This is a genomic window from Pseudomonas sp. s4 (assembly GCF_046764235.1).
GTDB lineage: Bacteria > Pseudomonadota > Gammaproteobacteria > Pseudomonadales > Pseudomonadaceae > Aquipseudomonas > Aquipseudomonas asiatica.
On record NZ_CP177209.1, the window covers coordinates 807,501 to 863,079 of the forward strand.

Consider the following 55,579-nt stretch of genomic DNA (forward strand, 5'->3'; position numbering starts at 1 on the left):
GCAAAAGCGCGCTTGACTGCGAGACAAACACGTCGAGCAGGTACGAAAGTAGGTCTTAGTGATCCGGTGGTTCTGTATGGAAGGGCCATCGCTCAACGGATAAAAGGTACTCCGGGGATAACAGGCTGATACCGCCCAAGAGTTCATATCGACGGCGGTGTTTGGCACCTCGATGTCGGCTCATCACATCCTGGGGCTGAAGCCGGTCCCAAGGGTATGGCTGTTCGCCATTTAAAGTGGTACGCGAGCTGGGTTTAGAACGTCGTGAGACAGTTCGGTCCCTATCTGCCGTGGACGTTTGAGATTTGAGAGGGGCTGCTCCTAGTACGAGAGGACCGGAGTGGACGAACCTCTGGTGTTCCGGTTGTCACGCCAGTGGCATTGCCGGGTAGCTATGTTCGGAAGAGATAACCGCTGAAAGCATCTAAGCGGGAAACTTGCCTCAAGATGAGATCTCACTGGGATCTTGAATCCCCTGAAGGGCCGTCGAAGACTACGACGTTGATAGGTTGGGTGTGTAAGCGCTGTGAGGCGTTGAGCTAACCAATACTAATTGCCCGTGAGGCTTGACCATATAACACCCAAGCAATTTGCTAGCGCAGATTGCGGTGGTGAAGACGAAACAACCGAAAGTTCGCAACATCACAAATATCGCATATCCGAATTCGCTGGGCTGTCCATCTGGACATTCTGGCAACAGAATTTCTTGACGACCATAGAGCATTGGAACCACCTGATCCCATCCCGAACTCAGCAGTGAAACGATGCATCGCCGATGGTAGTGTGGGGTTTCCCCATGTGAGAGTAGGTCATCGTCAAGATTCATTTCGCAAAACCCCTATCTGCACATGCAGGTAGGGGTTTTGTCTTTGTGGCGCAAAAATTCCCGGGCATACGCAGTCCCTGTGGGAGCGGGTTCACCCGCGAAGCAGACGACCCGGTGTATGGCACCGGCTTCGCCGGTGTTCGCGGCGGTTCGACGCCTCGACTCGCCCGCACTGGTCTCCGTTCGATCGTCGCCTCCCACAATTCGAGCCAGAACACTAGAATAGGCCCACGCACCTATTCAGAAGCGCTATATGCCTAATCCTGTCGAACCTGAAACCCTGGCCCAGTTGCCGTTGGACGAGCTTGTCGCCTGTCATGAATGTGACCTGCTGCTGCGCAAGCCCGTGCTCCAGCATGATGAGAAAGCCCAATGCCCGCGCTGCGGCTATGAGCTGTACGCCCATCGGCACAATGTGGTCAACCGCAGCCTGGCCCTGGTGCTCACCGCCTTGCTGCTGTTTGTGCCTGCCAATTTCCTGCCGATCATGCAGCTGCACCTGCTTGGCCAGACATCGGACGATACCGTCTGGAGCGGCGTGCTGGGCCTGTACAACTCGGAAATGCGCGGTGTGGCCGTCGTGGTTTTCCTGTGCAGTATGGCCATCCCTTTGGCAAAACTGCTCTGTCAGCTGGTCGTGCTCTTGAGTATCCGTCTGAACGTGGGGCGTAGTTTCGGCCTGCTGTTCTACCGCATCTATCACCACTTGCGTGACTGGGGCATGCTCGAGGTCTATTTCATGGGCGTGCTGGTAGCCATCGTCAAGCTGGTGGACCTGGCCGAGCTGACGGTAGGCCTGGGGCTGTTCTGCTTCATCAGCCTGTTATTGATCCAGGTGTGGCTCGAGGTGGTGATGTCACCGCACCAGATCTGGAGTGCGCTATCAGGGGAGGACCTGCATGCGGGCGATTGATGCAGGCATTCTTGTCTGCAATGAATGTCACGAGCTGAACCGGCAACAGCCAGACAGCACTTCACAAACCTGTACACGCTGCGGTGCCATCGTGCATGCCCGTCGGCCGAACAGCATCGCGCGTACCTGGGCGCTGCTGATTGCCGCGTCGATCCTGTACATCCCGGCCAACATGCTGCCGATCATGACCGTGAGCACCCTGGGCCAAGGCAGCCCCGACACGATCATGTCCGGTGTCATCACCTTGCTCAAGCATGGCATGGTGCCCATTGCTGCCGTGGTGTTCATTGCCAGTATCCTGGTGCCCACGTTCAAACTGGTGGGCATCGGCTTGCTGTTGTACTCCGTTCAGCGTCGTCAGCCGCTTTCGGCACGGCAACGGATATTGATGTACCGCTTCATCGAATTCATTGGGCGCTGGTCCATGCTCGATATCTTTGTCATCGCCATCCTGGTGGCGGTGGTGAATTTCGGCCGAATAGCCAGTGTCGAAGCCAACCTGGGCGCTGTCGCCTTTGCAACTGTGGTGATCCTGACAATGCTTGCCGCTTTAACTTTCGATCCCCGACTGATTTGGGATAACACGGAGTCGGATGACGACCATGAGTGACCTGCCAACGGCTAAAACCCGCCCAGCCTCGAACTGGTCGGCCATATGGATCCTGCCTTTGATCGCCTTGATGATCGGTGGCTGGCTTGCGTGGCAGGCTTACCGTGATGCCGGTGTGGAAATTGAAGTCCGCTTCGAGTCGGGTGAGGGTATCGTCGCCAACAAGACCGAGGTGATCTACAAGGGCATGCCGGTTGGCAAGGTCAAGAGCCTGGTGCTCGACGCCAAGGGTGAGAACCAGGGGGTGATCGCCACCATCGAGATGAACAAGGCTGCCGAGCCGCATCTGACCAAAGGCACGCGTTTCTGGCTGGTGAAGCCGAGCGTCAGCCTGGCGGGTATTTCCGGCCTGGAAACTCTGGTGTCAGGCAACTACATCGCCGTCAGCCCAGGGGAGGGGGAGCGCACCAAACGTTTTACTGCCTTGAAGGTTGCGCCGCCGCTGTCGGACACCGAGCCGGGCCTGCACCTTACCCTCAAGGCTGAGCGGCTTGGGTCGCTCAACCGTGACAGCCCGGTGTTCTACAAGCAGATCCAGGTTGGCCGGGTAAAAAGCTACCGCCTGTCCGAGGACCAGAGCACTGTCGAGATAAAGGTCTTCATCGAGCCGGCCTATGCCAGCCTGGTGCGCAAGCACACGCGTTTCTGGAATGCCAGCGGCGTCAGCATCGATGCCTCGCTGTCGGGCGTGAAAGTGCGTAGTGAATCGCTGTCGAGCATTGTCGCCGGTGGTATCGCCTTTGCCACGCCGGAACACCGCAAGGACAGTCCACCCACCGACTCGAACCTGCCGTTCCGTCTGTATGAGGACTTTGATGCGGCCCAGGCCGGTATCCGGGTGAAGGTGAAATTGAGCGATTACGAGGGCCTGCAGGCGGGCCGTACACCGGTCATGTACAAGGGCATCCAGGTAGGCTCGCTGAAAGCCCTGACAATGGCAGACAACCTGGCCAGTGCCTCGGCCGAGCTTACGCTGGACCCGTTGGCCGAGGATTACCTGGTCGAGGGCACGCAGTTCTGGGTGGTAAAGCCGTCGATTTCTCTGGCGGGTATCACCGGCCTGGAGGCGCTGGTAAAGGGTAACTACATTGCCATTCGCCCTGGTGAAAAGGGCGCGCGGCCCGAGCGCGAGTTCGAAGCCCGCGCCAAGGCGCCTCCGCTCGACCTCAAGGCACCAGGCCTGCACATGGTGCTGTTCGCCGACACCCTGGGTTCGCTGGAAGTCGGTAGCCCGGTCATGTACCGCCAGGTGAAGGTGGGTAGCGTGCAGAGCTACCAGTTCGCCCGCAACAGCAACCGCATCCTGATCGGTGTGCATATCGAGAAGGAATACGAAAAGCTGGTCAACGGTTCGTCGCGCTTCTGGAATGTCAGTGGCATCACCCTGACGGGCGGCCTGTCGGGCATCAAGATCAAGAGTGAATCACTGCAAACCCTGATGGCCGGTGGTATCGCGTTCGACACGCCACGGCCCGATGTGCCGCTCAAACGCCACATCCCACGCTTCCGCCTGCATGACAGCCAGGAGGCGGTCAACCGCGCAGGAACGTTGATCACCATTCGTGTGGACCGTGCTGACGGCCTCAAGCCAGGCACGGCGATCCGCTTCCGTGGCCTGGATGTGGGCAGCATCGAGAGCGTCGACCTGACCGATGACCTGCAGGCGGTGCTGCTGCGGGCGCGCATTACCGAAGCGGCGGACCGTATCGCCCGCGTCGGTACGCAGTTCTGGGTGGTCAAGCCAGCCTTTGGCCTGGTGCGCACGCAGAACCTCGACACTCTGGTGGGTGGGCAGTACCTGGAAGTGCAGCCGGCTGCCAAGGACCGTGGCCCGCAGCGCGATTTCATCGCCTTGGCCGACGCCCCGCAGGTGGCAGGGCCTGAAGTCGGGCTGCCGTTGACGCTGAGCGCTCCGCGCCGTGGCTCGATCAAGCCGGGCGTGCCGGTGACCTACCGTGAGGTTGCGGTGGGCAAGGTGACGGGCTTCGAGCTGGGCCAGAGCGCTGACCGCGTGTTGATCCATATCCTGATCGAACCGCGCTATGCGGCCCTGGTGCGCAGCGGCAGCCGCTTCTGGAACAGCAGCGGCTTCGGTTTCGACTGGGGGCTGGTCAAGGGGGTTACGGTGCGTACCGAGTCGGTGGAGACCATGATCGACGGCGGTATCGCCTTCGCCACGCCGGATGGCGAGCAGATGGGCAACCCGGCACGGCCGCAGCAGACGTTCGCCTTGTTCGACAAGGCCGAGGATGAATGGCTGCAGTGGGCGCCGAAGATTCAGATTGCCAAGTGATGTGGAGGCAGGGCTGCCAAGTGCAGCCTTGCGCTTTTCCGTAGGAGCAGCCTTGTGCTGCGAATGGGCTGCGTAGCAGCCCCGACAATGTCCGCTGCCAGCTGAAGCCTGGGGCTGCTATGCAGCCCATTCGCAGCACAAGGCTGCTCCTACAAAAAGCCGATCGTAATCAACTGGGCGGGATGCTTGCACAAATCGCAGGCAACAAAAAACCGACCCTAGGGTCGGTTTTTCGACTAGCGCGTCGCTTAGGCAGCTGCAGCTTCTTTCAGCGCCTTGATGTGGCCATTCAGACGGCCTTTGTGACGAGCAGCCTTGTTCTTGTGGATGATGCCCTTGTCGGCCATACGGTCGATTACAGGCACAGCCAGAACGTAAGCGGCTTGCGCTTTTTCGGCGTCTTTTGCGTCGATGGCTTTAACTACATTCTTGATGTAGGTACGGACCATGGAACGCAGGCTGGCGTTGTGGCTGCGACGCTTCTCAGCCTGTTTTGCACGTTTCTTGGCGGAAGGTGTGTTGGCCACCGTCGAGCTCCTCGAAAGACTTTAGGTAAATAGCAAACAAAATAGGCCGCGAATCATGCCGATCAGTCGAACGGATGTCAAGGCCACCTGCAAGGTTCCGCCGAGCGGTGCGCCAACAAGAGGGAAATATTCCTTTCTGCTGCGCGACCTGTAAACTCGGGAATTTTTGGCTCCCCTGCGAAGGCGCGGGAGTATCGCACATTCGGACGCTGTCTGGCAGCGTCCTCTGCCCTTGGCGTGAATCTTTTCGATGAACCTGCTCAAATCCCTGGCTGCGGTAAGCTCGATCACCATGATTTCCCGGGTGCTAGGCTTTGTCCGCGACACCATCCTGGCGCGTGTTTTCGGCGCCGGCATCGCCACCGATGCTTTCTTCATCGCCTTCAAGCTGCCCAACCTGCTGCGGCGCATCTTCGCCGAGGGCGCGTTTTCTCAGGCCTTCGTGCCGATCCTGGCCGAATACAAGACCCAGCAAGGCGAGGAGGCGACCCGCACCTTCGTCGCCTATGTCAGTGGCCTGCTGACCTTGGTTCTGGCGCTGGTGACCGCCATCGGCATCCTGGCGGCGCCATGGGTGGTGTGGGCGACCGCCCCAGGCTTTGTCGACAGTGCCGAAAAGTACGAACTGACCACCGCCCTGTTGCGGGTGACTTTTCCTTATATATTGCTGATCTCGCTGTCCTCCCTGGCCGGGGCAATCCTCAATACCTGGAACCGTTTCTCGGTGCCGGCCTTTACCCCGACCTTGCTGAATGTGGCGATGATTGCCTTCGCCGTGCTGCTCACGCCGTATTTCGACCCGCCCATCATGGCCCTGGCATGGGGCGTGCTGGCCGGTGGCCTGGCACAGTTGCTGTACCAGCTGCCAGCGCTGAAGAAGATCGGCATGCTCGTGCTGCCACGCCTGAACCTGCGTGATGCCGGCGTGTGGCGGGTGCTCAAGCAGATGCTGCCAGCGATCCTCGGGGTGTCGGTGAGTCAGATCTCGCTGATCATCAACACCATCTTCGCCTCCTTCCTGGTAGCCGGCTCGGTGTCGTGGATGTACTACGCCGACCGCCTCATGGAGCTGCCTTCCGGTGTACTGGGCGTGGCCCTGGGCACCATACTGCTGCCGACCCTGGCCAAGACCTACGCCAACAAGGACCGCGAGGAGTACTCACGGATCCTCGACTGGGGCCTGCGCCTGTGTTTCCTGCTGGTGCTGCCCTGCACCCTGGCCCTGGCCATCCTCGCCGAGCCTTTGACCGTGGCGCTGTTCCAGTACGGCAAGTTCACTGCCGTCGACGCAGCCATGACCCAGAAGGCGCTGATCGCCTATTCGGTGGGCTTGCTGGCGATCATTCTGGTCAAGGTACTGGCACCGGGCTTCTATGCGCAGCAGAATATCCGTACACCGGTGAAGATCGCGGTATTCACCCTGGTCTGCACCCAACTGTTCAACCTGGCCCTGGTCGGGCCGCTCGCGCATGCCGGCCTGGCCCTGGCGATCAGCCTGGGGGCCTGCCTGAACGCCGGCCTGCTGTTCTGGAAACTGCGCAGTCAGCAGCTGTTTCAGCCGCAACCAGGCTGGGCGATATTCCTGCTCAAGCTGTTGCTGGCGGTGGGGCTGATGTCGGCGGTGTTGCTGGCCGGCATGCATTATCTGCCAGCCTGGGAACAGGGCAACATGCTCGAGCGCCTGGTGCGCCTGGGGGCTCTGGTACTGGCGGGCGTCGTGACCTATTTCGGCTGCCTGTACCTGTGCGGCTTCCGGCCTCGGCATTTCGCCCGCAAGGCCTTGCACTGAGGCATCGGGCGGGTCAGGCGTCGGTTTTTCGCATTCCACGCCGCCCTTGGGCGCTGCTGCCTGTCACCGGCGCCCGGGTGTGGTTATAATCGGCCACTTTATGAGCAAGAAGCGCGTTATGCAGCTGGTTCGAGGTCTTCACAACCTGCGCCCCGAGCACCGGGGCTGTGTCGCCACCATTGGCAACTTCGACGGGGTTCACCGCGGCCACCAGGCTATCCTGGCGCGCCTGCGCGAGCGCGGCCAGGCCTTGGGCCTGCCGACCTGCGTGGTCATCTTCGAACCGCAACCACGCGAGTACTTCGCCCCCGACACCGCGCCGGCCCGCCTGGCCCGGCTGCGCGACAAGATCGAGCTGCTGGCGGCCGAGGGGATCGACCGGGTGCTGTGCCTGGCATTCAACCAGCGCCTGAGCAATCTCGGCGCCGACGCCTTCGTCAAGGCCATCCTGGTCGACGGCCTGGGTGTACGCCACCTCGAAGTGGGCGATGACTTCCGCTTCGGCTGCGACCGCGCCGGCGACTTCGCCTTCCTGGTCGAGGCCGGCAAGCAGTACGGCTTCACCGTCGAGGCTGCCAACACGGTGATCCAGGACGGCCTGCGGGTCAGCAGCACCGAAGTGCGCAAGGCCCTGTCCGAAGGCAACTTCGAGCTGGCCGAGCACCTGCTGGGCCGCCCATACCGCATCAGCGGCCGCGTGCTGCATGGCCAGAAGCTGGCCCGCCAGCTCGGCACACCTACCGCCAACATCCAGCTCAAGCGCCGCCGCGTGCCGCTGTCCGGGGTCTACCTGGCCAGCATCGAAATCGACGGCAAGGCCTGGCCGGGTGTCGGCAATATCGGCGTGCGCCCCACCGTTGCCGGTGACGGGCGCCCGCACCTGGAGATTCATCTGCTGGACTATGCCGGCGACCTTTACGGCCGGCGCCTGACGGTGGAGTTCCACCACAAGCTGCGTGAAGAGCAGCGATTCGCCTCCCTGGAGGCGCTGAAGTCGGCGATCGATGCGGATATCGCCGCCGCACGTGCACATTGGCACGCTCAACCGCTAACGAAGAGCCTGAAATGACCGACTACAAAGCCACGCTTAACCTTCCGGACACCGCCTTCCCCATGAAGGCCGGCCTGCCTCAGCGCGAACCGCAGATCCTGCAGCGCTGGGACAGCATTGGCCTGTACCAGAAGCTGCGCGAAATTGGCAAGGATCGTCCCAAGTTCGTCCTGCACGACGGCCCGCCCTATGCCAACGGCAAGATTCATATCGGTCATGCGCTGAACAAGATCCTCAAGGACATGATCGTCCGTTCCAAGACCCTGGCCGGCTTCGATGCGCCGTATGTGCCGGGCTGGGACTGCCATGGCCTGCCGATCGAGCACAAGGTCGAGGTCACCCACGGCAAGCACCTGTCCGCCGACCGCACTCGCGAGCTGTGCCGCGAGTACGCCGCCGAGCAGATCGAGGGGCAGAAGACCGAGTTCATCCGCCTGGGCGTGCTGGGTGACTGGGACAACCCGTACAAGACCATGAACTTTGCCAACGAGGCCGGCGAAATCCGCGCCCTGGCCGAGATGGTCAAGCAAGGCTTCGTGTTCAAGGGCCTGAAGCCTGTGAACTGGTGCTTCGATTGCGGTTCGGCCCTGGCCGAGGCCGAAGTCGAGTACGCCGACAAGAAATCGCAGACCATCGACGTTGCCTTCCCGGTAGCCGATGACGCCAAGCTGGCTACTGCCTTCGGTCTGGCTTCGCTGGCCAAGCCGGCTGCCATCGTGATCTGGACCACCACCCCGTGGACTATCCCGGCCAACCAGGCGCTGAACATCCACCCGGAGTTCAAGTACGCCCTGGTCGACACCGGCGAGCGTCTGCTGGTTCTGGCCGAAGAGCTGGTCGAGTCGTGCCTCAAGCGCTACAGCCTGGAAGGCTCGGTCATCGCCACCGCCCAGGGTTCGGCACTGGAACTGATCAACTTCCGCCACCCGTTCTATGACCGCCTGTCGCCAATCTACCTGGCTGACTACGTCGAGCTGGGCGCCGGTACCGGCGTGGTGCACTCCTCGCCAGCCTACGGTGAAGACGACTTCGTCACCTGCAAGCGCTACGGCATGGTCAACGACGACATCCTCACCCCGGTGCAGAGCAACGGCGTGTATGTGGACTCGCTGCCATTCTTCGGCGGCCAGTTCATCTGGAAGGCCAACCCGGCCATCGTCGAGAAGCTGAGCGAAGTCGGCGCGCTGATGCACACCGAAACCATCAGCCACAGCTACATGCACTGCTGGCGCCACAAGACCCCGCTGATCTACCGCGCCACCGCGCAGTGGTTCGTGGGTATGGACAAGCAGCCGACCACCGGCGAGCCGCTGCGTGAGCGCGCACTTAAAGCCATCGAAGACACCAAGTTCGTCCCGGCCTGGGGCCAGGCGCGCCTGCATTCGATGATTGCCAACCGCCCGGACTGGTGCATCTCCCGACAGCGCAACTGGGGTGTACCGATCCCGTTCTTCCTGCACAAGCAGACCGGCGAGCTGCACCCACGCACCGTCGAGCTGATGGAAGCAGTGGCCAAGCGCGTCGAACAGGAAGGCATCGAGGCCTGGTTCAAGCTGGACGGCGCCGAACTGCTGGGCGCTGAAGCCGAGCAGTACGACAAGATCACCGACACCCTCGACGTGTGGTTCGACTCGGGTACCACCCACTGGCACGTGCTGCGTGGCTCGCATGACATCGGCCACGCCACCGGCCCGCGTGCCGACCTGTACCTGGAAGGTTCCGACCAGCACCGCGGCTGGTTCCACTCGTCCTTGCTGACCGGTTGCGCCATCGACGGCCACGCGCCGTACCGCGAGCTGCTGACCCACGGCTTCACCGTGGACGAGAACGGCCGCAAGATGTCCAAGTCGCTGGGCAACACCATCGAGCCGGAGAAGGTCAACAACACCCTGGGTGCCGATATCCTGCGCCTGTGGGTTGCCGCTACCGACTATTCCGGTGAAATGGCCGTTTCCGAGCAGATCCTGCAGCGCAGCGCCGACGCCTACCGCCGTATCCGCAACACTGCACGCTTCCTGCTCTCCAACCTGTCCGGCTTCGACCCGGCCCGCGACCTGCTGGCCCCGGAAGACATGCTGGCGCTGGACCGCTGGGCGGTTGACCGCACCCTGCTGCTGCAACGCGAGCTGGAAGAGCACTACAGCGAGTACCGTTTCTGGAACGTCTACTCCAAGGTGCACAACTTCTGCGTGCAGGAACTGGGCGGCTTCTACCTCGACATCATCAAGGACCGCCAGTACACCACCGGCGCCAACAGTGTCGCTCGCCGCTCCTGCCAGACCGCGCTCTACCACATCAGCGAGGCGCTGGTGCGCTGGATCGCGCCGATCCTGGCGTTTACCGCCGACGAAATCTGGCAGTACCTGCCAGGCGAGCGCAACGAGTCGGTAATGCTCAACGGCTGGTACGAAGGCCTGAGCGAGCTGCCGGAAGGTACCGAACTGGACCGCGCCTACTGGGACCGCGTGATGGCCGTCAAGGCATCGGTCAACAAGGAGCTGGAAAACCAGCGTACCGCCAAGGTCATCGGCGGCAACCTGCAGGCCGAAGTCACCCTGTACGCCGACGAAGGCCTGAGCGCCGACCTGGGCAAGCTGGGCGACGAACTGCGCTTCGTGCTGATCACCTCGGCTGCCAGCGTGGTGCCATTCGCGCAAGCGCCGGCCGAAGCGGTGGCCACCGAAGTCGAAGGCCTCAAGCTGCAAGTGGTCAAGTCCGGCCACACCAAGTGCGGCCGTTGCTGGCACTTCCGCGCCGACGTCGGCAGCCACCCGGAGCACCCGGAAATCTGCGGCCGTTGCGTCGACAACCTGAGCGGTTCCGGCGAGGTGCGCCACTATGCCTAACCCTGTAGCGGGGCGCTTCGGGCGCCTTGCATGGCTTTGGCTGAGCCTGGTGGTACTGGTCCTCGACCAGGCCACCAAGCTGTATTTCAACAATGCCCTGACCATGTACCAGCAGGTTGTCGTCATCCCTGACTACTTCAGCTGGACCCTGGCCTACAACACCGGCGCGGCGTTCAGCTTCCTGGCTGAAAGCTCCGGCTGGCAGCGCTGGCTGTTTGCCCTGATCGCCGTGGTGGTCAGTGCCGTGCTGGTAGTGTGGCTCAAGCGCCTGGGGCGCAACGAGACCTGGCTGGCCGTGGCGCTGGCGCTGGTGCTGGGTGGCGCGATCGGCAACCTGTACGACCGCGTCGTGCTCGGCCATGTGGTCGACTTCATCCTGGTGCACTGGCAGAACCGCCATTACTTCCCGGCCTTCAACCTGGCCGACAGCGCCATCACCGTTGGTGCGGTGATGCTGGCGCTGGATATGTTCAAGAGCAAGAAGTCCGAGGATCCGGTCCATGACTGACACCCGTATCGGCCAGAACACCGAAGTCACCCTGCACTTCGCGCTGCACCTGGAAAACGGCGACACCGTCGACAGCACGTTCGACAAGGCCCCGGCCACCTTCAAGGTTGGCGATGGCAACCTGCTGCCAGGGTTCGAGAACGCCCTGTTCGGCTTCAAGGGCGGCGACAAGCGTACCGTCGTGGTGGCCCCGGAGAACGCATTCGGCCAGCCAAACCCGCAGAACGTGCAAGTCATGCCGCGGTCCCAGTTCGAGGGCATGGAGTTGTCCGAAGGGCTGTTGATCATCTTCAACGACGCCGCCAACACCGAGCTGCCGGGTGTGGTCAAAGCGTTCGATGACGACCAGGTGACCATCGACTTCAATCACCCATTGGCTGGCAAGACCCTGACCTTCGAGGTGGAGATCCTCGAGGTGAAGGCCCTGTAAGCCTGGAGCCGAGCATGCAAATCAAACTCGCCAACCCTCGCGGCTTCTGCGCGGGGGTCGACCGGGCGATCGAGATCGTCAACCGCGCGCTGGAAGTCTTCGGCCCGCCGATCTATGTGCGTCACGAAGTGGTGCACAACAAGTTCGTGGTGGAAGACCTGCGCAACCGTGGCGCCATCTTCGTCGAAGAGCTGGACCAGGTACCGGACGACGTCATCGTCATCTTCAGTGCCCACGGTGTTTCCCAGGCCGTGCGCCAGGAAGCTGCTGGCCGTGGCCTGAAAGTGTTCGATGCCACCTGCCCGCTGGTGACCAAGGTGCACATCGAAGTGGCCAAGTACAGCCGCGACGGCCGTGAGTGCATTCTCATCGGCCACGAAGGGCATCCGGAGGTCGAAGGCACCATGGGCCAGTACGACGCCAGCAACGGTGGCGCCATCTACCTCGTCGAAGACGAGGAGGATGTTGCCAACCTGCAGGTGAAGGACCCGGACCACCTGGCGTTCGTCACCCAGACCACGCTGTCGATGGACGACACCAGCCGCGTGATCGACGCCCTGCGTGCGCGCTTCCCGAACATTGGCGGCCCGCGCAAGGACGACATCTGCTACGCCACCCAGAACCGCCAGGACGCGGTCAAGCAACTGGCGGACGAGTGCGACGTGGTACTGGTGGTCGGCAGCCCGAACAGCTCCAACTCCAACCGCCTGCGCGAGCTGGCCGAGCGCATGGGCACCCCGGCCTACCTGATCGACGGTGCCGAGGACCTGCAGCGTGGCTGGTTCGACCAGACGGCGCGGGTCGGCATTACCGCTGGCGCTTCGGCTCCCGAAGTGCTGGTGCGTGGCGTGATCGAGCAGCTCAAGGCCTGGGGCGCCACCGGTGCTGAAGAGCTGGATGGGCGGGAAGAGAACATCACCTTCTCCATGCCCAAGGAGTTGCGGGTTCGGTCGCTGATCTGACCGCAGTTTGCGCAATCCCCCTGCAGGAGCGGCCTTGTGTCGCGAACGGGCTGCAAAGCAGCCCCAGGATTTCAGCGTTAGAGCTGATATTGCCGGGGCCGCTTTGCGGCCCTTTCGCGACACAAGGCCGCTCCTACATTGACCGCGCTGATCTGCTAGTGGTGTCTTTGCATCGGGATTTTTTTGGCTCTCCCATCTGTACGTTGACCCTGCCAGTCGATGCCATCACCACTTGATACTGGCTAGTTGCGGTCAAGCGCTCGCAAATCTCCATCGTTGAACCTAACCAATTACCGTTGGCCCCAAGCGGAACACCCTGCGCACTGAATTTCAGCTGCTCACCGCGATTGCTCGTGATCTTCAGCGGCCGTGAAAGACGCTGCTCGCGCAGCACCTGCCCGTTATGCTCCAGCATCACCTGCCAACCATTCCCCCAGTTACCGTCCAACGCCTGCACCAGCACCGGCTGGCTTTGCAACATGGCATGGCTGCGCGCACTGCGCAGCGCCTGCGCCAAGTCACGCGCAGCTGCCGCCCTGTGTAGGTCGTCGCTCAATCTGGCGTAGGCCGGCATGCCGAGCTGTGTCAGCAACACGGCCACCGCCAGGGCCGACAACATTTGAATCAGTGTTACACCTCGTTGCTTCACCGTGCATTCCTCCCTGGAAGTGCTTGGCTGTAGCTTCACGGTCGTTGGACCCGCGGTCCAGTCGCCCGGGTTCAATGCAATTGCAGGAAAAGTCGCAGGAGGTGCAGGGATGCACGCAAGACAGCGGGGCATGACGCTTCTGGAAGTGTTATTGGCGGTGGTAGTGGTGGCTGTGGGTATGTTCGCAGCGGCAGGCCTGCAACTGCAGGCATTGCGGGCTGCGGAGGACGCGCGCCGCGATGGGAAGGCGGCAATGGCGGCGCACAGTGAGCAGGAAAGGGGGCGGCCATGAGTCGGGGCCAGCGTGGTTTCGGCTTGCTTGAGGTGATGCTGGCGCTGACCATCGGGTTGCTGCTGTTGGCGGCGGCCAGCCAGCTATTCGCCTCGGCCCACCATACCTGGCGGCTGCAAAGCACGGCAGTACGCATGCAGGATGAGGCACGCCTGGCATTGCTGCGAATGGCCCAGGATATCCGCATGACCGGGATGTTTGGCTGCCTGCGACTGCGGCCAAAGCACTTCGGCAGTTCGAGCGCAGAGCACGCATTCGCCCGGCCGATGGAAGTCGAAGCATCCACCCTTAGCCTGGTCGTTGCGGAGTTACCTGGGCAAGCCGGGGGCCCGCAGTGGTTCCTGCACACGGACTGTACTAGCAAAGTGTCTGTGGACGATGAGTTGAAGGAGGGCTATCCACAGGTTTACCCCATCAGCAGATATGTCTACCAACTCCAGGGCAATACGCTGAAATTCAAACGCAACAAAAGCAACTTCCAGCCGCTGGTTGAAAATGTGCGGTCAATGCGTTTGCAGCGTGTGCAAATGGCACAGGGTGAGGGGGTGGATATTGCCCTGACGCTTTACGAACCCACGCTCGAACTTGAACAGCACCATGAACTGAGCGTCGCAATCCGCAACCCGGTGCCGAACCCATGAATCGTCAGCGTGGCATAGTCCTGTTGTTGGCTTTGGTCCTGAGCCTGCTGCTTGGGCTGCTTGCGGCGTCCGCCCTGCGTGATGCGCTGGCGCAAACGCGAATGACCGGCTATCTGAGCGAAGGCCTGCTGGCGCTGGAGCAGGCCGAGGCCACGCTGCTGGCAGGGGCAGGCGAGCTCGAGCGGGCTCCCCCCGACCCTTGCGAGGCGTGCCCGCCACCCGCTCGACCGCATGACCTGAGCGGGCAGTGGCAGCGCACGCGAACCGGCTATTTCCATTTGCAGAATCTGGGTACCAGCGAACACGCGGCGCATATGCCGGAAGGGCAGCAGGTCACCCTGTACCGCGTCACCGCCGTCAGCCTGCAAACCCAGTCACGGCATGTGCTGGAAGCGGTCTACGCCATGGCCGGCGACACAACCCGGCGCATTGCCTGGCGGCAGAGATTGCGAGGAGACTGACATGCAGCAAGGCTTGAGCCTGATCGAGTTGTTGATTGTGCTGGCCGTGACCGGCATTCTGGCAGCCATTGCCTACCCCAGTTACAGCGACCAGCTACGGCGAGCCGCGCGCAGCGAAGTGGTTGGCCTGCTGCATGACGCCGCCCTGCGCCTGGAGCGCCACCGCGTACGCACTGGCCAATACGCCGAGGGCGACCCTGCCTTGCCCGACGGTACCCGCTATTACAGCCTGCAGGCCCAGCGCGACAGCGACACCTTCACGCTGCGCGCCCGGCGGCTGCCGAGCGGGCTGATGGCGCAGGACCGCTGTGGCGATTTCCAGCTCGACCAGGCCGGCGTGCAGCGCAATCCGGGTGCCGTCGAAGACAGCGTGCACTGCTGGGGAAGCTGAAGATTGAATGATGCCCGGTGCATCGCGGATTTACTTCAGGTGTTGGATCGACAGATGAGCAAGCAAGTAGTGGTGGTCGGTGGCGGGGTGATCGGCCTGCTGACGGCATTCAACCTGGCGGCGAAGGTCGGGCAGGTGGTGGTGTGTGATCAGGGTGAAGTCGGCCGCGAATCGTCCTGGGCCGGCGGTGGCATCGTCTCGCCGCTGTACCCGTGGCGCTACAGCCCGGCCGTGACCGCCTTGGCACACTGGTCGCAAGACTTTTATCCACAGCTGGGCGAGCGTTTGTTCGCCAGCACCGGCGTCGACCCCGAAGTGCACACCACCGGCCTGTACTGGCTCGACCTGGACGACGAGGCCGAAGCGCTGGCCTGGGCCGAGCGTGAGCAGCGGCCGCTGAGTGCCGTGGATATTTCGGCGGCCTATGACGCGGTGCCGGTGCTGGGCCCGGGCTTCAAGCGTGCCATCTACATGGCCGGCGTGGCCAACGTGCGCAACCCGCGCCTGGTGAAGTCGCTCAAGGCGGCGTTGCTGGCGTTGCCCAACGTGACCTTGCGTGAGCACTGCCAGGTTACCGGTTTTGTCCAGCAAGGCGGTCGCGTGACCGGGGTGCAGACGGCAGACGACGTGCTGGCGGCGGATGAGGTGGTGCTCAGTGCTGGCGCGTGGAGTGGCGACCTGCTGCGTACGCTCGGCCTGGAACTGCCGGTGGAGCCGGTGAAGGGCCAGATGATTTTGTTCAAATGTGCCGAAGACTTTCTGCCGAGCATGGTGCTGGCCAAGGGGCGCTATGCGATCCCGCGGCGTGACGGGCATATTCTGGTGGGTAGCACGCTGGAGCATGCCGGGTACGACAAGACCCCGACCGAGGAGGCGTTGGAGAGCCTGAAGGCCTCGGCGGTGGAGTTGCTGCCTGAGCTCGAGGGGGCCACGGTGGTGGCGCACTGGGCCGGGCTGCGGCCGGGGTCGCCGGAAGGTATTCCGTATATCGGACCGGTGCCGGGGCATGCGGGGTTGTGGTTGAACTGCGGGCATTACCGCAACGGGCTGGTGCTGGCGCCGGCTTCGTGCCAGCTGTTTACCGACCTGTTGACCGGGGCAGAGCCGATCATTGACCCGGCGCCGTATGCGCCAGCCGGGCGGTTGAGCTGAGATTGCCGGGGCCGCTCCTACAGGGGCTGCGTATTCCCTGTGGGAGCGGCCTTGTGTCGCGAAAGGGCTGCAAGGCAGCCCCAGTTTCTAACGGGATTGCCCCGGCCCTTGCTGCAGGTGTGCCTGGCTGCAATACCACTCGTTGCCCTGCTGCAGCGCCCGGTCATTGGGCAGGTGCACGCCGCAATGGGCGCAGCGCACCATCTTCAGCGGCGCATCCAGCTTCGCCTCGGGGTGCGACTGTTGGCTGGCTTTGAACTTGCGCCACAGCCAGAACGCGGCGGCGATCAGGGCGATCCAGAAAAGTAGGCGAACCATGGTGTCCAGCTTGTCGGTTGAAGAAGCCGACAGTCTAGGACGCGGCCAATAAAAAAGGGAGGCCCAGGGCCTCCCTTTCATGTACCGCTACGTATCAGTCGAACAGACCAAAGGTCATGTAGCTGAACCAGGAACGGTCCTTTTCGGCTTCCTTCGGCCCTTCCGGCACGATCGGATCACCGTTCTCGTCGGTTGGCAGCAGCTCACGCGGCATCTCGTCACGTGCGTCCTGGAACTGCTTGACCACGTCCTGGTTCGCGCGGGTTTCACCCGGCGGCAGCGGGGTGTCGGTCTCGATCAGGCCCAGGGTCGCCTTGGACAGCCAGCCGCGGCCGTCAGACTCGGTCTGCTTTGGCTGGAACTCGCCATCTACCAGGCTCGGGTGGTCCGGGTAGTTGAGCTTGAGGGTTTCCAGGCTGGTGGCGGCCAGTTCGTCCAGGTGCATCTTCTGGTACGCCTCGACCATCACCGCCAGGCCGTCGCCGACCGATGGGGTTTCCTGGAAGTTCTCTACCACGTAGCGGCCACGGTTGGCAGCGGCTACATAGGCCTGGCGGCTCAGGTAGTAGTCGGCCACATGGATTTCGTACGACGCCAGCAGGTTGCGCAGGTAGATCATGCGCTGCTTGGCGTCGGGGGCGTAGCGGCTATTGGGGAAGCGGCTGGTCAGCTGGGCGAATTCGTTGTACGAGTCGCGGGCAGCACCCGGGTCACGCTTGGTCATGTCCAGCGGCAGGAAGCGCGCCACCAGGCCACGGTCCTGGTCGAACGAGGTCAGGCCCTTGAGGTAGTAGGCGTAGTCGACGTTCGGGTGCTGCGGGTGCAGGCGGATGAAGCGCTCGGCAGCCGACTTGGCAGCCTCGGGCTCGGAGTTCTTGTAGTTGGCGTAGATCAGCTCGAGCTGCGCCTGGTCGGCATAGCGGCCGAACGGGTAGCGCGACTCCAGGGCCTTGAGCTTGTTCACGGCGCTGGTGTAGCTGGAGTTGTCCAGGTCAGCTTGCGCCTGCTGATACAGCTCGGCCTCGCTGAGGTTCTCGTCGATCACTTCCTTATTGGAGGAACAGGCCGCGGTGAGCCCGAGGATGGCGATCAGCAGCAGGTGTTTCACTTGCATGGCGGCTTGCGTCCCTTTGACGGCCGCTGTCTTGGGCGGTGCCGTCCTGTTATGATGAGCGCCCCGGCCAACCCCGGGACAAAAGAAGCCGTATTTAACCACAAGCTCGCAGCCGAAACCAAAGGCTGTGCGCCCGCCGAATCGAGCATGTCCGAGATCATTCAACTTAGCGCAGAGGTCCCGTCCGAACTGGGCGGTCAACGCCTCGACCAGGTCGCCGCCCAATTGTTCGACGAGTATTCGCGCTCGCGGCTGACTACCTGGATCAAAGAAGGCCGCCTGACGGTCGATGGCGCGGTCCTGCGCCCGCGTGACACCGTCCATGGTGGCGCCGTGCTGGCCCTGGAGGCCGAGCAAGAGGCCCAGGGCGAGTGGGAGGCCGAGGACATCGCGCTGGACATCGTCTATGAAGACGACCAGATCCTGGTGATCAACAAGCCTGCCGGCCTGGTTGTGCACCCGGCTGCCGGGCATGCCAGCGGCACCTTGCTGAACGCGCTGCTGCACCATGTGCCCGACATCATCAACGTGCCGCGCGCCGGCATCGTGCACCGCCTGGACAAGGACACCACCGGCCTGATGGTGGTGGCCAAGACCCTGCAGGCGCAGACCAACCTGGTCGACCAGCTGCAAAAGCGCTCGGTCAGCCGCATTTATGAATGCATCGTGGTTGGTGTGGTGACTGCCGGTGGCAAGATCGACGCGCCCATCGGCCGCCACGGCGGCATGCGCCAGCGCATGGCAGTCACCGACGGCGGCAAGCCTGCGATCAGCCACTACCGTGTGCTCAAGCGCTTCCGCTCGCACACCCATGTGCGGGTGAAGCTGGAAACCGGCCGTACCCACCAGATCCGCGTGCACATGGCTCATGTCGGCTACCCGCTGGTCGGCGACCAGACCTACGGCGGCCGCTTCCGCATTCCGCCGGCAGCCAGCCCGACCATGGTCGAGGCGGTGAAGACCTTCCCGCGTCAGGCCCTGCACGCACGCTTCCTGGCGCTGGTACACCCGACCACCGGTGAGCGCATGGAATGGGAATCGCCGCTGCCGGATGACTTCGTCTGGTTGCTGTCGCTGCTGAACCAGGACCGCGAGAGCTTTATCGGATGAGTGGCCTGACTCAGTCGCTGCTGTTCCCCGACTGGCCGGCCCCGGCCTCGGTGCGCGCCTGTGTCACCACTCGCCAGGGCGGCATCAGCCTGCCGCCCTATGAAACCTTCAACCTTGGCGACCATGTTGGGGACGACCCTGCCGCGGTGGCCGAAAACCGTCGTCGCCTGAGCGACGAATTCGCCATCCAGCCGGCCTGGCTCAAGCAGGTGCATGGGCTAGTAGTGGCAAATGCCGACCCGGCCGTGGTGGCCGAGGCCGACGCCAGCTGGACCGACCAGCCTGGCATTGCCTGCACCGTGATGACTGCCGATTGCCTGCCAGCGCTGTTCTGCGACCGGGCCGGTACCCGTGTGGCGGCGGCGCATGCTGGCTGGCGCGGGCTGGCCGGTGGTGTGCTTGAGGCCACCTTGGATCGCCTGGCACTGCCACCCGAAGAGGTGCTGGTGTGGCTGGGGCCGGCGATTGGCCCACAGGCGTTCGAAGTGGGGCTGGAAGTGCGTGATGCCTTTACGGCGGTGCACCCGGAAGCGGCCCGGGCCTTTGTCGATGGTGCCCGGCCGGGCAAGTTGATGGCCGACATCTATGAGCTGGCGCGTATTCGTTTGGCGGCGCGTGGGGTGACTGCTGTTCATGGCGGTGGCTTGTGCACGGTCAGCGACGAGCGGTTCTTCTCCTATCGCCGTACCCCGCAGGGGGGGCGCTTTGCTTCCCTGGTGTGGCTGGAGCCGCGCTAGCCTGCACCGGCCTTTTCGCGGGCACGCCCGATCCAGAGGTTTCAAACATTGCGGATTCCCTGTAGGAGCGGGCATGCCCGCGAATGGCCCAGCACTAATCCAACAGGTTGATCCTGGTCAACCCCGCTACGCTTGAATCTTCCAGAATCAGCCTTATCTATAAGGTCATCTCAGGCAGGTTTCTTCACAAACAGGCGCTGTCCATCGCTCCGACCTGCCCTTTAAAAGGAAGGTACCCCCATGCGAATAGACCGTTTGACCAGCAAGCTGCAGCTTGCGATATCCGATGCCCAATCCCTGGCGGTTGGCATGGATCACCCTGCCATCGAGCCGGTGCACCTGTTGCAGGCACTGCTCGAGCAGCAGGGCGGTTCGATCAAGCCGCTGCTGATGCAGGTAGGCTTCGACATCAACAGCCTGCGCCAGGCACTGGTGAAAGAACTCGACCAGCTGCCGAAAATCCAGAACCCCACCGGCGACGTAAACATGTCGCAGGACCTGGCGCGCCTGCTCAACCAGGCTGACCGCCTGGCCCAGCAGAAGGGCGACCAGTTCATTTCCAGCGAACTTGTGCTGCTGGCTGCCATGGACGAGAACAGCAAGCTCGGCAAGCTGTTGTTGAGCCAGGGCGTGAGCAAGAAGGCCCTGGAAAACGCCATCAACAACCTGCGCGGCGGTGCGGCGGTCAATGACGCCAACGCCGAGGAATCGCGCCAGGCGCTGGACAAGTACACCGTCGACCTGACCAAGCGTGCCGAAGAGGGCAAGCTGGACCCGGTGATTGGCCGTGACGACGAAATTCGCCGTACCGTACAGGTGCTGCAACGCCGTACCAAGAACAACCCGGTGCTGATCGGTGAGCCTGGCGTAGGTAAAACCGCCATCGCCGAAGGCCTGGCCCAGCGCATCATCAATGGTGAAGTGCCGGACGGCCTCAAGGGCAAGCGCCTGCTGGCGCTGGACATGGGCGCGCTGATTGCCGGTGCCAAGTACCGCGGCGAGTTCGAAGAACGCCTCAAAGGCCTGCTGAACGAGCTGTCCAAGCAGGAAGGCCAGATCATCCTGTTCATCGACGAACTGCACACCATGGTCGGCGCCGGCAAGGGCGAGGGCGCCATGGACGCCGGCAACATGCTCAAGCCGGCCCTGGCTCGTGGCGAGCTGCACTGCGTTGGCGCCACCACGCTGAACGAGTACCGCCAGTTCATCGAAAAAGATGCTGCCCTGGAGCGCCGCTTCCAGAAGGTGCTGGTCGAGGAGCCGAGCGAGGAAGACACCATCGCCATCCTGCGGGGCCTGAAAGAGCGCTATGAAGTGCACCACAAGGTGGCCATCACCGACGGCGCCATCATTGCTGCGGCCAAGCTCAGCCACCGCTACATCACCGACCGTCAGCTGCCGGACAAGGCCATTGACCTGATCGACGAAGCGGCCAGCCGCATCCGCATGGAGATCGACTCCAAGCCGGAAGTGCTCGACCGCCTCGACCGTCGCCTGATCCAGCTGAAGGTGGAGTCGCAGGCGCTGAAGAAGGAAGAAGACGAAGCGGCGAAAAAGCGCCTGGAGAAGCTGACCGAGGAAATCGACCGGTTGGAGCGTGAATACGCCGACCTGGAAGAAATCTGGGCCTCCGAGAAGGCTGAGGTGCAGGGCTCGGCGCAGATCCAGCAAAAGATCGAGCAGGCCCGCCAGGAGTTGGAAACTGCCCGTCGTAAAGGCGACCTCAGCCGCATGGCCGAGCTGCAGTACGGGGTGATCCCGGACTTGGAGCGTAGCCTGCAGATGGTCGACCAGCACGGCAAGACCGAAAACCAGTTGCTGCGTAACAAGGTGACCGAGGAAGAAATTGCCGAAGTGGTCTCGAAGTGGACCGGTATCCCGGTGGCCAAGATGCTCGAAGGCGAGCGTGAAAAGCTGCTGAAGATGGAAGAGCTGCTGCACCAGCGTGTGATCGGCCAGAACGAGGCGGTAACCGCCGTGGCCAACGCGGTGCGCCGTTCGCGTGCCGGGCTGTCCGACCCGAACCGGCCGAGTGGTTCGTTCCTGTTCCTCGGCCCGACCGGGGTGGGCAAGACCGAGCTGTGCAAGGCGCTGGCCGAGTTCCTGTTCGACACCGAAGAGGCAATGGTGCGCATCGACATGTCCGAGTTCATGGAGAAGCATTCCGTGGCTCGCCTGATCGGTGCCCCACCAGGCTATGTGGGGTATGAAGAGGGCGGTTACCTGACCGAGGCAGTACGGCGCAAGCCATACTCGGTGGTGCTGCTGGACGAGGTGGAGAAGGCCCACCCGGATGTGTTCAACGTGCTGCTGCAGGTGCTGGAAGACGGCCGCCTGACCGACAGCCACGGGCGCACCGTGGACTTCCGCAACACCGTGATCGTGATGACCTCCAACCTGGGCTCGGCGCAGATCCAGGAACTGGTGGGTGACCGTGAGGCACAGCGTGCGGCGGTGATGGATGCGGTGGGTTCGCACTTCCGTCCGGAATTCATCAACCGTATCGACGAAGTGGTGGTGTTCGAGCCACTGGGCCGCGAGCAGATTGCCGGCATTACCGAAATCCAGCTGGGCCGCCTGCGCAGCCGTCTGCTGGAGCGCGAACTGTCGCTGAGCCTGAGCCCGGAGGCATTGGACAAGCTGATTGCCGTGGGTTACGACCCGGTATACGGCGCACGGCCACTGAAGCGGGCGATCCAGCGCTGGATCGAAAACCCGTTGGCGCAGTTGATCCTGGCAGGCAAGTTCATGCCGGGGACTGCGATTACCGCCAAGGTGGAAGGCGACGAAATCGTCTTCGGCTGATCTGTTTCACCATGAGCCCCGCATCTGCGGGGCTTTTTTTTGTCTGTATCTCCCAGGCCTCACACACATTCCGAGGACCGGTGCCGTACCTGTGGGAGCGGGCATGCCCGCGAAGGGGCCGTCACAGCCCCAGCAAATCCGGGCCTTTCCGGCTTCCTGGATAACTAGCTGAAATTTTTGAAATTTTTGCTTGCATCTAAAATCGGGTGCCCCTAATATACGCCGCGTTGTCAGGCACTAAGCGAATCACCAGCAACATCGGTGACCGCAAAACAACTTACAAATCAGTAAGTTGAATGAAAAAAAGTGGTTGACAAGCAAAACGAAGAATGTAGAATAGCCGGCCTCAGCAGCTGCAACGCGAAAGCGGATAGCCAAAGAGACCGAAGCTAACACAAGCTTCGAAGCTGTAAAGATGTACCGAAGTTCAGTTCCGCGATAGCTCAGTCGGTAGAGCAAATGACTGTTAATCATTGGGTCCCTGGTTCGAGTCCAGGTCGCGGAGCCAATCTCGGGGTGTAGCGCAGTCCGGTAGCGCGCCTGCTTTGGGAGCAGGATGTCAGGAGTTCGAATCCCCTCACCCCGACCATTTTCCGGGTCGTTAGCTCAGTTGGTAGAGCAGTTGGCTTTTAACCAATTGGTCGTAGGTTCGAATCCTACACGACCCACCATGTAAAAAGGGCATCTCAAGCGAGATGCCCTTTTTCTTTAAGTATCACGGGGTGTAGCGCAGTCCGGTAGCGCGCCTGCTTTGGGAGCAGGATGTCAGGAGTTCGAATCCCCTCACCCCGACCATTTCCGGGTCGTTAGCTCAGTTGGTAGAGCAGTTGGCTTTTAACCAATTGGTCGTAGGTTCGAATCCTACACGACCCACCATGAAAAAAGGGCATCTCGCATGAGATGCCCTTTTTTTTTGCCAGAATTTTGGGCCTGCGTTGCAGGCCATCGCGACACAAGGCCGCTCCTACAGCAAGCAGATATTGCGCGGTCGTTTGTAGGAGCGGCCTTGTGTCGCGAAAGGGGCGCAAAGCGCCCCCAGCAATCTTCAGTGTCAGTGCAACTTCAACCTAGGCTCGGTACCCCGGCCAATCTTGCTACCCAGCATCATCAACGCCGTACGGAAGAACCCGTACAACGCCATCTGGTGCATCCGGTACAGCGACACGTAGAACATCCGCGCCAGCCAGCCCTCCAGCTTCACGCTGCCCATCAGGTTACCCATCAGGTTGCCCACCGCCGAGAAGCGCGACAGCGACACCAGCGAACCGTAGTCCTTGTACTCATAGGTCGGCAGCGCCTTGTTCTCCAGCCGCGCCTTCAAACTCTGCGCCAGCATCGAAGCCTGCTGGTGCGCCGCCTGGGCACGTGGCGGCACGTTGCGGTCGCTACCCGGTTGCGGGCAGGCGGCGCAGTCACCGAAGGCAAAGATGTTGTCATCGCGCGTGGTTTGCAGGGTAGGGCGCACCACCAGCTGGTTGATGCGGTTGGTTTCCAGGCCATCGATGTCCTTGAGGAACGCCGGCGCACGGATACCAGCCGCCCACACTTTCAAACTGGCCTGGATCACTTCACCGTCCTTGGTTTTCAGGCCATCCTCGGTCACTTCACTGACGGCGGCATTGGTCATCACCTTCACCCCGAGCTTTTCCAGGGTCTTGTGCACCGGCACGCTGATGCGCTCTGGCAGCGCCGGTAGTACGCGCGGGCCGGCCTCGATAATGGTGATGTGCATGTCCTTGGGCTGGATGCGGTCCAGGCCATAGGCCGCCAGTTCGTGGGCCGCGTGATGCAGCTCGGCTGCCAGTTCCACACCGGTGGCACCGGCCCCGACAATGGCCACGCTGATCTTTTCGCTCGCCACGTCACCGGCGTGGGCGCGCAGATAGTGGTTGAGCAACTGCTGGTGGAAACGCTCGGCCTGCTTGCGGGTGTCGAGGAACAGGCAGTGCTGCGCCGCGCCCAAGGTGCCGAAGTCGTTGGTGTTGGAACCCACGGCAATGACCAGGGTGTCGTAGCCCAAGGTGCGCGCAGGCAGCAGCTCGCGGCCCTCTTCGTCGAGGGTGGCGGCCAGTTGAATCTGTTTGCCTTCACGGTCCAGGCCGCTCATGCGCCCCAACTGGAAGTTGAAGTGGTTCCACTTGGCCTGGGCCACGTAGTTCAGTTCGTCTTCCGAGGAGTTCAGCGAGCCGGCGGCCACTTCGTGCAGCAGAGGCTTCCAGATGTGCGTGAGGTTGGCGTCGACCAGGGTAATCTCGGCCTGCTTGCGCTTGCCCAGGCTTTTACCCAGGCGGGTCGCCAGTTCCAGGCCGCCGGCGCCGCCGCCGACAATCACGATGCGATGAGTCATGGGGATATCTCATAAGGTTTACGGAATTCGTGGCCCCGGGGGCCGGCCGCAAACTGCACGAGGGGAGGGCGAGCGCGAAGCAGCTCATAGCACCAGTCCACTTAGCAGGCGGCTGATGAGACCCAACCCGATGGTCACGGCCACCACCAGCACAAGGAGCAGCCACGGCCGGAAGGGCCTGCGCTCGACTTGGTGCTGGGGGGCTCGCAGATACTCATCGACACGACGCTGATCTTCCGGATTCAGGCGGCTGGTCATGGTGGGGCCTCGTCAGGTAGACGTTTGGGACTGCGTAAACGCTACAGCGTTCACGCAAGCGCTTGAAACAAATGATAAGGCTTTCTATCTCTGGCGCCGAGTGTACGCCATCGCAAACACTCGCTGCAGTGGATCAAAGACTGATGCCCACGTCGAACACAATGCTGCGGCCCAGGTTGCCGCGCAGGAAGTCCGGCGCATCGGGGTGGGCGAACAGCACCCGGGCAAATGTCGGCCCGACCAGTGACAGCGAGCGCCAGCCCTGGCGCAGATATTCGGTGGGCGGCGGGAAATGGGTATTGAGGTCGAGCACTTCGCGCTTGAGGCTGGCGAAGGCAATGATATCCAGCTCGTTCAGTTCCAGCCCGCGTTCCCGGTAGTTGTGCGCCTTCTTGCGCAAGGTCGGCGCCAGCCGCCCCAGCAGCTCGGTGGCACTGATGCGCCGCGGGCGCGCTTCGCGGCGCACCAGTTGCGCCAGGGAAAACGCACTGCGCCGGCGCTGCAGTTCTTCGCGCCATTCATCGTTGAGCCGGCGGCCCTCGTCGAGCACGAAAAACACCTCGAACGCCGCGTCGCGGAACAGCACGTCTGGCGGTTCTTGCCCGGCCGGGGTGAAGTCCTCGCTGCGATAGGGGATGTTCAGCCCCTGCAACAGGCGTTGGCACACCCAACGCTCCCGCTCCCACTTGCGGGCGTTGGAGAGAAAGGCATTGGCTTGTTCCGCCTGGATGGTAAGCAGGCGCAGGTAGTCTGAGTCATCCATGCAGACAAGCTTAGCTGCTAATCGATGACGATAAGATGCTGTTTGTGCGCAGAAATCAGCCCAGTATTGGCCATTGCTGCACCACCCCAAGCAGGTGCACCAGGCCAAACCCCAGGCAGATCAGCGAACTGACCACGATGAAACGCCGCGAGCGCCCGGTACCCGCCAGCAATATCGGCCCCAGCAGGCCGCGCGCCAGGTACACCAAGGTGATCAGGCAGATGGCCGGCAGCAGCAAGGGCAACCGCCCGATGGCCCCGGCAGCTGACAGCGCATACCCCGACCAGGCCAGCAACACGCAGGCGATGGCTGCGGTGATCAGCCCCGGGTACCAGCGGCCGTTTTCGGCGGCCACGGCCATGCGCTCGCCGGCCCCGAACAAACGGTACCAGCGCGGCCCGACGGCGATGATGACCAGGTGAAGTACGCCGATGATGGCGTTGAGCGCTGCTGCCAGCAGCAGGGCGAGGTTGATTCCTTCCGGCATGAGCAATGCTTCCTGCATCGAGTGAGGGTGCCAGCCTAGCGCAACCGAATGAAACGGAGAATGGGTGTAGACTCGGCGTTATCCACATGGCTGCAAGGGGCATTCGTCAGGTGATCAGCGCGCAGGTGTTGTCGGGCACCACCCTTACGCTTGGCTGGCTGGGATATGTGCCATTGCTGATCTGGGCGGTCAGCCAGGTGCGCTGGGTTGAGCTGTTCACCGACCGGCGCCGCCAGCATCTGCTGTTTGGCACGGTGTTCTGCCTGTTTGCCTTGTGGTTGGTGCGGCGCGATTTCGATACCGGTGTGTCGTACCACTTCATAGGCATGACGGCGGTCACGCTGTTGCTGGACTGGCCACTGGCGGTGCTTGGCGGGTTCATGGCCCAGCTCGGTTTGCTGGTGCTGGGGCGTCAGGACCTGGCGGCGCTGGGGGTGAATGGCTTGTTGCTGGTTGGCCTGCCGGTGCTGATCGCCGAGGCGTGCGCGATAGGGGTCGAGCGCGCCCAGCCGCGGAACCTGTTTGTGTATATCTTCTGTTCAGGGTTCTTCCCGGCGGCACTGACCGTGCTGGCCTGCCTGTCGACCGCGCTGGGGCTGTTGTGGCTGGACGGGCGCTTCGCCATGCCGGAGTGGCTCAGCGATTTTGTCGGCTACCTGTGGCTGATGATGTTCCCCGAAGCGTTCATCAACGGCACGGTGATCAGCGCGCTGGTGGTGTTTTGCCCGGAGTGGCTGGAAACCTTCAACCGCACGCGGTATCTGCAGGCGCCGTGGAAGGAGGATGATCGATAACTAACCAGGCCACCGCAGCGGTGCGGTCCTTGCTTGTAGGAGCGGCCTTGTGTCGCGAAAGGGCTGCGGAGCAGCCCCGGCGAACTTTGGGTTAACGCTGAAATCGAGGGCCGCTTTGCGGCCCATCGCGACACAAGGCCGCTCCTACAGGTACCGCGTCAGTCTTGAAGCTTGTGGGGTTGCCTGTGGGAGCGGGCATGCCCGCGAAACGGCCCGCGCAGCCACTTGGCTATCGGATCAATGCCGCGGCTCCAAATCCCCCGAGTACAGCTCATCCTCGGACTCTTCCGCCCCCGGAATCTTGTGCTCCTCCGCCGCCCAGGCCCCCAGGTCGATCAGCTTGCAACGGTCCGAACAGAATGGCCGGAACGGGCTTTTCTCGTTCCATTCCACAGGTGCGCCACAGGTCGGGCAATCGACGGTCAATGGCTGGCTCATGGCTGGCCTCCTCGTAAAGTCAGGTAAAAGTGGTGCAGGCGGTCAATCTGCTGATGCAGCGCGGCGAGGTCGCCGTCATTGACCACCACATCATCGGCATGGCGCAGGCGCTCCTCGCGGGCCAGCTGGGCCTTGAGAATGGCCTGTACCTGCTCGGCGCTGGTGTTGTCACGCGCCAGGGTACGCGCCACCTGCAGCTCCTGCGGCGCATCGATCACCAGCACCCGTTGGGTCTTCTGGTACTGGCCCGACTCGATCAGCAGCGGCGACACATACACCGCATACGGCGACTCCGCCTTGGCCAGGTAGCTGAAAATCTCCTGCCCGATCAGCGGGTGCAGCAATTGCTCCAGCCATTTGCGCTGCGCCGGGTCGGCGAATATCAGCTGGCGCAGTGCCGAACGATCGAGTTGGCCGTCCGCCTGCAGCACGCCGGCGCCAAAGCGCTCGACGATGCTGGCCAGGGCCGGGCGGCCAGGCTCGACCACCCAGCGCGCCGCCTGGTCGGCATCGACCAGATGCACGCCAAGCTCGACGAAACGCTCGGCAGCGGCGCTCTTGCCGCTACCAATGCCGCCGGTCAGGCCGAGAATCCAGGGGGTAAAGGCCGCAGTGGTCATCAGAATCCAAGCAGGTTTGTGTATGAGGCGTATATTTCATCACCCCAGAGCACGGCAATCCACCCCGCAATCGCCAGATAGGGGCCAAACGGGATCGCCGTGCCAATGGCATGGCGGCGCAAGCGCAACAGGCACAGCCCAGCCAGCGCCCCGACCACCGACGACAACAGCAGGGTCAACGGCAACACCTGCCAGCCACCCCAGGCCCCGATCAGCGCCATCAGCTTGAAGTCGCCATAGCCCATGCCCTCCTTGCCGGTAACCAGCTTGAACACCCAGTACACCGTCCACAGGCTGAGGTACCCGGCCACCGCGCCCCACAACGCACTGGTCAGCGGGACGTAGAGGCCGAAGGCGTTGACGATCAGCCCCAGCCACAGCATCGGCAACACCAGCGCATCCGGCAGCAACTGGTGCTCGGCATCGATCAGGCTCAGGGCCAGCAGGCACCAGGTCAGCGGCAGCGCCAGCAAGGCCTCGGGCGAAGCACCAAAGCGCCAGGCCACCACCAGCGACAGCAGCGCGCTGGCTAACTCCACCAATGGGTAGCGCGGGCTGATGCGGGTTTTGCAGGCTGAGCAACGCCCGCGCAAGGCCAGGTAGCTGATGACCGGAATGTTCTCCCATGCGCGAATCCGATGCGCGCAATGCGGGCAGCGCGAGGCGGGTAGCCACAGGTCGAAACGCTCGTGCGGCGTGGTCGGCAACTCCAGCATTTCCTGCGCCTCACGCTGCCATTGCCGCTCCAGCATGATCGGCAGGCGGTACACCAGCACATTGAGAAAACTGCCCACCAGCAGGCCGAGCACCGTGGCCAGGGTGAGAAAGTACGCCGGCTGCTCAGCCAGCAAAGTCCATAAAGTCATGTTCAGATCAAGCTACCCAACTGGAAGATCGGCAGGTACATCGCCACCACCAGGCCGCCCACCAGCAGGCCCAGGACCAGCACGATGGCCGGCTCCAGCAGGCTGGTCAACTGGTCCAGCGCCTGGCTGACCTGTTCCTCGTAATGGCTGGCGGCTTTTTCCAGCATCTGGTCCAGCGTGCCACTGGATTCCCCGATGGCGGTCAGTTGAACCAGCAGCGGCGGAAACAGCGGCTCAGCGGCCATCGCCTGGTGCAGCCCCTGCCCATTGGCCATGCCCTGGCGCAGCCGCAACACCGCCTGTTCATGCAGGTCGCCACCACTGACCCTGGCCACCGTGCCCAGCGCATCCAGTAACGGCACCCCGGCGGCGTAGGACGTTGCCAAGCTGCGCGCAAAGCGCGCCAGCGCCGCCTGCCCCAGCAGCGTGCCGAACACCGGCAAGCCCAGCACCCGGCGAGATATCCACAGGCGTGCTGGCGCGTGCTGCCGGTAGAGCTGGCGCATGGCAAAACCCAGCACCACGCCCATCACCAGCAACAGCGGCGCAAAGCGGCTCAGCCCTGTGGACAAGTCGATCACCCATTGGGTAAATGCCGGCAACGCCACGCCCATGCCAGAGAACATGCCCTCGAATTTCGGAATCACCTCCAGCAACAGGATCGCCGACACCCCCAGCCCCGTCAGCAACAGCAGCAACGGGTAGATCATCGCCTTGCGCACCTTCTTGTGCAGCACCCGACGCTGCTCCAGCATGCCTGCCAGCTGTTCCAGCTGCCGGTCGAGCGTGCCGGACTGCTCACCGACGCGCACCAGGTTGCAGTACAGCGCATCGAACCACCCCGGGTGGCGCTGCAACGCATCCGCCAGCCCCAGGCCCGAGGCCACATCCTGTTTCAATCTATCCAGCAATGCCGCCTGCGCCGCATCACAGCCACTGCGCCCCATCACCTCGAACGCCTGCAGCAGCGGCACCCCGGCCTTGAGCAAGGTCGCCAACTGCCGGCTGAACCCCGCCGGGTCGGCCTTTGCCTGCCGTTTCGGCAAACTGAACGTCAGCCCACCGGCAGGCCGCAAGCTGGCCACCTTGATGCCCTGGCGGATAAGCCCGGCACGCACATAGGCCGGGCTGCGCCCGGACGTTTGCCCGCTGACCGGCGCGCCGTTGGCGTCGGTGCCGTGCCAGGTGTAGAGGAGTGTGGATTGGGTCATGCAAGGTCCTTTTTCTGCCCGTGCGACAAGCCTGGAAACAGCTTGCCGCGCCCATGCAAGGGCGTGCGTCCGAGATGCTCACTAGAGTAGTTCAGCGAAGACGACGCCCGAGCGGGCAGGGGTGACAAAAGGTGTCTGTTCAGGCCTACTGCGCCGCTGCCAGCCGGGGTCGAGCCTGACCTCAACGAGTACGCGTATCAAAAAGGAAAACGTTCATGAAAGGGCAACGCGGTATCACCCTGATCGAACTGATGATCGTCGTCGCGATCATCGGCATTCTGGCGACCATCGCCTTACCGATGTACACCAACCACCAGTCACGCTCCAAGGCCGCGGCCGGGTTGCTGGAGATCAGCGCGCTGAAGACGGCGATGGACCTGCGATTGAATGATGGGAAGGATGTGGCGGATGTGGCCGCGCTGGGTGGCCAGCCGGCGACGGCACACTGTGCGATCACGGCTAGCGGCAAGGCGGCGGATGGCAGCGGGAGCATCGTTTGCACGCTGGTGGATGCGCCGGCCACTGTGCTGGGCAAGGCACTGACCCTGACACGTTCGGCTAGCGGGTGGGCGTGCACGACCGACATTGAAGAAGACCTGGCGCCGAAGGGGTGCAAGGCGCCTTGAGGGTAGGGCAATAAGTCAGGGGAAACAGGGGTTTGCGTAACGGGTGCGAGCAGTGGTACGTTGCGCTACACGCCGGTGTAGCTCAGTCGGTAGAGCAGCGCACTCGTAACGCGAAGGTCGCAGGTTCGATTCCTGTCTCCGGCACCAGATCTTTTTGGCACGATGCAGGTTTTCCTGGTTTCGGCCCCTCCAAAAATGCCCGCCTTGTGCGGGCATTTTTGTTTTCCCCAATCTGCTTTTGGTCGATCAGGTTACCTTCGGCCCTGCATTTTGGCCGAGTGAATGGTTAACTGCTTTTCACTTCCGGTTGCTCGGGTTTCAAGATAATGGGTGACTGGTATTTGGCTTTCGCCCAGTGTTTTCGGGGTGTTCGGCCAAATTTTTTTAGATAGTGTTTTCACTAGAGATATCTCAGATTGCCTGCCTGGTCACCGTAGCCAGCAGACACTCCGCAATAGCCTGTGGGAGCGGGTTCACCGCGAACACCGGCGAAGCCGGTGCCATTCACCGAGGTGCTTTCTTCCCGGATAACCCGGTCCTCCAGGGGTAGCCTCAGGCAAAGGGGCATGCCATACCTGCAGGAGTAACTGTCGTGCTCAATACGAAAATGGATGGCGTGATCCCTGTGGGAGCGGGCGTGCCCGCGAACACGGGCGAAGCCCGTGCCATGCACCGAGATGCTGACCCGCCGTAGGCGCGTAGAAAGAACAGTGCCAATGCAATTTTAACCAGCGACCCCGTGGTGTGAGTCCTGAAAACCACGGCAATGATTTTTGGCGGATCTCGCAAGCTGATAGCTCGCATGTTCCTGACCCATGTGATGGACACCAATTCCAGTACATCGCTTTGGTGTGCCGGACGCTCCTCTTTACTTTGCGATCCTCCAGCAACCTATCCGCTTGGTCGAATATTGCGCCAACCTGTGCTCGTCTCTTTCCTCTGTGTAGGGACTGAATACAACGGTGACAGCTGTGCCAGGACACGATAACTACACGGGTCGCGAGCTGACCTATGCCGCTTTGAGCTGCTGGAGTACTGGCCAGTAAGCCCGCAGGACCCAAGCCTGTGTGCCCGGAGAGCTTCTTAGGTGATGCTCTGGCACTGGGGATTCAATGGTGTCACTATGATTCCATAAGTAGCGATGGGTTTCATCGCTGTGTACAAGGATTGCTAGTAGTTTGTTGCAGGATCGCATATGACAACTCCATCCTATCTTCAGTGGTTAACCGATTCGGGCGCCGCCCTCACGTCAGCTTGCGGGAAACCCATCCCTGTGTGGGTGTTAGGCCATGACCTCGCTGATACTAAGATGATGAGTGACTGGGCACGGTACTTCCGAAGCCACTACTGCTCCGATGGAGAGCTGGCGTTTCTCAAGCCCCCAGGAATGTCCAACGCTGAGTACTTGAGGAATCTGAAATTTCCTCACCAGACAGAAAAACCTGGCCCAAGTATCAGGGCGGGTGATTTCGCGGAATTGCTGGTGGCGGATTACCTGGAATATGTTCGAGAGTATCTGGTATATCGCACTCGTTACGATAGAAAGACGATAACAAACGAATCTACTAAGGGGTCGGATGTTTTAGGTTTTAAGAAAAAACTAAACTTAATCAGCGACCAGGATGAGCTTCTGATTTTTGAGGTGAAAGCAAAAGCAAGTCCGACAAAAGGTAAAAGTAAGAAAGTTAACGTATTGCAGACAGCTATCGATCACTCTGTGAAAGATGAGGTCAGGCTAGCGGAGTCGTTAAATGCGATGAAGCAAAGGCTCTACGATAAAGGCGACCATGGTTCAATTGCAGTAGTTGGCCGCTTCCAGCAGGAATCTGACTATCCATATAAAAGACGCTATGGTGCAGCTGCGGTGTATACATCATCATCGGTAGATGCCCCGACTCTAGAACTATCAGATTCTAGCTCGCATCCCGGCAAAGATGTCCTTGAACTGATTGTTATCCACGGATCACTTCTGATGAAGCTGGTTCATGCCTTGTACGAGCGAGCAGCCGATGAAGCTTGAAGTAAACTCTAGGGTGATTTTAGATATCACTCGTGCTAAGGCGAAGCTGTATGAGTTTGGAATTGAGGAGCAATTTCATCTTGATATGGCCCAAGACCCTAGGCGTCTAGTTCTACTGACAATAGGGATTCTCGGTGAGCTATCAGCGGCGGAGGCAAGGAGCCCAGGTTCTGTGGATAGTTACAAGCAGGAATTGCAGGAGCAACTTGTGCTTGTGGGGCAGTATTTTGAATCGTTGACGACCAGTAAAATTACGTCTGGAATCGACGAGTACCTGACGATTCTTTCTTCCGCAGCATACTATCTGGCCGATATGCCTGGTAGTTCACTCGTAGTGGCGAGGCTTCTACCGCCTAACCCAGCGATACTTACGGATAGCTATCTCGAAGGGTATCTAGTATGGCTTCTTAAGCAGGGCCATGATGAGAGCTATTATGAGGTTGGCTCTGGGGTCTTTAATACCTTTGTATCGGTTCTCCATGCATGTTTTTCATCGTTCTTCCAGTTGGGCTCCGATATTGAGGCTGTCTTAGACGCAGCTGCGCAACTTCGCAAAGCCGTATACGAACGAGGTTCTGATCGAGAGATATTGTTGGTAGACACTATTTGCGCTGTAGTTTCTAGGCGTCTCCATACTTCCTCCATTATCTGCCTCCCGCAGTATACCGGAATCGATATCGATGAATGGGCACCGATCCTTAAGGAAGGTAAAACCGTCCGGGAGTTTTGGCCAGGCCAGCGACTTATAGCGGAAGCAGGTGTTCTGAATGGCAAGTCAGCCGTTATTCAAATGCCGACCAGCGCAGGGAAGACCAAATCAGCGGAAATCGTGATAAGAAGCGCATTCATGAACGGACGCGCAAATCTTGCCGTTGTGGTAGCCCCGTTTCGCGCCTTGTGCTCTGAGATCAAGAACGAATTTGAAAAATCATTCGCTAACGAGCGTGTCGGAGTTAACGAATTAAGAGATGTCAGCTATATTGATACTCATGAAGCGGAGTTTTTAAAGTTCTTGCTAGGCGATGAGTATAAAGGCAGTGTCGAAAACAATATTCTGATCTCCACTCCTGAGAAACTTGTCTATTTGCTGAGACAGAAGCCCGAGCTGGCGAAAAAAATTGGTCTGGTGATATTTGACGAGGGGCATCAATTCGATACTGGTACTCGGGGGGTAACGTATGAGTTGCTGATCTCATCTCTCAATGTTGCTCTGCCTGCTGATGCACAAAAACTGTTGATTTCTGCTGTGGTATCAAATGCAGAGAGTCTAAATGATTGGTTGAATGGCGAGTCGGGCATTTTCATACAGACTGGTAAAAAGCTCCCCGCAATAAAAAGTGTCGCATTCCTAAGTTGGGTTACAGATATGGGGCAGCTGAGCTATCTGGATAGCGATAACGTGAAAGATAGTGGGCTGTACGTTCCCAGGGTTATTCAAGAGACGAAGCTGAATAGGAAGAAAGGCGAGAGAAAAGATCGGTATTTTCCTGAAAGGAGCAAGTCGGCAAGTTGTGCATGCTATCTAGGTATTAGATTGGCCAGCCAAGGCCCAGTGGCTATGTTTTGCGGGACAAAAGCCACTGTTAAATCCACCTTAAAGCTAATAGTTGGAAATTACGAACGTGGTCTATCTCTGGCTCCCCCTTCGACCATAAGCGATTCTGGTGAGCTACTGCGGATAGCCAAGCTGATGAATATGCATTTTGGTGACGGGAATATCTATTCCAAAGCTATCGAATTAGGAGCCCTGCCTCACAGTACGGGAATTCCAAACGGCGTTCGGGTTTCTGTCGAATGGGCTATGAGTCACAACCAGGCACGATTAGTGGTATGCACGTCGACGTTGGCTCAGGGTGTGAATTTGCCTATCAAATATTTGATAATTTCGAGCTTGGCACAGGGAAAGAAGTGGATCAAGACTCGGGACTTTCAAAACTTAATAGGAAGGGCTGGCCGTGCGGGATATCATACTGAAGGCAGTATAATATTTTCAGATCAGAAGATCTATGATGGTCGCAGAACCTTGGCGGGTAGAAAAAGATGGGCAGATGTTTTGGGGTTGCTGGACTTTAGTAACTCTGAAGATTGCATAAGTAGTTTGCTGGAGTTGGTCAAACCCTTCGATCCGCTGTCGGAAGTAAATACCAGTCTGCAATTTTTAAAGGATCCATCCGAGGCCATCCAAAATCTAAAAAAATCATTTGGTCCTGAAGAAGCCAGGAAGTTGCCCTTGTACGCAGATATGGTATATAGGGCAAGCTTGGTGGAATCAATAGAAAGCTTTTTTTTGGCAATGATTAGGGAAAACCCTGCCACAGCAGAGTTGAGCAGCTTCGTTGAATTGTGTCACGGCACTCTTGCGTATCACCTATCAGGTCCGCAGCAAAAGGCGCATTTGGATGCAGCCTTTTTAATTTTTCACGATAGGATAAGTGCACTGCCAGCAGAGAAGTTTTCTTATTACGGGAAAACGTTGCTGGGTTTGGATGCTCTGAAACGAATCGATAACTGGTTAATTGACAACTCGTTTGAACTGGACCTTCAAGATGATGCAGTAGAAATGCTAACGCTTTTCTGGGACCTGCTTGAGGACGTTATTGGTGATAGGATGAGCCGTATTGAGCCAAGGGAGGCAAGATTTACGATAGCTGACATGTGGGTCAGGGGAGATAGTTACGACGATATTTACAAAAAAATGGTTAAGATGGGAGCTGTCATTCGGGCGGGCTCAATGCTTCGCAAAGTGACCCAAGAGGCGGTGGTAGATTTTACAGCGATGCTCGCATTCGACGGTATGTCTGTAATAGGAGCTTCTGCTGACATATTGGAGGAGACGACCGAAAATGAGACGGCTTACAATTTAGTTCGGCGTCTCCAAGAGAGTCTTCGTCTCGGATTGAAGTCTGACTTTGAAGTTTGGCTATACGGGAAGGGTTACACGGATCGAGAGGTCTGTAAGGTTTTGAATGACTCCCTTAAAGACGTGAGGAAGGAGAATATTGTGAATTTAAATATCTTATCTGAAAATATTGATTTAGTTAGAGAGGCCCTAAAAGACCTTCCCAGTGCGTACTCTCAGATAACTGAGCCTAGCCCGCTGTAATATTTCTAGGTGCGGTCCCGGAATGAGATGGCGCAGATAGATAGTGAATAGAATTCGCGGCATCGTTCCGGCGTACCCTGGCTCTTCATTGGCAGAGCATCAATCAAAAGAGCTAAAAATACCCGATTCGACTCCACCGAAATCCATAACTAGCTGATTTATAGATGCCCTATGAGGTACATCTAAAAATCCACCAAATTCCAGCCCCGCGAAGACCGGGCGCTCATGTCCAACAAACACCCGTCTGTCTCCCGCGCCAGAATTTTATGGTTTGATGCAGGTTATCCTGTATTCGGCCCTTCCAAAAAAGCCTGCCTTGTGCGGGCATTTTTGTTTCTTCCGTTTTCTGCTTTTGGCCGATCAGGCCACCTTCAGCCCAGCTTCTCGGCCGAGTGAATAGTCAGCGGTTTTTTCACTTCCGGTTGTACGGGTTTCAAGATAATGGGGGGCCGGCATTTGGCTTTCGTCCCATGGTTTCGGGGTGTTTGGCGAGATTCTTTAAGATAGTGCTTTAATCGGTCATAGATATTTTCAGATGGCCGAGCTTTCCATCAGTACCTCCAGCGGCTGATCCCGCCCGCTCGTCACACAACCCGCAGACCAACTGCTTTGTTTCCTCTGACACGACAAGAGAAACGCTATGACTGATGAAAAACACGATGATCGCCCTGTTTACCAGGCAGCCTGCCATTGTGGGACGGTGCGTTTTTCACTTCGCTTAACCGATGGTGTGCGTACAGCGCGCCGGTGCAACTGCTCGCTCTGCCGTATGCGGGGTGCAGTGGCGGTATCAGCCAACCTGGGCGATATCACTGTGACCCAAGGGCAGGATGCGCTCACCCTGTATCAGTTCAACACACGTGTTGCAAAGCACTACTTCTGCTCGAAATGCGGAATCTACACCTTCCACCAGCGCCGCTCCTCACCGGATCAATACGGGGTCAACGTTGCCTGTATCGAAGGCATGAGCCCATTTGACTTCCCGGAAGTCCCTGTCAGTGAAGGGCGGACTCATCCAAAAGACCGCGTAGGTGGAGGCTCATTGACTGCTGGATGGCTACGATATGAAAGCAGCCATGATTGATTCCGACTCTACGTGGGCATCGTGCCGAGAGCTGGATGGATACCATACAGCCCAAGACCCGTTTCCAGTGTCGCCGTTAGCCATGGCAACAACGCTAACCTAACTCGCAAATGCATGAACGGTGGGCCAGACATCATCATTGCGGCTGGCCCTCTGCTAAAGATCTCTGATGGCCATCTTCCTACGAAACGCATAGTCCTTTCCTACTCTCCGAAACTTGCGAAAACAGCCTCTCGGGAATAAAGTCCTCCCGTCGCCGAAGCATCGGTGATGCGACCTTGGCCGGTCGGAATCGAAAGGCGCATCAGCGCCCAGTCTTCATCGCAGGCGCTTTTTTTGTGCCCGTGATGTCGTGTTATGGCGGTGGTGCGCGGGACACCTTCGGGTGTGCCGGGCTCCTTTCGTCCCGGTCGGCCAACCCGCGTACTGCTGCCACCTTAACTTGCTTGGCCGCGAGCGGTGGCAGTTCCATCACGAAAGGAACTCATGCATGACCACCGAAAATCCGTTACAGATCCTCGCATTCGTTCTCCACCGTCGTTCCTCGACGGCCCTCAGCGATCTCACCTCCAGTCAATCTCGCTCTGTCTCTGCAACAAAGGAGGCACGTCATGACTGACCAAGAACGCCTATCCACCATCCAAAGCTACGCCTGGACCCTCGAACTGCTAGGCGAAGCCCTGGTGCAGCACGACGAAATGCTGGAATGCGAACACAATCCCCACCTGAGCTTTCGCAACACTGCCGGTATCCACCAGGCGATCCGGATCATCAGCCGTTTGGCCAGTGAGCAGTGTGGGAAGGTGATGGAGCGAAACGGGCAGAACCCTGTTAGTTAGGCAGGATCATTGATGAGCGGCGGGCCGGATATCACGCTTGCGGCTGGCCCTCTGCTAATGGCCTCCTGGTGGTTTATTCCTGTCGGGTAGGGTTATGGGGCTGCTGCGCAGCCCATCGCAGGCAAGCCAGCTCCTACAGGGACCGCGCTAGTCCCTCCAGCACGACGAAATGCTGGAGTGCGAACACAACCCACACCTGAGTTTTCGCAACACTGCCGGTATCCATCAGGCGATCCGGATCATCAGCCGTTTGGCCAGTGAGCAGTGTGGGAAGGTGATGGAGCGAAACGGGCAGGACCCTGTTAGTTAGGCAGGATCATTGATGAGCGGCGGGCCGGATATCACGCTTGCGGCTGGCCTTCTGCTAATGGCCTTCTGGTGGTGTATTCCTGTCGGGTAGGGTTATGGGGCTGCTGCGCAGCCCTTCGCAGGCAAGCCAGCTCCTACAGGGACCGCGCTAGTCCCTCCAGCACGGCGAAATGCCGGAGTGTGAACACAACCCGCACCTGAGCTTTCAAAACACGGCCGGTATCCATCAGGCGATCCGGATCATCAGCCGTTTGGCCAGTGAGCGGTGTGGGAAGGTCATGGAGCGAAGCGGCCAGGCCCCTGAGCGTTAGGCAAGATCCCGTTGTTGCGTGTAATCGCCATGCCGTCGTCAGCCCCGCACCGAATCGGAGGCTGGCAGGCTGCTGTGAGGCGCTTTGGCACGCCTTGCCTGCTCGTCTTGACCAAGCAAGAAGAACGCCGCTCCAGCCGACAACACGGTGAACCCGATCAGCACCAGAACCAAGGTGCCGAAGCCGTCCAGATACGCAGCCTGCAGCAGCATCGGGTCGACGCCCTGAACCTGGCCCAGGTCGCCCATCAACAGGCGCTGCGCCAGTTCGCTGTAATCGCCGGCAGGCAGTACGCGCCCAAGACTGTTACCTACCAACGCGGTGAGCAGGGCGATGGTGATCGCCAGGGCGACACCTTCGCCGGCTACCCGGGTGGTGTTGAAGATGCCGGCGGCCATGCCTGCTTGCTCTTTGGGGATCACGCTAACCGCCAGCCCGTCCATCAGGCCCCAAGGGAAACCGGTGCCGATACCAATCACCAGCATTGCCAGCACCAGTTGCTGGTAATCGCCAATAGCGGCATGGGCCAACAGGTACAACCCCGCAGCCGCCACCAGGAAGCCTGCAGCCGACAGCACGCCAGCACTTACCCAGCGGGTCAACCAGGCGGCCAGCAGCGGGACCACCAGCATCGGCGCCGACAGTGCCAGCATGGTCAGGCCGCTGTGCATCGGGGCGATGCCTTCTACGCCGATCAAGCGAAACGGAAGCAGTACGATCAGCACGATGTAGCAATAACAGGTGCCGATCGGCAGAATCTGCACCCCGACAAAGCGCGGGTATTTCAGCAGGCTCAGCTCGAGCATCGGCTGCCTGGCGCGCAGCTCGATGGTCACGAACGCCAGCAAGCTCAGTGCCGCGCCGCCGAACAGGCCCAGGATCAGCGGGGAGCGCCAGCCGGCCTGCGGCCCCAGGATGATCGCAGTGGTAAACAGTGCGAGCATGCTCGAGAAGGCAAGCACACCGGGCAGGTCCAGCTCGGGCGCTTCGGGGTTAAAACTTTCGCGCATCCGTGACAACGCCGCCAGCAGCGAGATCGCAGCAAGGACCGCGGTGCTGACGAAGATCGAGCGCCAGCCGAACTGTTCGATCAGCAGGCCGCTGACCATCGGCCCGAACGCCAGGCCCAGCCCGAACGTGGTGCCAAGCAGGCTGAACGCACGCGTGCGGGCCTGGTCCTCGAACTCTTGGGCCAGGGCGGCGGAACCGCTGGCCAGGGCAGCGGCGGCGGCAACGCCCTGCACCGCCCGCAGGGCATCAAGCCAGACAATGCTGTAGACGCTCGCCAGCAGGATGCTGACGATGACGAACAGGGCCAGGCCCAGCGTGAACAGGCGCTTTCGCCCGTAAATGTCCGACAGGGTTCCGGCTGCCATCAGCAGGCTGCCGAAACTGAGCATGAAGGCGTTGGTGATCCAGGTAAGCGAGGACGGCTCGGCATCGAAGGCCTTGCCGATGGCAGGCGTGGCCACGGCGCCACCGGTGAAACTCAGCGGCAGCACCAGGGCGGCCAGGCAGATGGCTGCCAGAACATGGTAACGGCCCGCGTGCGGGGTGTGATCAGTAGCCTGATCCATTGCGCTATCCCTCCTGTTGTAGCTCCGTGTGCGTTAAATCTATAGTGGCCGCAATGCTGGATAAACAGGCTGGAACTCCACTCATAATGGACAAAAGGGAAGTAATGCCATGGAAAGCCTGAACGGCATCCTCGCCTTCGTGAAAACCGCCGAGTCGTTGAGCTTTGTCAGCGCGGCGCGGGCGATGGGTATTTCCGCATCGGCGGTCGGCAAGAACGTTGCCCGCCTGGAGAGTTCGTTGAAAGTGCGGCTGTTCCAGCGCAGTACGCGCAAGGTCAGCCTGACGGCGGAAGGCCAACTGTTCTATGAGCGCTGCCGGCGCATCCTCGACGACCTCCAGGATGCGGAGGCCATGCTGTCCCATGCGATACAGGCCCCGCGTGGTCGCTTGCGGGTCAGCCTCCCGACCATCGGCTACCGTTTTCTGCTGCCGTTGATGCCGGCCTTTCGCAAGGCATACCCTGAAATCGAACTGGAAATGGACTTCAACGACCACCTGGTCGACCTGATCGACGATGGCTTCGATGTGGTGATCCGCAGTGGTGGGCTAGCCGATTCAAAATTGATGTCGCGCAAGCTCGGGCCGTTCCGCTTTGTCCTGTGCGCAGCGCCTACCTACCTGGCACGCAAGGGGCGGCCCCAGACGCTAGCCGACCTGGAGCGACACGACTGCCTGCGCTATCGCTTTGTCACGACCGGCAAGATCATGGACTGGAGCCTCGGCGCCGATCCCGAGATTACCCAGTTGCGCTTACCCACGGTGCTGACGCTGAACAACATGGAGGCAATGCTGATGGCTGCGGTGGACGGCCATGGTATCGCCTACATGCCGGACTTTCTGGTACGTGAATCGGTCAGGACTGGCGCACTGGAAAGCCTGCTTGATGCGCATACCTCCGACCAGGGCCAGTTCTGGGCGCTGTGGCAATCGAGCCGCCACCTGTCGCCGAAGATCCGAGTGTTCGTCGACTTCATCGCCGAGCGTTTGTTCAAGGCGTAAGTTGCCAGGCCATAAATCATTGAGTTGGCAGTGACCTTGTGGGAGCGGGTGTGTCGAGGCGTCGAACCGCCGCGAACACCGGCGCAGCCGGTGCCAGGCATCGCGTTGGATTCTTCGCGGGCACGCCCGCTCCCACACGGTACGCGGACCGCTTGCGAGCGCTTCACAAATGAAGCAACCCCAACGCCCCGATCAAGGCAGGCGGCATTACCAGTGCCCCCAGGCGCAGGAAGTCCAAGGCACCGACGTGTTCGCCTTCACGGCGAACGGCAACCAGCCAGAGCAAAGTGGCCAGGGAGCCGGTAATCGACAGGTTCGGACCGAGGTCGACGCCAATCAGCAGCGCCGCAGTAGTTTTCGCGGGTAAATCGACAATATGGCCAACGGAACCTGCGATCAGGCCGGTCGGCAGATTGTTCATCAGGTTGCCGGCGATAGCCGCGACCACGCCGGCGCCCCAGCTCGCCTGGTGCTCGGAGCTGCGCGCCAGCGCGGCCAAGCCATGGGCCAGGTGCTCGATCACACCCGTCTGTGCCACCGCTTCCACCAGTACGAACAGGCCCGCGACCAACGGCAGTACGCCCCATGCCACACCTTTGAGCACCGGCATCGGGTTGCGCCGTTGGCGCAGGTGGATCAGCCCGGCCGTGGCGATGCCGGCGCAGAAGGTGGGCAAGCCGAGCTGCCGGTCCAGGGCGGAGGTCAGCAGCAACAGGGCGCCTGTCAGCACGATACCCAGCGCGCACAAGCGTGCACCGCTGGACAGCGGTTGCATGTCGATAGTCGTTGCCAGGGGCTGGCGTATCTGTTTGCGCTGGGCCAGCCGCAGCACAAGGTAGGTCAGGCCGATGGCCGCAAGCGACGGCAAGGTGAACTGCCGCAGCCAATCCAGCAACGGCGGCATCTGGCTGCCGAACACTACCAGGTTGGCCGGGTTGGAAATGGGCAGCACAAAACTGGCGGCATTGGCGATGAAGGCACAGATGAACAGATAGGGCAGCGGCTCGGCCTTGGCCGCCCGGCATGCGGCATACACTGCTGGGGTAAGCACCACAGCCGTGGCATCGTTGGAGAGGAACACCGTTACCAGTACCCCCACCAGGAATACCAGGTCGAACAGGCGCTGGCCGGAGCCCCGGGCATGCTGCACCGCGTACATGGCCAGCCAGTCGAACAGCCCTTCCTGGCGTGCCAGTTCGGCCAGCACCATCATACCGATCAGAAACAGGTAAACATCGCCACCCTCGGCGACAGCGCCGAGGGCCGTGGGTAGTGGCACCAGGCCAAACGCGGTCAGCAATACAGCGGCGCCGACTGCCCAGACATATTCCGGCACCCGCCAGGGGCGCAGGATTACCCCACCGGTCGCAACGGCGGCGACGGCCCAGATGAGCGAGGATGGATCAAATACAGGCATGCAGTTTACTCAGGTGAATGAATGAGTTGGCGCGGCTTGGCCGGGTGCCAGCCTTTGGTGGATGGCGTGCAGCACGCTATATCGTGTCAACGTTATTTGGCTGAGCTGGCAATTGCCGGCTTGGGTGTCCCTTCCTAAGGCCTGCCTGATAGGTGAGTAGCCCGATTGCAGCCACGATACCCAGAACGACGAAGGCTGTGCCATAGCCGAAATGTTGCGCGATCCAGCCGGCAAGTGCGTGGCTCATGGCCGCGCCTATTCCCTGTATCGTCATCACTGCATCAAGCCCTGCATTGATGTGCCCAGTGCCGCGCAGGATGGAAGCGACAAGCCCAGGCAAGGCGACACCCAGCAGGCCTGCCCCGATTCCATCAAGGGCCTGTACCGGAATCAGGGCCCACGGGGACTCCCAGCAACCGGCGATCAGCCCGCGCAAGGGCAAGGCCAGGAGGGCGGCAAGGATCAGTGCCCGATACCCGTGCCGAGAGGCATGCCGCCCGGCCCAAAGCGCCACGGGAATCAATCGATGTCATGTGGATGGAAACAGCGCAGTTTTTTAGGTATGCGCTGTGCTAGTGAGGGGCTACCATTCTGCCTGCCAGCACAACGCGTCAGGCCGAAGTAGTAGTCACTGTGCTCGGAATGCATTCCCGGAAATTGTCGCAGTCCGCCTGTAGTTCAATGGCTGGCTCACCATATTCCAGGCTTAGCATGCTAGCGTCATCGTTGACGCTTTGCAGTTCGATACCCGAATGTAGATGTTCATGCCAGTACCCGTCACTGCATAGCAGCAGCCGTCCATCCCATGGGAGTTGTGTCATCTGCCAGTCCGGAATGCAAAAGCGCCTTGCGTTCAGTGAGCGGGTCAGCAGATGCCGTGATTCGTTAATCCCCGAGATCTCCCCCGGCCAAATCGCCTGTTCCTGCAGATTGTGCGGCCTGTTCACCCAGTTGATGGGCATGCCGGGTCGCTGGAGTCCCACCAGGCAATCGCCAACATGCCCAACATGGATCAATTGCTGCTGAAGGTCGATGAGTACGCAGCAATAGCTGGCGATGGCGTGTAGATAATCTTGTCGCAAGCGTTGCTGTTCGGCACGCATGATACTGACCAGCCCTTCGGGGCTCAGTTGCTGGGCCTCTCCAACTGCAACGTCGACCACGGTACGGGACCAGTGTCGGGCGAGGCCTTGTCCGTCGCCTCTTTCGGCAGCATCCACGAGAATGGCCAACACGTAGTCACCATTGCGCCCGAAAGCTGCTGCATCGTTGTTGCTGAGCCGTGCCTTGCCCTGGCGACTGAGCCAGCCAATCTGCATCAGCGGTTCACTCCTGCCAGGGCTTCTAACCGTTCGAACAGCAGACCTTCGCGATCCGCATCGCCTCTGGCCTGGGCGTTGACTGCATATTCAAAGTTCCTGTCAGTCAGTAGCTGACCAATCTCCTGGCTGATGTAGTCGCGTACTTCGATAGAGGCAGATTCGATTTCGTCTGCTAGCTCCGGGCGCCCGTCAATCAAGTTGAGGATATCTTCTATGTCACGGCTCGACAGGGCATCCCCCTGTCCGCGCCCTGTCCAGGCTTCCAGTTTGGTGGCCATGAAGTACACGGGGCTGACCAGGTTGATAGTAACTTCCTCCTCTAGGTCATAGGCTGTAGAAGAGGCCATTGCGTCTTTGTACCAGCGGTTGCTGAATCCAAGGGAATCGTCGTCCGGCATGAAATCGACGCGAAGATCGCCAAGTTTCATCGCGCAAATGGGGAAGTCATCAACATCTTCTTGTGGGCTGACCCGGAAACCGCGCGCGCTGAGCGTCTCCTGCAAACGGGCGAAGCCTATGGGGCCCATGACGTGCACGATCAGGTCAACATCGTCGGTACTGCGTACTTGCTCCCGGGTGAAAGCGTCCGTCAGTAGCAAGCCCGTGGTGCAGCCACCAACAAAGGTCATCTGCTGGCGAAGTTCGGGCCCCAATGCTTTGGCAACCTCGCATAGCATGCTTCGAAGGGTACTGAAAACGCTCATGGCAACTCCAGGCGATCCTGCAGCAGTTCTGCCGCAAGGTTTCGTTCGCGGGGTTGTCCCAGCCGTATGGCATCGACCAGTGCTAGCAGGGCGTACATTTCCGGATCTCTTCGAGCGGCATCTGCTGCGGTCTTGAACAGCGGCTCGATCTTCATTCCCATGGTATTGCCACGGGCATATGACCAGACCGGCACATGCTCACCAGCGCTAATCAAGCTCTTGTCCAGAACTGGCGCTGCAAAGCTGGTTGCAATGCCACGAGTCAGCTCTCCGGCTCGAACCGGAAAAACATACTTCAGACCGTAAACGATGAACTCAAAAAGGGCCTTGGTGTTCGCTCTAGGCACGCCCGATTTGCGGTCAGCTTTGACCAATCCAATTTGCGTGCAATGCTTCAAGGAGATGTTTATCTGGGTCTTGCTGATGCCCGTTTGTAGCTCCAGTGCTCGGGCGGTGTAGGAAGAGAAATGTGGGGTCCCCTCCTCAAAAAAATCTGGCTGCCCCTGGTAACGCGGAATGTGGTCATCGCTTTCCTCCTCCCAGTCTTTCCAGTCGTGCGGCCACGCCCCCACAGCCTTTCCATGCGACTCATGCCGGTGGAGGCAAACTAGCTTGAGTAATAAACCTATGTCTTGACCTTTCATATGATATTTCACCTATTTGTCCCTGGTCCCGGGACATGGGACAAAGAGAGCACGCTGACTGCTGCAGTGCAAGCAGTGAAATGAATTTTTTGTGAATTGAGGGCGCGGACCCCTGCGGCGCATGGCACGAGCTTCGCCCGTGTTTTCCGATAGCTCGCGGCTCCAGGCGACGCATACATTTGCCTTCGAGTGGCCTTTTCCCCTCAGCGGTCAATACTTCTGTGTATCGCAGGCGTGTTCCTGGTGGCGCGCGCCGCTGGGAGGTGTCGTGTGAACAAACTGACAATCGTGGGTGCCGGCATGGTCGGCGAGGCGGCGGCGCAGATCATCGCTCGGGAAGAGTTGTGCCGTGAGCTGGTGTTGATGGATGTGCAGGGCGAGATGGCGCAAGGCAAGGCGCTGGATGTGTGGCAGGCGGCAGTCGAGTCGGGTTCCGATACCCGGGTTCACGGCGGGGCCAAGGCTGAAATGCTGGACGGCTCTGAGCTGGTGGTCATCACTGCAGGCGTGCCGCGCAAGCCGGGGCAGTCGCGTCAGGATGTACTGAGTATCAACCTGCCAATCCTCGACGGCATCATGGCCGACATCAAGCTGCATGCACCAACTGCGACCGTGCTGGTGGTGTCGAACCCGGTCGATGTGCTCACCTATCGCGCCTGGAGCCTGAGTGGGCAGGGGCGCACCAAGGTGTTCGGCCAGGCGGGGGTGCTGGATACCGCACGCATGAAGTGTTTCATCGCCGAGCAGACCGGGTTTTCTGCCCGGGATATCACGGCGCTGGTCCTGGGCGGGCATGGCGACAGCATGGTGCCGCTGATGCGCTACTGCCAGATCGGTTCGGTGCCGTTGTCGCACTTCCTGTCCAGTGAGCAGATCGAGCAGATCGTCGAGCGCACCCGCAAGGGTGGTGGCGAGATCCTGGGGCTGAAGAAGCTGGGCAGCGCCTGCGATGCGCCGGGCGTGGCGATTGCGCAGATGGTCGATGCGATCGCCAACGGGCGAAACCGCATCTTGCCGGCGGTGGCGATCCTGGAAGGCGAGTACGGGCGCACGGATATTGCCATGGGTGTGCCCTGCGTACTGGCAGAGGATGGGCTGGCGCGGGTGATCGAGTTGCCGCTGGATGCGCAGGAGCAGGCGATGTTCGACCAATCGGCTGATCAGGTGGCGCGGGATATTGCTGAAATGAAGGCGCTGTAACGCTGTGGGAGTGGCTTTAGCCGCGAAGAATCCAACGCGGTGCATGGCACCGGCTGCGCCGGTGTTCGCGGCTAAAGCCGCTCCCACAGTGTCCCTGCTAATTCAATGAGTTTACGTGCAGTTCAATAAGGGGGGGCTGCCAACCCAGCCTGGCCCCTAGCGCTGGTAAGCCTTGCCAAAATGCCGCTCCAGCCGCGCCTGCACCAGCTCGAGCAGGATCGACAGCACCCAGTAGATCACCGCCGCCGTGGTCAGCATCTCCAGGTACCGATAGCTCGACCGCCCGTACGACTGCGCCAGGAACATCACCTCCCATACCCCCATCACCGATATCAGCGATGAATCCTTCAGCATCGAGATGAACTGGTTGGCCGTAGGCGGAATGATCACCCGCATGGCCTGGGGCAGGACGATATGCCAGAAGATCTGCGGCGTGCGCATGCCCAGCGCCAGCGCCGCTTCACGTTGCCCGCGCGCGACGCCGAGGATGCCGGCGCGGAAGATTTCGCTCAGGTAGGCCCCGTAGTTCAGCGACAAGGCGATGATGCCGGCGCTGATGGCGCCCGGTACCAGGCCCAGCTGTGGCAGCCCCAGGTAGATCAGCAGAATCTGGATCAGCAGGGGTGTGCCGCGGAAGAACGAGGTGTAGAAGCTGGCGACACCCACCAGCACCGCGCTGTTCGACAACCGCGCCAGCGCGGCGGCGAAGCCGAACAGCACCGACACCAGCATCGAGCACAGGCACAGGAAAAGGGTCAGTGCCGCGCCTTGCAGAAAGCCGTTGGGCCCCAGCTTGAAACCGGCGAGGTTCGGAAACTTCTCCAGGATGATCGAGAACTTCAGATCGAAACTGAGGAAAAACGCGACGAACAGGCCAAACAGCGCCAGCCAGGTTAGCAACAGCCGGGTGCGAAAGCCGAACAGGCCGGCACCCGTGGGCTTGGCCACGGGCTTGGGGGAGGAGGAGGGGAAGGTGCTCATTTGCTGATATCGGCGCCAATCCATTTCTGCGACAGCTTGGCCAGGGTGCCGTCAGCCTTCAACTCGGCAAACACCTGGCGCACCTTGGCATCCCACTCGGGGTCGCCTTTCTCGATGGCCACCGAGTTCGGCTCTTCATACAGCGGGGCACCTGCCAGCTTGAAGCGCTTGTCCTGGTCCAGGCGCGGCTGCGCGGTCACCAGGTTGGTGAGGATTGCGTCCAGGCGTACGCCGGCGCCCAGGCCAAGGTCCTGGAAGGCGACGTTGTCGGTGTCGTAAGGCGCAATCTGCACGAAGTCGAAGGGGTATTCGATCTTCTTGTCTTCGTCGCCTTCGATGACCAGGTTCTTGTTCAGGTAGCTTTCATAGCTCGATGCACTGGTCAAACCCACCTTGCGGCCTTCCAGGTCCTTGGCACCATGGATACGCTCATCCTTGGCATTGACCACGATCACCGCAGGCGATGCGTAGTACTTCACCGGGAAGTCGAAAACTTCGGCGCGGGCCTTGCTGGGGGTCATCGAGCAGATGCAGATGTCGTAGCGGCCGCTCCAGCGGCCTGCGGCGATCACGTCCCACGAAGGGGTTTCCAGCCGCAGCTTGACGCCGAGCTTGTCCGCCACGGCCTTGGCCACATCCACGTCGAAACCGTCCAGCTGGTTCTGGTCATTGAGGAAGGAAAACGGTGGGTAGCTTTCCATCAAAACGTTGACCAGTTCCTTGCGCGATTCAACCCGCTCCAGCGTGGCACCGGCAAAGGCCTGGGAAGCAGTTGCGAGCAGCACAAGGCCCGCACCGAGCACAGTAGAAAATCGCATGGACATACCTGAAATGTTGGCCAATTATAGGAAGCGGTATTTAATAGTTATAAATGTCACCTACATAATGAATTTTATTCATAAGCACCTTTAGAGTAGTTATATGAAACAGCGAGCGATAGTAATTCTCGACGGTGGCATGGGCCGTGAGCTGCAGCGCAGTGGGGCGCCGTTTCGTCAGCCCGAGTGGTCGGCGTTGGCGCTGAGCGAGGCGCCGGAAGCGGTGGTTGGTGTGCACGCAGCTTTCATCGCTGCCGGTGCCCAGGTCATTACCAGCAACAGCTATGCGGTGGTGCCGTTCCACATCGGCGAAGAGCGTTTTGCAAAGGAAGGACGACAACTGGCCAATATCGCAGGCCAGCTGGCGCGGCATGCCGCCGATACCGCAGCGCACCCGGTCAAGGTGGCGGGCTCGCTGCCGCCGCTGTTCGGCTCCTATCGCCCGGACCTGTTCCAGCCCGAGCGCGTCGAGGAGGTGCTGGCCCCGTTGCTGCAGGGCCTGGCCCCGCATGTTGACTTGTGGCTGGCCGAAACCCAGAGCTCGGTTGCCGAGGTGCGAGCCATCCACGGCCAATTGCCGGCAGACGGCAGGCCGTTCTGGGTGTCGTTCACCCTGCAGGACGAAGAGGTCGACGAGGTGCCACGCCTGCGCTCCGGCGAGCCAGTGGCCGATGCCATCGAGGCCGTGGTCGGCCTGGGCGCGGCGGCCGTGCTGTTCAACTGCAGCCAGCCCGAGGTCATTGGCGCTGCACTGGATGTAGCGCGCTCGGTAATCGAGCGACACAACGCTGACATCGCCATTGGTGCCTATGCCAACGCCTTCCCGCCGCAGCCGAAGGAAGCCACCGCCAACGACGGCCTGGATGAGCTGCGCGAAGACCTTGACCCGCCGGGTTACCTGGCATGGGCCAACGATTGGCGTGAACGGGGTGCCAGCATGATCGGTGGCTGCTGTGGCATTGGCCCGGAGCATATCGCCGAGCTGAAACGCAACCTGGCGTAAAGCCTTGAAGGGGCAGGGCGGCTTCCGCACCCGCTCGGCCCCAGCCATTAAAAAAAACGTTACTCAGACCCGGATTCCATCGTTTTTCAGTCCCCCCGCCATGCCCCTATAGTCCGCTGAAAGCCGATGCCGAATCGGTGTACACAACTCAGCGGTGCGGGAACCGGATATGAACAAGAACGAGAAATTCGAGGGCAATGCAGCGGCCGGTATCGGTACGCGTGTGGTGTGGAGCGGGGAGCAGGTTCAGCATCCGTACAACGCTACCCAGACCCCGATCGTGGTCAGTGCCGCCTACGGCTACAACGACATCGATGCCTGGTACGACGTGGCGCAGGGCAAGCTGCCCGGCTACATCTACAGCCGCATGAGCAACCCGACAGTCGCTACCCTGGAAGCCAAGCTCTGCGAGCTGGAGCAGTCCGAGTCGGCGGTGGCATTCAGCAGCGGCATGGCTGCCATCAGTGCCGTGCTGCATACCTTCCTCTCAAGCGGCAAGCGTGTGGTATCGACCCGCGACAGTTACGGCGGTACCAACAAGATCTTCGAAGAGTTCCTGCCGCGCATGGGTGTGCAGGTCTGCCTGTGCGACACCCTCGACACCGAAGCGCTGGAGCGCGAGATCGCCGCGGGTTGCGACCTGCTGTATCTGGAAACCCCTACCAACCCCACCCTCAAGGTACTGGACATCCAGCGCCTGAGCGCTGCCGCCCGGAAGGCTGGCGCCGTGGTGGTGGCCGACAACACCTTCGCCACCCCGCTGAACCAGAACCCGCTGGCCCTGGGCGTGGATGTGGTGGTGCACAGTGCCACCAAATTCCTGTCCGGGCACGGTGATGTACTGGGCGGGGTGGTGTGCGGTGCCGAGTCGTTGATGGCCCAGGTGCGCCACTACCGCGAGATCAACGGTGCGGCGCTGGACCCGTTTTCCGCCTACCTGATCATCCGCGGTATCAAGACCCTGGCCCTGCGCCTGCGTCAGCAACAGGCCAGTGCCCAGGCCCTGGCGCATTACCTGACTACCGAACCGCTGGTCGAAGCGGTCAACTACCCGGGGTTGCCCCAGCATCCGGGCCATGCGATCGCCAAGGCGCAGATGCGTGGCTTCGGCGCCATTGTCAGCTTCGTGCTCAAAGGCGGCATGCCCACCGTAGCGCGGCTGCTGCCGCGCCTGAAGTACGCCCATCGGGCGGGCAACCTGGGCGCGGTAGAAACCATCTACGGCCCGGCGCGTACCACCAGCCATGTGGAAAACACCCTCGAAGAACGGCTGGCCCTGGGCATTTCCGAAGGGCTGGTGCGCATTTCGGTGGGCATCGAGGACACCGAGGACCTGCTGGCAGACCTGGCACAGGCCTGTGCATCGGTGCGCCAGGAGTTGGCCGCAGCAAAGGAATTGCACGGTGACGAAGACGCCTGCCTGGCCGAAGCACAGGCCTGAGGCAGGCGTGTAGCACCCGCTCCTTGCGGTGGGTGCCACTTCATGAAGTCGAACAAAAACAATATGCAAGGCAATTCGCTTCGCTCTGCCAAGACGAGGTCGTTGCAACGTCCTTGCCCGCCAACTTTCATGAGTAAACCACAATGTCCCTGCAGACAACGACAACGAGAAATGCTTCGGCGCATAGCTTCAAGCAGGATATGCAAACCCGCCATATCGTCATGCTGGCGCTGGGCGGTGTCATCGGTACCGGCCTGTTCCTGACGTCGGGCTACACCGTCAACCAGGCGGGCCCGCTGGGGGCGGTCATCGCCTATATCCTCGGCGCGATCATGGTCTACCTGGTGATGATGTGCCTGGGCGAACTGGCGGTACACATGCCGGAAGTCGGCTCGTTCAGCAGTTACGCCACGCGCTACCTCGGGCCGGGTACAGGCTACATGGTCGCCTGGATGTACTGGCTGACCTGGACCGTGGCCATCGGCTCGGAATTCACCGCCGCCGGTATCCTGATGGTGCGTTGGTTCCCCGATACGCCGGTGTGGATATGGAGTGCGCTGTTCGGGTTTGCGGTGTTCATCAGCAATATCATTTCGGTGCGGTCGTTTGCCGAAACCGAATTCTGGTTGTCACTGATCAAGGTGCTTGCGGTGATTGCCTTCCTGGTGGTGGGCGGCGGCGCGATCCTGGGCGTTTTCGAAATCACCCAGGCGCACAGTGTCGGGCTGGGCAACTTCACCCGCGAGGGGCTGTTCCCTACGGGCTTTTGGTCGATCGCCATGACCCTGCTGGCGGTGGCCTTCGCGTTCTCGGGTACCGAGTTGATCGGCATCGCCGCCGGCGAAACCCGCGACCCGGAAAAGAACGTACCCAAGGCCATCCGTACCACGGTCCTGCGGCTGGCGCTGTTCTTCGTCGGCACCATCTTCGTATTGGCTACCTTGTTGCCGCGTGAACAGGCCGGGGTGGTTGAAAGCCCGTTCGTGATGGTCTTTGCCATGATCGGTATCCCCTATGCGGCGGACATCATGAACTTCGTCATCATCACTGCACTGCTGTCGGCGGCCAACTCCGGGCTTTATGCAGCGGCGCGCATGCTGTGGACCCTCAGCGACCAAGGCAACATGCCCCGCCGGTACGCGGCGCTGTCGCGTCGTGGCACGCCGTTCAATGCCATCGTCCTGAGCATGGCCGGTGGCATGGCATCGCTGCTGAGCAGTGTGTTTGCCCCCGACACCATCTACCTGGCGCTGGTGTCCATTTCCGGGTTGGCGGTGGTGGTGGTGTGGATCAGCATCGCGGCCAGCCAGATGGCATTCCGTCGCCATTACATCGCCAATGGCGGCAAGCTCGAAGACCTCAAGTTCCGCGTGCGCGGCTACCCGTTCGTGCCGCTGGCGGCCATCTTCTGCTGCGTGCTGGCCTGCGTCGGCATTGCCTTCGACCCGGCACAGCGCGTGGCCCTGTACTTTGGTCTTCCATTTATCGCCTGGTGTTACCTGGCCTACTGGCTGACCCGCAAGTACCGCGACCGTCGCCCGCTGCAACCGGAAGCCTTGGCAACAGGTTCCGAGGCCGCCAGAGCAGGGTGATACTAGGGCACCGGAACGTTGCCACGAGAAACCGCCGATGACCCAGAAAACCCTGCCCCCCTTGAACTGGCTCAGAGCCTTCGAAGTGTCGGCGCGTTACCTGAACTTCACCCATGCAGCCGAGGAACTGCACCTCACCCAAGGGGCCGTGAGCCAGCAGATCCGCCACCTGGAGAGCCAGTTGGGGGTGGCGCTGTTCAAGCGCCTGCCCCGGGGGCTGGGGTTGACCGAAGAAGGCCAGTCCTACCTGCCGGTGGTGCAGGATGCGATAAGCCGCCTGGCGGTAGGCACCAATGAAATTTTCGGGCAACGCCAGCGTCGGCCCCTGAAAGTGCGCGGCAGCCTGTCGTTCCTGCATTTCTGGCTGGCGCCCCGCCTGGTCGATTTTCGCCGTTCGCACCCACAGGTGGACATCCGCTACATCAGCAACCTGTGGGTCAAGGAACTGGATGCAGAGGATGACCTGGAAATCCGCTGGGGCAGCGGCCAGTGGGCTGGCGTGGAGGCGCAGCGCCTGACCCGCGACCTGCTGGTGCCAGTCTGCTCCCCTGCGCTGATTGCCGGCTCCCCGCTACGCGAGCCGCGCGACCTGGCCCGCGTCCCGTTGCTGCATGTGCTGGGTTACGAGGAGGGGTGGGGTTACTGGCTGGAGCGGGTAGGCGCCGATCAGGTCGATTCTTCCAGCGGCCTGCAGTTCGACACGCTGGTGGCGACCTTGCGCATGGCGGAACTGGGGCTTGGGGTGGCACTGGCGCGCTCGTCGCTGGTCGAGGACTTGCTGCAGGAGGGGCGGCTGGTGGCGCCTTTTGCGCAGCGCATCGAGGCGAGCGAGTCGTTTTACCTGGTACGTGGCCTGGGTGAGGCGTTGTCCACGGATGCCCAAGCCTTCAGCCACTGGTTGGTGGCGATGGCCCACCGTTAATCAAATATTTACCTGGAGCACCGATGCAGTACACATCCACGCGCGGCAACGAGACACGGGTTGATTTCCGCACGGCGCTGCTTTCCGGGCTGGCCGACGATGGCGGGCTGTACGTGCCGACTGCGGTGCCGACGTTCAGCCAGCAGGATATTGCCAGCTGGTCGTGGTTGCCGTTCGACGAACTGGCCTGGCGGGTAATGGCGCCGTTTGTCGGCGACACGCTCGATGAGCCGACCCTGAGAGCGCTGGTAAGCGACAGCTACCGCGGCTTCAAGCACCGTGGCATCGCACCGCTGCAGCAGATTGGCCATAACGAATGGATCCTGCAGCTGTTTCACGGGCCTACCCGTTCCTCCAAGGATTTCGCCGCGCAGTTGCAGGCGCGGCTCATCCGCCATTTCCTGGGCCCCGATTGCGAACGGGTCATGCTGGTCGGTGCCAGCAACGGCGATACGGCGGTGGCCGCTATCGAAGCCTTGCGGCATTGCCCTACGGCACGCTTGCTGGCGCTTTACCCCAGTGCCGGGACACCGGCCGACCGGGCGGCGGTGATGCGCAGTGCCGCTTCCGAAAGCGTGAGCTGCGTGGCCGTGGACGGCAGCTTCGATGACTGCCAGTCGCTGGTGTCGGCGCTGCTGCGTGCATGGCCGTGCCCCGGGCTGATTCCCGTGAGCTTCAATTCGACCAACTGGGTCGGCGTGCTGGCGCAGATCGTGTTCTATTTCCACGCGGCGCTTCAGCTGGGTGGTGGGATTCGGCCGGTGGGTTTCAGCATCCCCACGGCCAGTTTTGCCGAGATCTACGCGGGGTTCATTGCCCAGAAAATGGGCCTGCCGATCAACCAGATCATTGTTTCCACCAACCGCAACGATGCCTTGCACCGGTTCATCCACTGCAATCGCTACAGCCGTGGCTCCACCAGCCAGACCTTGTCGCCGGTCATGGACTTTTCGCTGTTCTCCAACCTGGAACGTTTCGTCTGGGAGCTGTATGACCGCGATGGTGGCGCGACCCGGGCACTGATGGAGCATTTCGAGGATTGTGGCGAGTTGAGCATCGGCAACCGCCAGTGGCTGCACGCGCGCATGCTGTTCGACTCCTATGCCGTGGATGACGCGCTGATTCGCGAAGAAATCGTCACGCTGTTCCAGGAAACCGGCTGCGCAGTAGACCCACACGCTGCCACCGGGGCATTCGCCGGGCGCCTGCACCGGCGCAACATTGGTGCGCCGATCGTCACGCTGGGCCAGTTTGCCCCGGAAAAGTCTGCCGGGTTGCTGGCGGAGCTTGGGGCCTGGCATGGCGAGGTGCCGGCCTGTGGTGTTGGCAGCGCAGGCGTTGGGCCGCTGCTGGCGCCAGAGGACCTGGCGGGGGTTCATGAAATACTGGCCCGGTTGCAGGCAGGACGATGAAGCGCATCCTCGACCCCCTGGACGAGCGTATTCTCGCCGAGCTCACCGCCAATGCACGCATTGCCCATGCCGAACTGGGGCTCAAGGTGAACCTGTCGCGTAATGCGGTACGCCAGCGCATCGAGCGCCTGGAGCGTGACGGGGCCATCCAGGGCTATACCCTGCGTATCGGTGAGGGGCGACGACCGACCTCGCTGATCAACGCGGTCATCTTCGTCTACCGCTACGACCGCATGCGCGGAGAGGCTGTGCTCGATGCATTGCGCCAGATCCCCGAGGTGATCCAGTGTGAAGTGCTCAGCGGCGAATTCGACCTGCTGCTGCGCGTCGAGGCTTCCAGCCCGGAACGGGTGCACCATGTATGGAAGGAGATTGCCGCCATGCCTGGGGTCGAGAACACCGTGACATCGTTCGTCCTGGCCACGGTGATCTGAGACGCGCGCTTGCCGTTTGGTAACCCTCGCTACAACAACGCCGCCCGGGTTTGCGCCCTGGCGGCGTTTTGCATTCCGGCGGCGCTCAGGCGTGCATCGGCTACTGGTCAGATTGGCCAGTAAATACAGCGGATTGCCATATTCAACTGGCATTGCACGGCTCTTACGCTTGTCCCCATCGACCAACCGCCTGGAAAGGACAGCGAACCATGACCGAATACAAAATTGCACTTGTTGGCTTTGGCGGTGTGAACCGTGCCCTGGCCCAACTGATCGCCGAACGCAATGCGCGCTGGCAGCAAGAGCTGGGCTTTGGCCTGAAGATCGTTGGCGTGACCGACCTGTTCCTGGGGTCGGCAATCGACCGCAACGGTCTGGATGCGGCCACGCTGGCTGCACTGCCTGCTCAGAAGGGGGCGCTGGCGCAGATCCCGCAAGGTTCGGCTGAAGCGTTCAACGAATCGGTGATCAAGCAGTCCGGTGCCGACATCATCGCCGAGGCCACATTCACCAACCCCAAGGACGGTGAACCGGCGGCAACCTTCTGCCGTTGGGCGCTGGAAGCAGGCAAGCACGTGGTCACTACCAACAAGGGGCCGATCGCCTTGCAT

General features: G+C 60.8%; 52 protein-coding genes, 6 tRNA genes and 2 rRNA genes (2 of these 60 only partly in view). 40 read left to right on the forward strand and 20 right to left on the reverse strand.

From position 1 onward, the window contains the following. The 5 genes from ACK56M_RS03750 to ACK56M_RS03770 all read left to right on the forward strand — a co-directional run. Positions 1-574: ribosomal RNA gene (locus tag ACK56M_RS03750) — 23S ribosomal RNA — on the forward strand; it begins 2,318 nt to the left of the window's first position. A gap of 131 nt (positions 575-705) precedes the next feature. Then, positions 706-821: ribosomal RNA gene (gene rrf / locus ACK56M_RS03755) — 5S ribosomal RNA — on the forward strand. Between the two features lie 258 nt (positions 822-1,079). Next, on the forward strand, positions 1,080-1,739 hold the full coding sequence (locus ACK56M_RS03760) for a paraquat-inducible protein A (RefSeq protein WP_013970746.1): 660 nt from the start codon (positions 1,080-1,082) through the stop codon (positions 1,737-1,739). Continuing rightward, positions 1,726-2,349 (forward strand): paraquat-inducible protein A, encoded by a 624-nt coding sequence (locus ACK56M_RS03765; protein WP_015268842.1) that lies wholly within the window; start codon positions 1,726-1,728, stop codon positions 2,347-2,349. Before ACK56M_RS03760 ends, ACK56M_RS03765 begins: the two co-directional genes overlap by 14 nt. Then, positions 2,342-4,642 carry a PqiB family protein gene (locus ACK56M_RS03770; RefSeq protein WP_015268843.1) on the forward strand — a complete coding sequence of 767 codons (2,301 nt, stop codon included), beginning with the start codon at positions 2,342-2,344 and terminating at the stop codon, positions 4,640-4,642. The genes ACK56M_RS03765 and ACK56M_RS03770 overlap by 8 nt, the downstream gene beginning before the upstream one ends. A 248-nt stretch (positions 4,643-4,890) precedes the next feature. Here ACK56M_RS03770 and rpsT read toward each other — a convergent pair whose 3' ends face one another. Next, complete coding sequence (rpsT, locus tag ACK56M_RS03775) at positions 4,891-5,169, reverse strand: 30S ribosomal protein S20 (protein ID WP_003247625.1); 279 nt, start codon at positions 5,167-5,169, stop codon at positions 4,891-4,893. Positions 5,170-5,419: 250 nt separating this feature from the next. On the opposite strand from rpsT, the gene murJ reads away from it, so the two are divergent. The 6 genes from murJ to ispH all read left to right on the forward strand — a co-directional run bounded on the left by murJ (position 5,420) and on the right by ispH (position 12,755). Next, positions 5,420-6,958: a murein biosynthesis integral membrane protein MurJ gene (gene murJ, locus ACK56M_RS03780; protein WP_411959253.1), complete on the forward strand. Its 1,539-nt coding sequence runs from the start codon at positions 5,420-5,422 to the stop codon at positions 6,956-6,958. A 118-nt stretch (positions 6,959-7,076) separates the two neighbouring features. Further along, complete coding sequence (gene ribF, locus ACK56M_RS03785; RefSeq protein ID WP_015268846.1) at positions 7,077-8,027, forward strand: bifunctional riboflavin kinase/FAD synthetase; 951 nt, start codon at positions 7,077-7,079, stop codon at positions 8,025-8,027. Then, positions 8,024-10,855 carry an isoleucine--tRNA ligase gene (gene ileS / locus ACK56M_RS03790; protein ID WP_411959254.1) on the forward strand — a complete coding sequence of 944 codons (2,832 nt, stop codon included), beginning with the start codon at positions 8,024-8,026 and terminating at the stop codon, positions 10,853-10,855. Before ribF ends, ileS begins: the two co-directional genes overlap by 4 nt. Beyond that, complete coding sequence (lspA, locus tag ACK56M_RS03795) at positions 10,848-11,363, forward strand: signal peptidase II (RefSeq protein WP_003258216.1); 516 nt, start codon at positions 10,848-10,850, stop codon at positions 11,361-11,363. The genes ileS and lspA overlap by 8 nt, the downstream gene beginning before the upstream one ends. Beyond that, positions 11,356-11,793: an FKBP-type peptidyl-prolyl cis-trans isomerase gene (fkpB, locus tag ACK56M_RS03800; protein WP_003258215.1), complete on the forward strand. Its 438-nt coding sequence runs from the start codon at positions 11,356-11,358 to the stop codon at positions 11,791-11,793. Before lspA ends, fkpB begins: the two co-directional genes overlap by 8 nt. Positions 11,794-11,807: 14 nt before the next feature. Then, complete coding sequence (ispH, locus tag ACK56M_RS03805; RefSeq protein WP_013970753.1) at positions 11,808-12,755, forward strand: 4-hydroxy-3-methylbut-2-enyl diphosphate reductase; 948 nt, start codon at positions 11,808-11,810, stop codon at positions 12,753-12,755. 133 nt (positions 12,756-12,888) lie between these two features. Here ispH and ACK56M_RS03810 read toward each other — a convergent pair whose 3' ends face one another. Then, positions 12,889-13,404, reverse strand: a complete 516-nt coding sequence (locus ACK56M_RS03810; protein ID WP_043935296.1) for a GspH/FimT family pseudopilin — start codon at positions 13,402-13,404, stop codon at positions 12,889-12,891. Positions 13,405-13,513: 109 nt separating this feature from the next. On the opposite strand from ACK56M_RS03810, the gene ACK56M_RS03815 reads away from it, so the two are divergent. The 5 genes from ACK56M_RS03815 to thiO are packed head-to-tail and all read left to right on the forward strand — an operon-like array spanning position 13,514 to position 16,341. Then, positions 13,514-13,696, forward strand: a complete 183-nt coding sequence (locus ACK56M_RS03815) for a prepilin-type N-terminal cleavage/methylation domain-containing protein (RefSeq protein WP_054573225.1) — start codon at positions 13,514-13,516, stop codon at positions 13,694-13,696. Then, complete coding sequence (locus ACK56M_RS03820; protein ID WP_054573226.1) at positions 13,693-14,337, forward strand: PilW family protein; 645 nt, start codon at positions 13,693-13,695, stop codon at positions 14,335-14,337. Before ACK56M_RS03815 ends, ACK56M_RS03820 begins: the two co-directional genes overlap by 4 nt. Then, positions 14,334-14,798 carry a hypothetical protein gene (locus ACK56M_RS03825; RefSeq protein ID WP_039614945.1) on the forward strand — a complete coding sequence of 155 codons (465 nt, stop codon included), beginning with the start codon at positions 14,334-14,336 and terminating at the stop codon, positions 14,796-14,798. The genes ACK56M_RS03820 and ACK56M_RS03825 overlap by 4 nt, the downstream gene beginning before the upstream one ends. A gap of 1 nt (position 14,799) precedes the next feature. After that, positions 14,800-15,189: a type IV pilin protein gene (locus ACK56M_RS03830; protein ID WP_013970758.1), complete on the forward strand. Its 390-nt coding sequence runs from the start codon at positions 14,800-14,802 to the stop codon at positions 15,187-15,189. Positions 15,190-15,243: 54 nt separating this feature from the next. Further along, positions 15,244-16,341 (forward strand): glycine oxidase ThiO, encoded by a 1,098-nt coding sequence (gene thiO / locus ACK56M_RS03835; protein ID WP_015268853.1) that lies wholly within the window; start codon positions 15,244-15,246, stop codon positions 16,339-16,341. Between the two features lie 87 nt (positions 16,342-16,428). On the opposite strand, the gene ACK56M_RS03840 is transcribed toward thiO, so the two are convergent. Beyond that, positions 16,429-16,659, reverse strand: a complete 231-nt coding sequence (locus ACK56M_RS03840; RefSeq protein ID WP_015268854.1) for a PP0621 family protein — start codon at positions 16,657-16,659, stop codon at positions 16,429-16,431. Positions 16,660-16,753: 94 nt separating this feature from the next. Then, entirely contained in the window at positions 16,754-17,773 is a 1,020-nt protein-coding gene (locus tag ACK56M_RS03845; RefSeq protein WP_015268855.1) for an outer membrane protein assembly factor BamD, read from the reverse strand. A gap of 147 nt (positions 17,774-17,920) precedes the next feature. Here ACK56M_RS03845 and rluD point away from each other — a divergent pair, with 147 nt between their 5' ends. The 8 genes from rluD (at position 17,921) to ACK56M_RS03885 (ending at position 23,301) form a co-directional block, all read left to right on the forward strand. Next, complete coding sequence (gene rluD, locus ACK56M_RS03850) at positions 17,921-18,883, forward strand: 23S rRNA pseudouridine(1911/1915/1917) synthase RluD (protein WP_015268856.1); 963 nt, start codon at positions 17,921-17,923, stop codon at positions 18,881-18,883. Then, on the forward strand, positions 18,880-19,620 hold the full coding sequence (pgeF, locus tag ACK56M_RS03855; protein WP_100413058.1) for a peptidoglycan editing factor PgeF: 741 nt from the start codon (positions 18,880-18,882) through the stop codon (positions 19,618-19,620). Before rluD ends, pgeF begins: the two co-directional genes overlap by 4 nt. 240 nt (positions 19,621-19,860) lie before the next feature. Beyond that, complete coding sequence (gene clpB, locus ACK56M_RS03860; protein ID WP_015268858.1) at positions 19,861-22,425, forward strand: ATP-dependent chaperone ClpB; 2,565 nt, start codon at positions 19,861-19,863, stop codon at positions 22,423-22,425. A gap of 432 nt (positions 22,426-22,857) precedes the next feature. Then, a tRNA-Asn gene (locus ACK56M_RS03865) sits at positions 22,858-22,933 on the forward strand. 4 nt (positions 22,934-22,937) lie between these two features. Next, positions 22,938-23,014: transfer RNA gene (locus ACK56M_RS03870), tRNA-Pro, on the forward strand. A gap of 6 nt (positions 23,015-23,020) precedes the next feature. Further along, positions 23,021-23,096: transfer RNA gene (locus ACK56M_RS03875), tRNA-Lys, on the forward strand. A gap of 47 nt (positions 23,097-23,143) precedes the next feature. Then, positions 23,144-23,220, forward strand: a tRNA-Pro gene (locus tag ACK56M_RS03880). Between the two features lie 5 nt (positions 23,221-23,225). Further along, positions 23,226-23,301: transfer RNA gene (locus tag ACK56M_RS03885), tRNA-Lys, on the forward strand. Between the two features lie 175 nt (positions 23,302-23,476). On the opposite strand, the gene ACK56M_RS03890 is transcribed toward ACK56M_RS03885, so the two are convergent. From ACK56M_RS03890 to ACK56M_RS03905, 4 genes are all read right to left on the reverse strand, one after another. Beyond that, positions 23,477-24,772: an NAD(P)/FAD-dependent oxidoreductase gene (locus ACK56M_RS03890; protein ID WP_003260618.1), complete on the reverse strand. Its 1,296-nt coding sequence runs from the start codon at positions 24,770-24,772 to the stop codon at positions 23,477-23,479. 84 nt (positions 24,773-24,856) lie between these two features. Beyond that, the gene (locus ACK56M_RS03895) at positions 24,857-25,030 is read right to left on the reverse strand and encodes a DUF3094 family protein (RefSeq protein ID WP_013970765.1); all 174 of its coding nucleotides are present in this window, start codon (positions 25,028-25,030) and stop codon (positions 24,857-24,859) included. A gap of 133 nt (positions 25,031-25,163) precedes the next feature. Next, positions 25,164-25,793: a DUF1780 domain-containing protein gene (locus ACK56M_RS03900; RefSeq protein WP_013970766.1), complete on the reverse strand. Its 630-nt coding sequence runs from the start codon at positions 25,791-25,793 to the stop codon at positions 25,164-25,166. 55 nt (positions 25,794-25,848) lie between these two features. Beyond that, positions 25,849-26,280, reverse strand: a complete 432-nt coding sequence (locus ACK56M_RS03905) for a hypothetical protein (RefSeq protein ID WP_015268860.1) — start codon at positions 26,278-26,280, stop codon at positions 25,849-25,851. Positions 26,281-26,366: 86 nt separating this feature from the next. On the opposite strand from ACK56M_RS03905, the gene ACK56M_RS03910 reads away from it, so the two are divergent. Then, the gene (locus ACK56M_RS03910) at positions 26,367-27,074 is read left to right on the forward strand and encodes an energy-coupling factor ABC transporter permease (protein WP_043935298.1); all 708 of its coding nucleotides are present in this window, start codon (positions 26,367-26,369) and stop codon (positions 27,072-27,074) included. A 237-nt stretch (positions 27,075-27,311) separates the two neighbouring features. On the opposite strand, the gene yacG is transcribed toward ACK56M_RS03910, so the two are convergent. The 4 genes from yacG to ACK56M_RS03930 are packed head-to-tail and all read right to left on the reverse strand — an operon-like array spanning position 27,312 to position 30,209. Continuing rightward, the gene (gene yacG, locus ACK56M_RS03915) at positions 27,312-27,512 is read right to left on the reverse strand and encodes a DNA gyrase inhibitor YacG (RefSeq protein WP_003260624.1); all 201 of its coding nucleotides are present in this window, start codon (positions 27,510-27,512) and stop codon (positions 27,312-27,314) included. Beyond that, positions 27,509-28,132: a dephospho-CoA kinase gene (gene coaE / locus ACK56M_RS03920; RefSeq protein ID WP_100413056.1), complete on the reverse strand. Its 624-nt coding sequence runs from the start codon at positions 28,130-28,132 to the stop codon at positions 27,509-27,511. The genes yacG and coaE overlap by 4 nt, the downstream gene beginning before the upstream one ends. Continuing rightward, complete coding sequence (locus ACK56M_RS03925) at positions 28,132-28,998, reverse strand: prepilin peptidase (protein WP_102084225.1); 867 nt, start codon at positions 28,996-28,998, stop codon at positions 28,132-28,134. Before ACK56M_RS03925 ends, coaE begins: the two co-directional genes overlap by 1 nt. A 2-nt stretch (positions 28,999-29,000) precedes the next feature. Beyond that, entirely contained in the window at positions 29,001-30,209 is a 1,209-nt protein-coding gene (locus ACK56M_RS03930; protein WP_015268864.1) for a type II secretion system F family protein, read from the reverse strand. Between the two features lie 215 nt (positions 30,210-30,424). On the opposite strand from ACK56M_RS03930, the gene ACK56M_RS03935 reads away from it, so the two are divergent. From ACK56M_RS03935 to ACK56M_RS03960, 6 genes are all read left to right on the forward strand, one after another. Then, positions 30,425-30,835 carry a pilin gene (locus ACK56M_RS03935; RefSeq protein ID WP_023660630.1) on the forward strand — a complete coding sequence of 137 codons (411 nt, stop codon included), beginning with the start codon at positions 30,425-30,427 and terminating at the stop codon, positions 30,833-30,835. Between the two features lie 71 nt (positions 30,836-30,906). After that, positions 30,907-30,982 (forward strand) — tRNA-Thr (locus ACK56M_RS03940). A 1,048-nt stretch (positions 30,983-32,030) separates the two neighbouring features. Next, the gene (locus tag ACK56M_RS03945) at positions 32,031-32,855 is read left to right on the forward strand and encodes a Hachiman antiphage defense system protein HamA (RefSeq protein WP_411959255.1); all 825 of its coding nucleotides are present in this window, start codon (positions 32,031-32,033) and stop codon (positions 32,853-32,855) included. Then, the gene (locus ACK56M_RS03950) at positions 32,845-35,958 is read left to right on the forward strand and encodes a DEAD/DEAH box helicase (protein ID WP_253138628.1); all 3,114 of its coding nucleotides are present in this window, start codon (positions 32,845-32,847) and stop codon (positions 35,956-35,958) included. Before ACK56M_RS03945 ends, ACK56M_RS03950 begins: the two co-directional genes overlap by 11 nt. Before the next feature lie 640 nt (positions 35,959-36,598). Then, positions 36,599-37,042 (forward strand): GFA family protein, encoded by a 444-nt coding sequence (locus ACK56M_RS03955; RefSeq protein WP_080563731.1) that lies wholly within the window; start codon positions 36,599-36,601, stop codon positions 37,040-37,042. 611 nt (positions 37,043-37,653) lie between these two features. Beyond that, on the forward strand, positions 37,654-37,881 hold the full coding sequence (locus ACK56M_RS03960; protein ID WP_232880223.1) for a hypothetical protein: 228 nt from the start codon (positions 37,654-37,656) through the stop codon (positions 37,879-37,881). Between the two features lie 658 nt (positions 37,882-38,539). Here ACK56M_RS03960 and ACK56M_RS03965 read toward each other — a convergent pair. Continuing rightward, positions 38,540-40,078: an MFS transporter gene (locus ACK56M_RS03965; RefSeq protein WP_309672414.1), complete on the reverse strand. Its 1,539-nt coding sequence runs from the start codon at positions 40,076-40,078 to the stop codon at positions 38,540-38,542. 109 nt (positions 40,079-40,187) lie between these two features. Between ACK56M_RS03965 and ACK56M_RS03970 the strand changes: the two genes are divergently transcribed. Further along, a complete protein-coding gene (locus tag ACK56M_RS03970; protein ID WP_015268872.1) occupies positions 40,188-41,078 on the forward strand; it encodes a LysR substrate-binding domain-containing protein in 891 nt (296 codons plus the stop codon). 163 nt (positions 41,079-41,241) lie between these two features. Here ACK56M_RS03970 and ACK56M_RS03975 read toward each other — a convergent pair whose 3' ends face one another. The 5 genes from ACK56M_RS03975 to ACK56M_RS03995 form a co-directional block, all read right to left on the reverse strand. After that, a complete protein-coding gene (locus tag ACK56M_RS03975) occupies positions 41,242-42,495 on the reverse strand; it encodes an arsenic transporter (protein WP_015268873.1) in 1,254 nt (417 codons plus the stop codon). 76 nt (positions 42,496-42,571) lie between these two features. Continuing rightward, positions 42,572-43,009: an MFS transporter gene (locus ACK56M_RS03980; RefSeq protein ID WP_411959609.1), complete on the reverse strand. Its 438-nt coding sequence runs from the start codon at positions 43,007-43,009 to the stop codon at positions 42,572-42,574. Positions 43,010-43,106: 97 nt separating this feature from the next. Beyond that, the gene (locus ACK56M_RS03985; protein ID WP_411959256.1) at positions 43,107-43,814 is read right to left on the reverse strand and encodes a PP2C family protein-serine/threonine phosphatase; all 708 of its coding nucleotides are present in this window, start codon (positions 43,812-43,814) and stop codon (positions 43,107-43,109) included. After that, positions 43,814-44,521, reverse strand: a complete 708-nt coding sequence (locus tag ACK56M_RS03990) for a hypothetical protein (protein WP_411959257.1) — start codon at positions 44,519-44,521, stop codon at positions 43,814-43,816. The genes ACK56M_RS03985 and ACK56M_RS03990 overlap by 1 nt, the downstream gene beginning before the upstream one ends. Further along, the gene (locus tag ACK56M_RS03995; RefSeq protein WP_100413045.1) at positions 44,518-45,165 is read right to left on the reverse strand and encodes a hypothetical protein; all 648 of its coding nucleotides are present in this window, start codon (positions 45,163-45,165) and stop codon (positions 44,518-44,520) included. The genes ACK56M_RS03990 and ACK56M_RS03995 overlap by 4 nt, the downstream gene beginning before the upstream one ends. A gap of 270 nt (positions 45,166-45,435) precedes the next feature. Here ACK56M_RS03995 and ACK56M_RS04000 point away from each other — a divergent pair, with 270 nt between their 5' ends. After that, positions 45,436-46,365 carry a malate dehydrogenase gene (locus ACK56M_RS04000; RefSeq protein ID WP_411959258.1) on the forward strand — a complete coding sequence of 310 codons (930 nt, stop codon included), beginning with the start codon at positions 45,436-45,438 and terminating at the stop codon, positions 46,363-46,365. A gap of 156 nt (positions 46,366-46,521) precedes the next feature. On the opposite strand, the gene ACK56M_RS04005 is transcribed toward ACK56M_RS04000, so the two are convergent. After that, a complete protein-coding gene (locus ACK56M_RS04005; protein WP_411959259.1) occupies positions 46,522-47,346 on the reverse strand; it encodes an amino acid ABC transporter permease in 825 nt (274 codons plus the stop codon). Next, positions 47,343-48,164, reverse strand: a complete 822-nt coding sequence (locus ACK56M_RS04010; protein ID WP_015268880.1) for an ABC transporter substrate-binding protein — start codon at positions 48,162-48,164, stop codon at positions 47,343-47,345. Before ACK56M_RS04010 ends, ACK56M_RS04005 begins: the two co-directional genes overlap by 4 nt. 103 nt (positions 48,165-48,267) lie before the next feature. On the opposite strand from ACK56M_RS04010, the gene ACK56M_RS04015 reads away from it, so the two are divergent. The 7 genes from ACK56M_RS04015 to ACK56M_RS04045 form a co-directional block, all read left to right on the forward strand. Then, positions 48,268-49,167, forward strand: coding sequence for a homocysteine S-methyltransferase family protein (locus ACK56M_RS04015; RefSeq protein ID WP_015268881.1), 900 nt, complete (start codon positions 48,268-48,270; stop codon positions 49,165-49,167). A 169-nt stretch (positions 49,168-49,336) separates the two neighbouring features. Then, on the forward strand, positions 49,337-50,608 hold the full coding sequence (locus ACK56M_RS04020) for a cystathionine gamma-synthase family protein (RefSeq protein WP_015268882.1): 1,272 nt from the start codon (positions 49,337-49,339) through the stop codon (positions 50,606-50,608). A gap of 143 nt (positions 50,609-50,751) precedes the next feature. Further along, positions 50,752-52,200: an amino acid permease gene (locus ACK56M_RS04025; protein WP_043935306.1), complete on the forward strand. Its 1,449-nt coding sequence runs from the start codon at positions 50,752-50,754 to the stop codon at positions 52,198-52,200. A gap of 37 nt (positions 52,201-52,237) precedes the next feature. After that, positions 52,238-53,122: a LysR substrate-binding domain-containing protein gene (locus ACK56M_RS04030; RefSeq protein WP_061303411.1), complete on the forward strand. Its 885-nt coding sequence runs from the start codon at positions 52,238-52,240 to the stop codon at positions 53,120-53,122. Between the two features lie 23 nt (positions 53,123-53,145). Beyond that, the gene (locus ACK56M_RS04035; RefSeq protein WP_015268885.1) at positions 53,146-54,534 is read left to right on the forward strand and encodes a threonine synthase; all 1,389 of its coding nucleotides are present in this window, start codon (positions 53,146-53,148) and stop codon (positions 54,532-54,534) included. Beyond that, a complete protein-coding gene (locus tag ACK56M_RS04040; RefSeq protein WP_015268886.1) occupies positions 54,531-54,968 on the forward strand; it encodes an Lrp/AsnC family transcriptional regulator in 438 nt (145 codons plus the stop codon). The genes ACK56M_RS04035 and ACK56M_RS04040 overlap by 4 nt, the downstream gene beginning before the upstream one ends. Before the next feature lie 209 nt (positions 54,969-55,177). Then, positions 55,178-55,579: the 5' portion of a homoserine dehydrogenase gene (locus ACK56M_RS04045; protein WP_015268887.1), read on the forward strand. Its footprint extends 642 nt past the window's final position; 402 of the gene's 1,044 nt are visible here — the first part of the coding sequence; it begins with the start codon at positions 55,178-55,180; the stop codon falls past the right edge of the window.

What these genes read in the sequence shown, in the direction of transcription:
- ACK56M_RS04010 (WP_015268880.1), bottom strand. Translation starts at nt 48,164, where the DNA reads ATGCGATTTTCTACTGTGCTCGGTGCGGGCCTTGTGCTGCTCGCAACT.
- lspA (WP_003258216.1), top strand. Translation starts at nt 10,848, where the DNA reads ATGCCTAACCCTGTAGCGGGGCGCTTCGGGCGCCTTGCATGGCTTTGG.
- ACK56M_RS03845 (WP_015268855.1), bottom strand. Translation starts at nt 17,773, where the DNA reads ATGCAAGTGAAACACCTGCTGCTGATCGCCATCCTCGGGCTCACCGCG.
- thiO (WP_015268853.1), top strand. Translation starts at nt 15,244, where the DNA reads ATGAGCAAGCAAGTAGTGGTGGTCGGTGGCGGGGTGATCGGCCTGCTG.
- murJ (WP_411959253.1), top strand. Translation starts at nt 5,420, where the DNA reads ATGAACCTGCTCAAATCCCTGGCTGCGGTAAGCTCGATCACCATGATT.
- ACK56M_RS04025 (WP_043935306.1), top strand. Translation starts at nt 50,752, where the DNA reads ATGTCCCTGCAGACAACGACAACGAGAAATGCTTCGGCGCATAGCTTC.
- ACK56M_RS03895 (WP_013970765.1), bottom strand. Translation starts at nt 25,030, where the DNA reads ATGACCAGCCGCCTGAATCCGGAAGATCAGCGTCGTGTCGATGAGTAT.
- ACK56M_RS03910 (WP_043935298.1), top strand. Translation starts at nt 26,367, where the DNA reads ATGGCTGCAAGGGGCATTCGTCAGGTGATCAGCGCGCAGGTGTTGTCG.
- ACK56M_RS03820 (WP_054573226.1), top strand. Translation starts at nt 13,693, where the DNA reads ATGAGTCGGGGCCAGCGTGGTTTCGGCTTGCTTGAGGTGATGCTGGCG.
- ACK56M_RS03960 (WP_232880223.1), top strand. Translation starts at nt 37,654, where the DNA reads ATGACTGACCAAGAACGCCTATCCACCATCCAAAGCTACGCCTGGACC.
- ACK56M_RS03955 (WP_080563731.1), top strand. Translation starts at nt 36,599, where the DNA reads ATGACTGATGAAAAACACGATGATCGCCCTGTTTACCAGGCAGCCTGC.
- ACK56M_RS03975 (WP_015268873.1), bottom strand. Translation starts at nt 42,495, where the DNA reads ATGCCTGTATTTGATCCATCCTCGCTCATCTGGGCCGTCGCCGCCGTT.
- ACK56M_RS03890 (WP_003260618.1), bottom strand. Translation starts at nt 24,772, where the DNA reads ATGACTCATCGCATCGTGATTGTCGGCGGCGGCGCCGGCGGCCTGGAA.
- ACK56M_RS03765 (WP_015268842.1), top strand. Translation starts at nt 1,726, where the DNA reads ATGCGGGCGATTGATGCAGGCATTCTTGTCTGCAATGAATGTCACGAG.
- rluD (WP_015268856.1), top strand. Translation starts at nt 17,921, where the DNA reads ATGTCCGAGATCATTCAACTTAGCGCAGAGGTCCCGTCCGAACTGGGC.
- ACK56M_RS03945 (WP_411959255.1), top strand. Translation starts at nt 32,031, where the DNA reads ATGACAACTCCATCCTATCTTCAGTGGTTAACCGATTCGGGCGCCGCC.
- ACK56M_RS03970 (WP_015268872.1), top strand. Translation starts at nt 40,188, where the DNA reads ATGGAAAGCCTGAACGGCATCCTCGCCTTCGTGAAAACCGCCGAGTCG.
- ACK56M_RS03985 (WP_411959256.1), bottom strand. Translation starts at nt 43,814, where the DNA reads ATGCAGATTGGCTGGCTCAGTCGCCAGGGCAAGGCACGGCTCAGCAAC.
- ACK56M_RS04005 (WP_411959259.1), bottom strand. Translation starts at nt 47,346, where the DNA reads ATGAGCACCTTCCCCTCCTCCTCCCCCAAGCCCGTGGCCAAGCCCACG.
- ACK56M_RS03950 (WP_253138628.1), top strand. Translation starts at nt 32,845, where the DNA reads ATGAAGCTTGAAGTAAACTCTAGGGTGATTTTAGATATCACTCGTGCT.
- yacG (WP_003260624.1), bottom strand. Translation starts at nt 27,512, where the DNA reads ATGAGCCAGCCATTGACCGTCGATTGCCCGACCTGTGGCGCACCTGTG.
- ACK56M_RS03830 (WP_013970758.1), top strand. Translation starts at nt 14,800, where the DNA reads ATGCAGCAAGGCTTGAGCCTGATCGAGTTGTTGATTGTGCTGGCCGTG.
- pgeF (WP_100413058.1), top strand. Translation starts at nt 18,880, where the DNA reads ATGAGTGGCCTGACTCAGTCGCTGCTGTTCCCCGACTGGCCGGCCCCG.
- ACK56M_RS03770 (WP_015268843.1), top strand. Translation starts at nt 2,342, where the DNA reads ATGAGTGACCTGCCAACGGCTAAAACCCGCCCAGCCTCGAACTGGTCG.
- coaE (WP_100413056.1), bottom strand. Translation starts at nt 28,132, where the DNA reads ATGACCACTGCGGCCTTTACCCCCTGGATTCTCGGCCTGACCGGCGGC.
- ACK56M_RS03760 (WP_013970746.1), top strand. Translation starts at nt 1,080, where the DNA reads ATGCCTAATCCTGTCGAACCTGAAACCCTGGCCCAGTTGCCGTTGGAC.
- ACK56M_RS03965 (WP_309672414.1), bottom strand. Translation starts at nt 40,078, where the DNA reads ATGGATCAGGCTACTGATCACACCCCGCACGCGGGCCGTTACCATGTT.
- ACK56M_RS03825 (WP_039614945.1), top strand. Translation starts at nt 14,334, where the DNA reads ATGAATCGTCAGCGTGGCATAGTCCTGTTGTTGGCTTTGGTCCTGAGC.
- ACK56M_RS03935 (WP_023660630.1), top strand. Translation starts at nt 30,425, where the DNA reads ATGAAAGGGCAACGCGGTATCACCCTGATCGAACTGATGATCGTCGTC.
- ispH (WP_013970753.1), top strand. Translation starts at nt 11,808, where the DNA reads ATGCAAATCAAACTCGCCAACCCTCGCGGCTTCTGCGCGGGGGTCGAC.
- ACK56M_RS04015 (WP_015268881.1), top strand. Translation starts at nt 48,268, where the DNA reads ATGAAACAGCGAGCGATAGTAATTCTCGACGGTGGCATGGGCCGTGAG.
- ribF (WP_015268846.1), top strand. Translation starts at nt 7,077, where the DNA reads ATGCAGCTGGTTCGAGGTCTTCACAACCTGCGCCCCGAGCACCGGGGC.
- ACK56M_RS04040 (WP_015268886.1), top strand. Translation starts at nt 54,531, where the DNA reads ATGAAGCGCATCCTCGACCCCCTGGACGAGCGTATTCTCGCCGAGCTC.
- ACK56M_RS03900 (WP_013970766.1), bottom strand. Translation starts at nt 25,793, where the DNA reads ATGGATGACTCAGACTACCTGCGCCTGCTTACCATCCAGGCGGAACAA.
- ACK56M_RS03995 (WP_100413045.1), bottom strand. Translation starts at nt 45,165, where the DNA reads ATGAAAGGTCAAGACATAGGTTTATTACTCAAGCTAGTTTGCCTCCAC.
- ACK56M_RS03905 (WP_015268860.1), bottom strand. Translation starts at nt 26,280, where the DNA reads ATGCCGGAAGGAATCAACCTCGCCCTGCTGCTGGCAGCAGCGCTCAAC.
- ACK56M_RS04035 (WP_015268885.1), top strand. Translation starts at nt 53,146, where the DNA reads ATGCAGTACACATCCACGCGCGGCAACGAGACACGGGTTGATTTCCGC.
- fkpB (WP_003258215.1), top strand. Translation starts at nt 11,356, where the DNA reads ATGACTGACACCCGTATCGGCCAGAACACCGAAGTCACCCTGCACTTC.
- ACK56M_RS03925 (WP_102084225.1), bottom strand. Translation starts at nt 28,998, where the DNA reads ATGACTTTATGGACTTTGCTGGCTGAGCAGCCGGCGTACTTTCTCACC.
- ACK56M_RS04030 (WP_061303411.1), top strand. Translation starts at nt 52,238, where the DNA reads ATGACCCAGAAAACCCTGCCCCCCTTGAACTGGCTCAGAGCCTTCGAA.
- ACK56M_RS03990 (WP_411959257.1), bottom strand. Translation starts at nt 44,521, where the DNA reads ATGAGCGTTTTCAGTACCCTTCGAAGCATGCTATGCGAGGTTGCCAAA.
- ACK56M_RS03840 (WP_015268854.1), bottom strand. Translation starts at nt 16,659, where the DNA reads ATGGTTCGCCTACTTTTCTGGATCGCCCTGATCGCCGCCGCGTTCTGG.
- ACK56M_RS03815 (WP_054573225.1), top strand. Translation starts at nt 13,514, where the DNA reads ATGCACGCAAGACAGCGGGGCATGACGCTTCTGGAAGTGTTATTGGCG.
- ACK56M_RS03930 (WP_015268864.1), bottom strand. Translation starts at nt 30,209, where the DNA reads ATGACCCAATCCACACTCCTCTACACCTGGCACGGCACCGACGCCAAC.
- ileS (WP_411959254.1), top strand. Translation starts at nt 8,024, where the DNA reads ATGACCGACTACAAAGCCACGCTTAACCTTCCGGACACCGCCTTCCCC.
- ACK56M_RS04020 (WP_015268882.1), top strand. Translation starts at nt 49,337, where the DNA reads ATGAACAAGAACGAGAAATTCGAGGGCAATGCAGCGGCCGGTATCGGT.
- clpB (WP_015268858.1), top strand. Translation starts at nt 19,861, where the DNA reads ATGCGAATAGACCGTTTGACCAGCAAGCTGCAGCTTGCGATATCCGAT.